The 56567-nt window shown below is 58.1% G+C and carries 53 protein-coding genes (2 of these 53 cut by a window edge); 19 read left to right on the top strand and 34 right to left on the bottom strand.

All coding sequences use genetic code 11. The annotated features are described in order from the left end of the window. The 11 genes from KGA82_RS04260 to KGA82_RS04310 all read right to left on the bottom strand — a co-directional run. Window positions 1–882, bottom strand: the 5' portion of a protein-coding gene (locus KGA82_RS04260) for a DUF6708 domain-containing protein (protein WP_317851270.1). The gene continues 159 nt to the left of window position 1, outside the view; 882 of the gene's 1041 nt are visible here — the first part of the coding sequence; it begins with the start codon at window positions 880–882; the stop codon falls past the left edge of the window. Continuing rightward, entirely contained in the window at window positions 879–1994 is a 1116-nt protein-coding gene (locus KGA82_RS04265; protein WP_223449682.1) for a DUF6708 domain-containing protein, read from the bottom strand. Before KGA82_RS04265 ends, KGA82_RS04260 begins: the two co-directional genes overlap by 4 nt. A 14-nt stretch (window positions 1995–2008) precedes the next feature. Then, window positions 2009–3058 carry a DUF6708 domain-containing protein gene (locus tag KGA82_RS04270; RefSeq protein WP_223449683.1) on the bottom strand — a complete coding sequence of 350 codons (1050 nt, stop codon included), beginning with the start codon at window positions 3056–3058 and terminating at the stop codon, window positions 2009–2011. 13 nt (window positions 3059–3071) lie between these two features. Beyond that, entirely contained in the window at window positions 3072–4121 is a 1050-nt protein-coding gene (locus tag KGA82_RS04275) for a hypothetical protein (protein ID WP_223449684.1), read from the bottom strand. Window positions 4122–4143: 22 nt separating this feature from the next. Beyond that, a complete protein-coding gene (locus KGA82_RS04280; RefSeq protein ID WP_317851271.1) occupies window positions 4144–5241 on the bottom strand; it encodes a DUF6708 domain-containing protein in 1098 nt (365 codons plus the stop codon). 401 nt (window positions 5242–5642) lie between these two features. Further along, window positions 5643–6083, bottom strand: a complete 441-nt coding sequence (locus tag KGA82_RS04285; RefSeq protein ID WP_223449685.1) for a hypothetical protein — start codon at window positions 6081–6083, stop codon at window positions 5643–5645. Window positions 6084–6514: 431 nt separating this feature from the next. Then, the gene (locus KGA82_RS04290; RefSeq protein WP_223449686.1) at window positions 6515–6787 is read right to left on the bottom strand and encodes a hypothetical protein; all 273 of its coding nucleotides are present in this window, start codon (window positions 6785–6787) and stop codon (window positions 6515–6517) included. 34 nt (window positions 6788–6821) lie between these two features. Further along, entirely contained in the window at window positions 6822–11717 is a 4896-nt protein-coding gene (locus KGA82_RS04295) for a polymorphic toxin type 46 domain-containing protein (RefSeq protein WP_223449687.1), read from the bottom strand. Next, window positions 11714–12499 carry a DUF4123 domain-containing protein gene (locus KGA82_RS04300; protein ID WP_263290624.1) on the bottom strand — a complete coding sequence of 262 codons (786 nt, stop codon included), beginning with the start codon at window positions 12497–12499 and terminating at the stop codon, window positions 11714–11716. The genes KGA82_RS04295 and KGA82_RS04300 overlap by 4 nt, the downstream gene beginning before the upstream one ends. Then, window positions 12444–14486 carry a type VI secretion system tip protein VgrG gene (gene tssI, locus KGA82_RS04305; RefSeq protein ID WP_223449688.1) on the bottom strand — a complete coding sequence of 681 codons (2043 nt, stop codon included), beginning with the start codon at window positions 14484–14486 and terminating at the stop codon, window positions 12444–12446. The genes KGA82_RS04300 and tssI overlap by 56 nt, the downstream gene beginning before the upstream one ends. Before the next feature lie 131 nt (window positions 14487–14617). Beyond that, a complete protein-coding gene (locus tag KGA82_RS04310; RefSeq protein WP_007919523.1) occupies window positions 14618–15133 on the bottom strand; it encodes an Hcp family type VI secretion system effector in 516 nt (171 codons plus the stop codon). 409 nt (window positions 15134–15542) lie between these two features. Between KGA82_RS04310 and KGA82_RS04315 the strand changes: the two genes are divergently transcribed. After that, entirely contained in the window at window positions 15543–16220 is a 678-nt protein-coding gene (locus tag KGA82_RS04315) for a type 1 glutamine amidotransferase domain-containing protein (RefSeq protein WP_223449689.1), read from the top strand. Window positions 16221–16321: 101 nt separating this feature from the next. On the opposite strand, the gene KGA82_RS04320 is transcribed toward KGA82_RS04315, so the two are convergent. From KGA82_RS04320 to KGA82_RS04330, 3 genes are all read right to left on the bottom strand, one after another. Further along, window positions 16322–17698 carry a VOC family protein gene (locus KGA82_RS04320; RefSeq protein ID WP_223449690.1) on the bottom strand — a complete coding sequence of 459 codons (1377 nt, stop codon included), beginning with the start codon at window positions 17696–17698 and terminating at the stop codon, window positions 16322–16324. Window positions 17699–17807: 109 nt separating this feature from the next. Next, window positions 17808–18764: an alpha/beta fold hydrolase gene (locus KGA82_RS04325; protein WP_008044917.1), complete on the bottom strand. Its 957-nt coding sequence runs from the start codon at window positions 18762–18764 to the stop codon at window positions 17808–17810. Window positions 18765–18786: 22 nt separating this feature from the next. Then, window positions 18787–20241: a flavin-containing monooxygenase gene (locus KGA82_RS04330; protein ID WP_223449691.1), complete on the bottom strand. Its 1455-nt coding sequence runs from the start codon at window positions 20239–20241 to the stop codon at window positions 18787–18789. Between the two features lie 185 nt (window positions 20242–20426). Here KGA82_RS04330 and KGA82_RS04335 point away from each other — a divergent pair, with 185 nt between their 5' ends. After that, window positions 20427–21500, top strand: a complete 1074-nt coding sequence (locus KGA82_RS04335) for a diguanylate cyclase (RefSeq protein WP_008026745.1) — start codon at window positions 20427–20429, stop codon at window positions 21498–21500. A gap of 111 nt (window positions 21501–21611) precedes the next feature. Here the strand turns inward: KGA82_RS04335 and KGA82_RS04340 are convergent, their stop codons facing one another. From KGA82_RS04340 to KGA82_RS04365, 6 genes are all read right to left on the bottom strand, one after another. Then, on the bottom strand, window positions 21612–22250 hold the full coding sequence (locus tag KGA82_RS04340; RefSeq protein WP_223449692.1) for a transposase: 639 nt from the start codon (window positions 22248–22250) through the stop codon (window positions 21612–21614). After that, a complete protein-coding gene (locus KGA82_RS04345; RefSeq protein ID WP_223449693.1) occupies window positions 22247–23026 on the bottom strand; it encodes a hypothetical protein in 780 nt (259 codons plus the stop codon). The genes KGA82_RS04340 and KGA82_RS04345 overlap by 4 nt, the downstream gene beginning before the upstream one ends. 355 nt (window positions 23027–23381) lie before the next feature. Continuing rightward, window positions 23382–23558: a hypothetical protein gene (locus tag KGA82_RS04350; RefSeq protein WP_223449694.1), complete on the bottom strand. Its 177-nt coding sequence runs from the start codon at window positions 23556–23558 to the stop codon at window positions 23382–23384. A gap of 297 nt (window positions 23559–23855) precedes the next feature. Continuing rightward, a complete protein-coding gene (locus KGA82_RS04355) occupies window positions 23856–24725 on the bottom strand; it encodes an oxaloacetate decarboxylase (RefSeq protein WP_008026744.1) in 870 nt (289 codons plus the stop codon). Window positions 24726–24871: 146 nt separating this feature from the next. Next, a complete protein-coding gene (gene astA / locus KGA82_RS04360) occupies window positions 24872–25906 on the bottom strand; it encodes an arginine N-succinyltransferase (RefSeq protein WP_008026743.1) in 1035 nt (344 codons plus the stop codon). A 61-nt stretch (window positions 25907–25967) separates the two neighbouring features. Next, window positions 25968–26984: an arginine N-succinyltransferase gene (locus tag KGA82_RS04365; protein WP_223449695.1), complete on the bottom strand. Its 1017-nt coding sequence runs from the start codon at window positions 26982–26984 to the stop codon at window positions 25968–25970. A 543-nt stretch (window positions 26985–27527) separates the two neighbouring features. Between KGA82_RS04365 and KGA82_RS04370 the strand changes: the two genes are divergently transcribed. Both KGA82_RS04370 and cobF read left to right on the top strand, forming a co-directional pair. Beyond that, window positions 27528–28100 (top strand): histidine phosphatase family protein, encoded by a 573-nt coding sequence (locus tag KGA82_RS04370; protein ID WP_223449696.1) that lies wholly within the window; start codon window positions 27528–27530, stop codon window positions 28098–28100. Beyond that, window positions 28100–28855, top strand: coding sequence for a precorrin-6A synthase (deacetylating) (gene cobF / locus KGA82_RS04375; protein WP_008044931.1), 756 nt, complete (start codon window positions 28100–28102; stop codon window positions 28853–28855). The genes KGA82_RS04370 and cobF overlap by 1 nt, the downstream gene beginning before the upstream one ends. 121 nt (window positions 28856–28976) lie before the next feature. On the opposite strand, the gene ftrA is transcribed toward cobF, so the two are convergent. After that, window positions 28977–29951, bottom strand: coding sequence for a transcriptional regulator FtrA (gene ftrA, locus KGA82_RS04380; protein ID WP_223449697.1), 975 nt, complete (start codon window positions 29949–29951; stop codon window positions 28977–28979). 101 nt (window positions 29952–30052) lie between these two features. On the opposite strand from ftrA, the gene KGA82_RS04385 reads away from it, so the two are divergent. Then, window positions 30053–30487 carry a rhodanese-like domain-containing protein gene (locus KGA82_RS04385; RefSeq protein WP_223449698.1) on the top strand — a complete coding sequence of 145 codons (435 nt, stop codon included), beginning with the start codon at window positions 30053–30055 and terminating at the stop codon, window positions 30485–30487. Between the two features lie 124 nt (window positions 30488–30611). Here the strand turns inward: KGA82_RS04385 and KGA82_RS04390 are convergent, their stop codons facing one another. Then, window positions 30612–31262 carry a type 1 glutamine amidotransferase gene (locus KGA82_RS04390; protein WP_263290625.1) on the bottom strand — a complete coding sequence of 217 codons (651 nt, stop codon included), beginning with the start codon at window positions 31260–31262 and terminating at the stop codon, window positions 30612–30614. Window positions 31263–31424: 162 nt separating this feature from the next. Here KGA82_RS04390 and KGA82_RS04395 point away from each other — a divergent pair, with 162 nt between their 5' ends. The 3 genes from KGA82_RS04395 (at window position 31425) to KGA82_RS04405 (ending at window position 34417) form a co-directional block, all read left to right on the top strand. After that, window positions 31425–32204 (top strand): ABC transporter substrate-binding protein, encoded by a 780-nt coding sequence (locus KGA82_RS04395; protein WP_192228756.1) that lies wholly within the window; start codon window positions 31425–31427, stop codon window positions 32202–32204. A 202-nt stretch (window positions 32205–32406) separates the two neighbouring features. Beyond that, window positions 32407–33519, top strand: coding sequence for a succinylglutamate desuccinylase/aspartoacylase family protein (locus KGA82_RS04400; protein WP_223449699.1), 1113 nt, complete (start codon window positions 32407–32409; stop codon window positions 33517–33519). Window positions 33520–33700: 181 nt separating this feature from the next. Next, on the top strand, window positions 33701–34417 hold the full coding sequence (locus tag KGA82_RS04405; protein WP_223449700.1) for an alpha/beta hydrolase: 717 nt from the start codon (window positions 33701–33703) through the stop codon (window positions 34415–34417). 3 nt (window positions 34418–34420) lie between these two features. Here the strand turns inward: KGA82_RS04405 and KGA82_RS04410 are convergent, their stop codons facing one another. Next, window positions 34421–34981, bottom strand: a complete 561-nt coding sequence (locus KGA82_RS04410) for a hypothetical protein (protein WP_192228759.1) — start codon at window positions 34979–34981, stop codon at window positions 34421–34423. A 490-nt stretch (window positions 34982–35471) separates the two neighbouring features. Here KGA82_RS04410 and KGA82_RS04415 point away from each other — a divergent pair, with 490 nt between their 5' ends. Further along, a complete protein-coding gene (locus KGA82_RS04415; protein ID WP_223449701.1) occupies window positions 35472–35843 on the top strand; it encodes a DUF6124 family protein in 372 nt (123 codons plus the stop codon). Window positions 35844–35892: 49 nt separating this feature from the next. Here KGA82_RS04415 and KGA82_RS04420 read toward each other — a convergent pair whose 3' ends face one another. From KGA82_RS04420 to KGA82_RS04430, 3 genes are all read right to left on the bottom strand, one after another. Beyond that, on the bottom strand, window positions 35893–36219 hold the full coding sequence (locus tag KGA82_RS04420; protein ID WP_223449702.1) for a putative quinol monooxygenase: 327 nt from the start codon (window positions 36217–36219) through the stop codon (window positions 35893–35895). A 29-nt stretch (window positions 36220–36248) separates the two neighbouring features. Then, window positions 36249–36923, bottom strand: coding sequence for a glutathione S-transferase family protein (locus tag KGA82_RS04425; protein ID WP_008026724.1), 675 nt, complete (start codon window positions 36921–36923; stop codon window positions 36249–36251). A gap of 84 nt (window positions 36924–37007) precedes the next feature. Continuing rightward, entirely contained in the window at window positions 37008–37799 is a 792-nt protein-coding gene (locus KGA82_RS04430) for a hypothetical protein (protein ID WP_223449703.1), read from the bottom strand. A gap of 157 nt (window positions 37800–37956) precedes the next feature. On the opposite strand from KGA82_RS04430, the gene KGA82_RS04435 reads away from it, so the two are divergent. Beyond that, the gene (locus KGA82_RS04435) at window positions 37957–38490 is read left to right on the top strand and encodes a chalcone isomerase family protein (protein WP_223449704.1); all 534 of its coding nucleotides are present in this window, start codon (window positions 37957–37959) and stop codon (window positions 38488–38490) included. Between the two features lie 220 nt (window positions 38491–38710). Continuing rightward, window positions 38711–40030 (top strand): Nramp family divalent metal transporter, encoded by a 1320-nt coding sequence (locus KGA82_RS04440; RefSeq protein ID WP_223449705.1) that lies wholly within the window; start codon window positions 38711–38713, stop codon window positions 40028–40030. Between the two features lie 91 nt (window positions 40031–40121). Here KGA82_RS04440 and KGA82_RS04445 read toward each other — a convergent pair whose 3' ends face one another. Then, window positions 40122–41015 (bottom strand): LysR family transcriptional regulator, encoded by an 894-nt coding sequence (locus KGA82_RS04445; RefSeq protein ID WP_223449706.1) that lies wholly within the window; start codon window positions 41013–41015, stop codon window positions 40122–40124. Window positions 41016–41127: 112 nt separating this feature from the next. Here KGA82_RS04445 and KGA82_RS04450 point away from each other — a divergent pair, with 112 nt between their 5' ends. Continuing rightward, complete coding sequence (locus KGA82_RS04450) at window positions 41128–41730, top strand: NADPH-dependent F420 reductase (RefSeq protein ID WP_223449707.1); 603 nt, start codon at window positions 41128–41130, stop codon at window positions 41728–41730. 98 nt (window positions 41731–41828) lie between these two features. On the opposite strand, the gene KGA82_RS04455 is transcribed toward KGA82_RS04450, so the two are convergent. Genes KGA82_RS04455 through KGA82_RS04465 form a run of 3 tightly spaced genes read right to left on the bottom strand, consistent with a single transcriptional unit; the run spans window position 41829 to window position 44422 of the window. Next, window positions 41829–43010 carry an acetyl-CoA C-acetyltransferase gene (locus KGA82_RS04455; RefSeq protein WP_223449708.1) on the bottom strand — a complete coding sequence of 394 codons (1182 nt, stop codon included), beginning with the start codon at window positions 43008–43010 and terminating at the stop codon, window positions 41829–41831. 11 nt (window positions 43011–43021) lie between these two features. Beyond that, the gene (locus KGA82_RS04460; protein WP_008026717.1) at window positions 43022–43687 is read right to left on the bottom strand and encodes a CoA transferase subunit B; all 666 of its coding nucleotides are present in this window, start codon (window positions 43685–43687) and stop codon (window positions 43022–43024) included. A gap of 36 nt (window positions 43688–43723) precedes the next feature. Then, the gene (locus KGA82_RS04465) at window positions 43724–44422 is read right to left on the bottom strand and encodes a CoA transferase subunit A (RefSeq protein ID WP_008026716.1); all 699 of its coding nucleotides are present in this window, start codon (window positions 44420–44422) and stop codon (window positions 43724–43726) included. A 228-nt stretch (window positions 44423–44650) separates the two neighbouring features. Here KGA82_RS04465 and KGA82_RS04470 point away from each other — a divergent pair, with 228 nt between their 5' ends. Then, window positions 44651–45550 carry a LysR family transcriptional regulator gene (locus KGA82_RS04470; RefSeq protein ID WP_008044962.1) on the top strand — a complete coding sequence of 300 codons (900 nt, stop codon included), beginning with the start codon at window positions 44651–44653 and terminating at the stop codon, window positions 45548–45550. A 12-nt stretch (window positions 45551–45562) separates the two neighbouring features. Here the strand turns inward: KGA82_RS04470 and KGA82_RS04475 are convergent, their stop codons facing one another. The 3 genes from KGA82_RS04475 to KGA82_RS04485 form a co-directional block, all read right to left on the bottom strand. Beyond that, a complete protein-coding gene (locus KGA82_RS04475) occupies window positions 45563–47278 on the bottom strand; it encodes an amidase (RefSeq protein ID WP_223449709.1) in 1716 nt (571 codons plus the stop codon). A 134-nt stretch (window positions 47279–47412) separates the two neighbouring features. After that, window positions 47413–47931, bottom strand: a complete 519-nt coding sequence (gene mug / locus KGA82_RS04480) for a G/U mismatch-specific DNA glycosylase (protein WP_223449729.1) — start codon at window positions 47929–47931, stop codon at window positions 47413–47415. Between the two features lie 8 nt (window positions 47932–47939). After that, a complete protein-coding gene (locus KGA82_RS04485; protein ID WP_223449710.1) occupies window positions 47940–48563 on the bottom strand; it encodes a TetR/AcrR family transcriptional regulator in 624 nt (207 codons plus the stop codon). Window positions 48564–48789: 226 nt separating this feature from the next. Between KGA82_RS04485 and KGA82_RS04490 the strand changes: the two genes are divergently transcribed. The 5 genes from KGA82_RS04490 to KGA82_RS04510 all read left to right on the top strand — a co-directional run bounded on the left by KGA82_RS04490 (window position 48790) and on the right by KGA82_RS04510 (window position 54904). After that, window positions 48790–49926 (top strand): HlyD family secretion protein, encoded by a 1137-nt coding sequence (locus KGA82_RS04490; RefSeq protein WP_223449711.1) that lies wholly within the window; start codon window positions 48790–48792, stop codon window positions 49924–49926. After that, a complete protein-coding gene (locus tag KGA82_RS04495) occupies window positions 49926–51419 on the top strand; it encodes a DHA2 family efflux MFS transporter permease subunit (protein WP_223449712.1) in 1494 nt (497 codons plus the stop codon). The genes KGA82_RS04490 and KGA82_RS04495 overlap by 1 nt, the downstream gene beginning before the upstream one ends. A 19-nt stretch (window positions 51420–51438) precedes the next feature. Next, window positions 51439–52917: an efflux transporter outer membrane subunit gene (locus tag KGA82_RS04500; protein ID WP_008044987.1), complete on the top strand. Its 1479-nt coding sequence runs from the start codon at window positions 51439–51441 to the stop codon at window positions 52915–52917. Between the two features lie 31 nt (window positions 52918–52948). Next, entirely contained in the window at window positions 52949–53899 is a 951-nt protein-coding gene (locus KGA82_RS04505; RefSeq protein WP_223449713.1) for an aldo/keto reductase, read from the top strand. A gap of 66 nt (window positions 53900–53965) precedes the next feature. Then, on the top strand, window positions 53966–54904 hold the full coding sequence (locus KGA82_RS04510; protein ID WP_223449714.1) for a LysR family transcriptional regulator: 939 nt from the start codon (window positions 53966–53968) through the stop codon (window positions 54902–54904). Window positions 54905–54952: 48 nt separating this feature from the next. On the opposite strand, the gene KGA82_RS04515 is transcribed toward KGA82_RS04510, so the two are convergent. Beyond that, a complete protein-coding gene (locus KGA82_RS04515) occupies window positions 54953–55225 on the bottom strand; it encodes a DUF2790 domain-containing protein (RefSeq protein WP_223449715.1) in 273 nt (90 codons plus the stop codon). Between the two features lie 247 nt (window positions 55226–55472). Between KGA82_RS04515 and solA the strand changes: the two genes are divergently transcribed. Then, a protein-coding gene (gene solA / locus KGA82_RS04520) for an N-methyl-L-tryptophan oxidase (RefSeq protein WP_223449716.1) crosses the window boundary here: on the top strand, window positions 55473–56567 show its 5' portion. Its footprint extends 66 nt past the window's final position; only the first 1095 of its 1161 coding nucleotides appear in the window; its start codon is at window positions 55473–55475; the stop codon falls past the right edge of the window.

Consider the following 56567-nt stretch of genomic DNA (forward strand, 5'->3'; position numbering starts at 1 on the left):
TACCCAGTACGGAAAACGCCACCAGGTGATCAGGTGTGTCAGGTACCACCAGCCAACGCCTAAAGCGGAACGCTCGTTGTGCTGGTATTCCTCATGCATGTCTTGTCGTTCTTTATCGAAGGTGTGACGACCCTCGTAGGGGGCTTTGCCGGGGCAGAACTCTGGACCTTTTTCCATGTAGATACGTATGGCCTCCCATTTGCCCAAGCCATGGATGGCTGTTGCTACGCCTTGGTTTACAAAATGGACTTTGTCGGACTTGGGATCGTCGAAGGCCATGCCAAAGGTGTAAGTGCTGATGATGCCTTCGCCGGTTGAACCGGTACTGACTGAGAGCCAGGCGACCAGTTCTTCCCATGGCTGGATGACGGGTACGTCGGAGTTGTTGGGGAAGAAACAGACTTCGCGGCGTTGGCGGTTGAAGCGGATGGGGCGGGTGCGGGATTTGGTGAGTGTGGAGCTGATGACAACATAACAGCCGATAATGGCAAATGCCGCGCCGCCCCAACCGGAAATCCACAGACCAAATTCAAAAAACTCGCTGAAATACCATGAGAAGTTACGTCCAAAAGGGTTGTTGAATGTTGATAATCCCATAATTGTAGGTAGGGCCAGCAGGCAAGAAACTATGAAACCCATGCACAGACCAATCATTGCTCTGGCTTGAAATGCTTTACCAAAACTGCTGCTGCCAATGTCCAGATATATGTCATTTACCTCAACAATGCTCCCACCCAAATCCGAGGGTATTTGTCCGGTTGGCACCGGCAGAGGCGATAAAAACGAAGCTTCTCCAGCGGCAAAACGTCGGGACTCGCCAGCGACAGGACGCTGATTGCTCAAGTCTCGCCAATCACCGGGCTGTATGATCTCTACGCTCATAATGCCGAACTTTCCGCAGATTCTCTTGCCTCGGTTTTGCTGAGGTTGGCCTTGAAGTACGTCATGAAATCCTGTCCTTGAGCAAAGGCTCTTTCAATCTTCGCGCTTTGCTCGTTCAAAGCTGAGCTCGGTTTGGCCCATTGCTCAGACGGTAAGGGTTTGGACCACTCAGCAATCGAGTTAGGTAGGGACTTCATGCTGAAACGATGATCCCATTCCGCTACCCAGTACGGAAAACGCCACCAGGTGATAAGGTGTGTCAGGTACCACAAGCCAACTCCGAAAGCGGAACGCTCGTTGTGCTGGTATTCCTCGTGCATGTCTTGTCGTTCTTTATCGAAGGTGTGACGACCCTCGTAGGGTGCTTTGCCAGGGCAAAACTCTGGACCTTTTTCCATGTAGCTTCGCATGGCTTCCCATTGTCCTAGCCCATGAAACGGAGACGGAACAGTATCGTTAATGTAGTAGGCTACCCCATTGGCTTTATCTTCTATGGCTATTCCAAGGGTAAAGGTTTTAACGACTCCAACTCCGGTTGTGCCTGTTCCTATCGATAGCCAGGCTATCGTTTCTTCCCAAGGGCGAATTATAGGTGTATCCGACTTTTCTGGGATGTAGCAAACTTCACGCCGTTGGCGATTAAACCGAACTGGAGTTGTTTTTGATTTTTTGATGGTTGTGCCAGTTATTACGTAAATCGCAATTAAAGCGGTGGCTCCTGTTAGTCCAAGTGCCATATAGAATGCATAATCCAATACGACTTCTGCTCTAGACCAGAAGGTTACTCCGTAGGGGTTTCCCCACGCTGTTGTACCCGCTAGAAGCGGCGCAAATATAAAAAAGAAAAATGCAATGAACATGGTGTTAGCTATCATGATTCGCGCTTGAAGCGCTTTTCCGGAATTACTGGTTCCGATGTCAAGATAGGTGTCATTGACTTCGATAAATTTTCCACCTATATCCACCGGTAATTGACCGGTAGGGACTGGCAATGGTGAAAGAAACAATGCCTCTCCCGTGACAAAGCTCCGAGTTTCACTAGCGACAGGGCGCTGCTGTTTAATATCGAACTCGTTGTGCTGCGCAGAGATAGGTATCATTCGGAAATCCATAAAGGGTGTTCGGCCTAGGAAGCGTCCACTGTGGGCTCTTGAGCCGGTTCGGAAAATTTCACCTTGAAGTAATCCAGCAGGTTCTGGCCTTTCGCAAATGCTTTTCGGATCTCAGCACTTTCCTTCAACAACTCATCGCTAGGTACCGCATGTTCTTCAATAGGACGTGATAGTGACCAATCCAGAACTTCCTTGGGGAATCCTGCTTTGGGGCGGTTATTGATCCAGGCCGCGATGTAGCAGGGTATCGTCCAACCACTGAAAAACTGAACTGTCAAAAATCCCCATACATATCGAAGGAATGAATGATGAGAGCGATATCCTTGTCTACACATATGGAAATAGGCGACTGAACCTGCTTCGAATTCATCCGATTGCCCCATGGGTAATGCTTGAACCCCTTCCTCCATGTAGACACGTATGGCCTCCCATTCAGCTATGGCTTGGTTCAAATTTTCACTTGGAACACTGACCCAAAGCACATCGCCATTTTTGTCACGAAGTCCGATAATTAGTTTGAATTCGGGGATTACAGCATATTGAGTGATCAGTTTGCTAACTGAAACGCTTGCAATTACTTCTTCCCACGGAACATAACGAGGGGGCATTCCTTTCTTGGGAACAAAAACAACTTCCCGGCGCTGGCGATTGAAGCGTATTGGAGGTTGATTGCTGACTTGGCGAATTGCAAAGAAAAACACGAAAAGGTAAAGAGTGGCAAGCGCACCCACAAAACCCCAAACCGCAATGCTTGTAAAAAAATCCAGCCAGCTACTCCAGAATGGCTCTACATCTCTTCTTATCCAAGATCCAAGCCCTGTTGTAAAAAAAAGAAAAATCAACAGGAACATCACCGCCCCGATTCCAGCTCGGGTCATAAACTCAAAGCTTCCTCGAGAAATAGCAAAGTCTAAAAAAACTTCATTGGCATAGCGGTGCAGCTGGCGCGAACTGAAGGGCAGCACTCCGGTAGGTACCGGTTTTGGTGATAAATAAACTATCTCAGTACCTGGTTCTCTCTCGATATCGCCTGCATGAGGCAACCGGTCGTATTTATTCTTCAAGGGACAGGACTCGTCAGGTGGTGGATTCGGGCTCTTGAATCGGTTCTGCAAATTTCACCTTGAAGTAATCCAGCAGGTTTTGCCCTTTGGCAAAGGCCTTCTGGATTTCAGCGCTTTCCTCGAGTAACGCTTCGCTTGGCACAGCGTGTTGCTCGACGTTGAGAGGTCTTGACCACTCTAGGACTTCTTTAGGGAAGGCGGCTTTTGGCCGGTTGTTGACCCAACCAGAGATATAGCACGGCAAAGTCCAGCCGCTGAAAAATTGAATGACCAGAAAACCCCCTACGTAGCGTAGAACTGAGTGATCCGCGCGGTAGCTACGTCGACACAAGTGGAAAAAGGGAACGCTGCCTTCTTCAAACTCTTCCGTTTCATCAGATGGCAGCGCGAAACTTCCCACTTCCATGTACATGCGGATCGCCTCCCATTCGGACACGGCCAGACTCAAACTGCTGCTCGGCACTACGGACCACAAGACATCGCCACTGGCGCTATCACGCAAACCGATCATTAGCTTGTATTCGGGCATCACCGCATGTTGAGTAATAAGCTGACCCGCGGATACACAAGCGATTGCCTCCTCCCAAGGGACATAGCGTGGCGCGGCCCCCTTTTTTGGTACGAACACAACCTCACGGCGTTGTCGGTTAAAGCGGATAGGGGGGTGAACAGTGATCTGGCGGACTGCATAACAAAATATACAAACGTAAACGGCGGAAAGGCACCAGATGAATCCCTGGACGTAGGCGTTTGTAAAAAAATCTATCCAACTGGTCCAGAAAGGCTGAACGTCTCTTCTCAGCCACGAGCCAATACCTGATACAAAAAGGAAGAAGAGGGTGATGAACATTACCGAACCGATGCCTGCACGAGCCATGAACTCGAAATTTGCACGGTCGACTGCAAAGTCCAGAAAGACATTGTTGGAGTCACGATGCAGCTGGCGAGCACTGAAAGGCGGCAGACCTGTAGGGACGGGCCTAGGTGATAGGTAGACAATCTCTGTGCCGGATTCACTTTCAAAGTCTCCAGCATGAGGTAGTCGGTCATATTTATGGTTCAAGGACGCGGCTCATCGTTTTCACTCAGTTATTTATCGATTCTTCTGTCTTGTTTTCATTTAGGTTCGCCTTGTAGTACGTCATGAAATCTTGTCCCTGAGCAAAAGCCTTCTCGATCTTGGCGCTTTGCTCTTTCAGCGCCTGACTCGGCTTGACCCACTGCTCAGGCGGTAGAGATTTTGACCATTCAGCAATGGAGTTAGGTAGGGACTTCATACTGTAGCGATGGTCCCATTCCGCTACCCAGTACGGAAAGCGCCACAGGGTGATTAGATGGTAAAAGTACCACCAACCAACTCCAAGCGCGGAGCGGTCACCTTCGCAGTATTCCTGACTAATGGTTTCACGTTGTTGATCGAATGTGTGTCGACCTTCATATGGCGCCTTGCCAGGGCAAAATTGCGGCCCTTTTTCCATGTAGATACGTATTGCTTCCCACTTGCTTAATGCATGGGTCGGCGTCATAACTTGTTGGTTTACGAAGTGCACTTTATTACGTTTTTTGTCGTCGAATGCCATTCCAAAAGTGTAATTGCTCATGACGCCTACACCTGTAACACCCGTGCTGACGGAAAGCCATGAGACCATTTCTTCCCATGGCTGGATGACCTGCTCGTCGGACCCGTTGGGAAAGAAGCAAACCTCACGTCGTTGTCGATGGAAGCGGACTGGACGGCTACGAGTTTTATTAAAAGTACTGCTGAGAATTACGTAAATCCCCATAGCTGAGAAACCCAATGCCCCCCACGTAGCAAATTCCAATCCTGGAAAGAAAAACTCTAAAAAATTATCTGAAAAGCTTCGGCCATAAGGATCCCCAAAAGATGTTAGGCCAATGATAAGGGGGCCGATTATAACGCATGTGATTATAAAAGCCATGACGAGTCCAATCATTGCTTGTGTTTGAAATGCCTTGTTGAAATTACTGCTTCCAATGTCGAGATAAGCTTCATTGATTTCTATGAAGCCTCCATCTAAGTCCATTGGGGCGTCGCCAGTAGGGACGGGGAGGGGAGCCAAAAATACGGCCTCGCCCGTCGCAAACTTACGCACTTCTCCGGCTGTCGGGCGTTGAAGTTTTATATTGATTTCTTCGATTGTGTCATTGTCAGGTGCTGGCATCAGATTACCCGGATGTTTGAGATTGGGTGGGTGTGTTTAGATAGTCATGGCTTATGAGTGCCCAAGGAGAAGTTTATAAAAAAATCTATCCAGCTGGTCCAGAAAGGCTGAGCGTCTCTTCTCAGTCACGAGCCAAAACCTGATACAAAAAGGAAGAAAAGGGTGATGAGCATTACCGAGCCGATGCCTGCACGAGCCATGAACTAGAAATTTGCACGCCCGACAGCTAAGTCCAAATAAACGTCGTTGGTGTCTCTATGTAATTGCCTTGAAGTGATATGCCAGTAGGTATAGGTCGAGGTGCTCAGTAGGCGACCTCTGTGCCGGATTCACTTTTAAAGTCTACGGCATGAGGTAGTCAGTCGTATTTATGCTTCAAGGATGCGGCTCATCGTTTCCATTCAGTTATTTATCGATTCTTCTGTCTTATTTGCGTTTAGATTTGCCTTGAAGTAAGTCATGAAATCCTGTCCCTGAGCGAAGGCCTTCTCGATCTTGGTGCTTTGCTCTTTCAAAGCTTGGCTCGGCTTGGCCCATTGCTCAGACGGTAAAGGTTTAGACCACTCAGCAATGGATTCAGGTAGAGACTTCATGCTGAAACGATGGTCCCATTCCGCTACCCAGTACGGAAAACGCCACCAGGTGATCAGGTGTGTCAGGTACCACCAGCCAACGCCTAAAGCGGAACGCTCGTTGTGCTGGTATTCCTCATGCTTGTCTTGTCGTTCTTTATCGAAGGTGTGACGACCCTCGTAGGGTGCATTGCCAGGGCAGAACTCTGGACCCTTTTCCATGTAGATACGTATGGCTTCCCACTTGCCTAGTCCATGAATAGGAGTCATGACCTCTTGTGTAAGAAAGTGCACCGTATCGGCCTAGGGATTATCAATGGCCATGCCAAAGGTGTAGCTACTGATTACGCCTACTCCTGTAAACGCGGTGCTGACTGAGATCCACGCAACCGTGTCTTCCCAAGGCTGGATCACTGGTTCTTTGGAACCATCCGGGAAGTAACAGACCTCTCGGCGTTGACGGTTAAATCGAATAGGTCGGGTACGGGCTTTGGCCGAGCACCGTCACGGTCAACGTGATAAACCGCTACACCCTCTTTGGTACGCGCTTCTTGAATGATATAGTTCAAAGTCATGCTATGTACTTAATTTCAATGGCGGGTAAGGTTACTCCCTCCATTGGTGAATAGGGAGGTTTACCGCTAATACTGCTTTGCTCTCCCGTATTTTATGTCTATCCATGTGGTGGGTTGTCAGTTTTTTCAAACACTTAGGAGCCAAGTCTCACACTGTTGCAGCTTTTCGTTGTCGTTCATTGTGTGAGATATCTTTTTATCGATTTCATTGAATTTATTGGGTTCGTTTTCTTGATAAAACATCAGCCAGCCGTCTCTGCCATCGTGCTCTATCATGTATTTTTTTTCACCTTTTCGAACGTTTAGTGACCAAGAAGAAAAGAAGTCTGGATGGTCTGAAAATACCGTTACGGTAAATCCGGAGCGACTTGCCATGTCATATAAATCAGTTTGTTTCATTTGTGGCCTCCTAGGCATGCATGTCAGATAAATTTTACTGGCTTTTTTCGAAGTTACCTTTGGCGCTACTAAAGACTTGAGTGCCGCCCCCTGATGACGGTTGTGTCATACCTTTTACAGACCAAGTATCATCAATCGGTTTGGCTGTCGATTTCAGGACGGGGGTTTTTGCAGTCGTTCGATAAATGCCTTGTAGTTTTAGTTCCACCGTGCCTGCTGCACGATTATCTCCGAGTGGGCCAATGCCAAGCTCTGATGGGGTTGTAGTTGGATTCAGAGAATAATAATTTCCTTGTGGGGCTCCAGGTGACTGGAATTGGTAAACAGTTTTTCCTCGATTCAACGTCTCTACATTTACTGGCTGATTAAAGTCGATACCGTTCAAGTGACCCGGAATGCTCATTTCATCAAAACCTTGTGTTCGATAGAACTCTGTAGCGGTCTCTTTTCTTCCACGAGCATTGATATCGTTATTGATATCTCCTGTCCGGCCGTACTTTTGATTCAGTTCAGCTCGCCTATCATTTGGGCAGTCGCTGGGGACGCAGCTTAACCCCAACGGATCCACCCATCCAGTAGGGTTAGGCACGTACTGGTAGTTGTTCAACCCACCCGCAAGCTTGATCGGGTCCGGCGTCAGAAACCGTCCAGTGCCCGGATTGTAGTAGCGATGCCGGTTGTAATGTAAGCCCGTCTCCGCGTCGAAGTACTGCCCCTGAAAGCGCAGCGGGTTGTCGATTTCGGCGATGTCGAGGGCGGCGAGGTTGCCGTAGGCGCGGTATTTCGCCGACCACATGATTTCGCCGCTGTAGTCGGTAAGTTCCTGAGGAGTGCCGAGGTGGTCGAGTTGGTAATAGAACGGTTCGGCTTTGAGCGGACCTTCGCCATCGAGCATCGCCAAGGGACGGAAGGTGCCCGGTTCGTAGAGGTAGCTGCGATAACGGTTGTCGGCGCTTTCGGCGATGAGACGTTCGCCTTGCCACAGGAATTCGGTGGTGTGGCCATCGACGGTTTTGGCGATACGTCGACCGAAGGCGTCGTACTGGTAGCTTGCGATGCTGCCGCCGGGGAGACTGACGCCGATTAGGCGATGTTGGCAGTCGTAACGGTACTCGGTGACGAGTTTCTGCCCGGTGCCGCGGCGTTCGCGAATCAGGTTGCCGTGGGCGTCGTAGTCGTAGTGGCGGTCGCCCTGCATCAGCAAGCGGTTGCCTTTGACGTTGGCCAGGTTCGCGGTTGGCTGGTCGCCTTGGCCAAGCAGGTTGCCTGCCGGGTCGTGGGCGAAGCTTTCCGGGGTGGTGCCACGGACGTTGATCAGGCGGTCAAGCGGATCGTAGTGATAGCTGCGGTTGCCTTTGCGGCTGTCGTCGATGTCGGCGAGGTTGCCGTTGGCATCGTAGGCGTAGCGGCGACGGAAAAGGTTACGGTCTTGCTGGCTGACGCTGTGGGCTTGCAGTCGGCCTTGTTCGTCGTACTGGTATTGGCTGAGCAGCAGACCTTGTTGGCGCTGCTGTTCGCGACCGGCACTGAACTGGTGCGTGGTGAGACGCGAGCCGTTGAGGTCGATGCTGCTCAGGCGACCGCCGGCCTGGTGACGGTAGTCGAGTTTGCTGCCGTCGGGGAGACGGCAGTGACTCAGTTGGCCGAGATTGTCGTATTCATAACGCGTGGTGCCCCAGCCTTGGTGTTCGGTGATCAGGCGATCTTGCAGGTCATATTCGTAGGCGAGGGGCCAGTGGCCGTCGTCGACGCTGACGAGGCGGCCGATAGCATCGTAGCTGTAGTGAATTTCCTCACCGTCGGCCAGGGTTTTCACCAGCAAGCGGCCTGCGGCATCACGCTGGTATTCGGTGACCAGCTCACTGCCGTCGTCGCCGAATTCGGTTTTCTTCAGCAGTTGGCCGTTGAGATCGTATTCGTAGGCGGTCCGGCGACCGTCGAAACCGGTTTCCTGCTGGATCAGGCCGTTAGCGTAGTAATCGAGGTGGTACTGCTCGCCGCGTTCGTTTTCGATGTCACTGAGCAGCAGGCGCGAGTTGTCGTAGCGGTAGTGCAGTTGACTGCCATCTGGATTAATACGACGGCTGACCAGGTGCAGGCCGTCGGCGTATTCGTAGCGGGTGACGCGGCCCAACTCATCACGCTCTGCGGTGACTTTGCCGTAGGCGTTATAGGTGAACGCGCGGGTTGCACCGCCGGGCAGAGTGATTTGCGCGAGACGGTTGGCGGCGTCCCATTGGTATTGAGTGATCGCGCCTCTTTCGTCCTGACGAGTGATCTGCCGACCCAATGCGTCATAGCGGTACTTGCGCTGGCCACCATCTGGTAGCTGTTCTTCGAGCAGTTGGCCGAGATTGTTCCAGCCCAGTTGATGACGGCTGCCATCCGGATGACGGATTTCCAGCAGACGGCCTTGGCGGTTGTAGCTGTAGTGCGTTGAGTTGCCATCCGGGTCGACTTGTTCGGTGATGTCGCCCTGATCGTTGCGCCAGTAAGTCCACTTCGCCGGGCCACGGTTCACCACACGGACGTAGCCGTGGTAGTACTCGTAAGTGGTGGGGGCGTCTTCTGGCGGAATCACCGCAACCAGTCGACCGGCTTCGTTGTACTGGTATTCGATGACTGCGCCGAGTGGGTCTTTTTCGGCGATCAGGCGGCCCTTGTCATCGTATGCCTTGAGGTGTTCAGCACCATCCGGATCGACTTTGGCGACCAGTCGAGCCTGATCGTCGTGGGTGTAGACCTCTTCGCTGCCGTCAGCGTTGGTCACCGTCACGCTACCCTTGTCATCCCAGGCGTAGTGCGCGTCCATCTGCGAGAAGCTTGCCCAGTGATGGACGCAGCGTGCCGACTTGCCTTCCTTTTCCCATTCCCAAAAGAAACTCGCACCGCCAGCCAGTTGCCGCTCAAGAATCACGTTCTGATCATTGTAGGCGTAGCGCTCGGCTTCGCCGGCGGCGTTCTTCGCCTCGATTAGGCGTTGCTGTGCGTCGTAGCGGTAGGTGACCAGAGTCTGGACGGTGCTCCAGGCATCTTCCAGGTTGTCCGCCGGGCTGAACTGCTGGTAGTCGATGGCGATGATGTGTTTGCGATCGTAACGCACGAAGAGGGCACGACCGGCGCCGTTATCGACACGTTTAATTCGCCCGTGAATGTCACGGGTGATGTGCAGGCGGTTGTCGTAGTTGTCGCTGATGGCGATCAGCGTCGCACCTTTGCTGTTGTAGCGGAAATGGTAGAACTGCTTGCGCTCGCCGGCCTGCGTGAGGACCAGCTCGGAAGGGTCATCGCCGATGAAAATGGCCGCTTCCGAGAGGCTGTTGGTGATCGCCGGACGTTGCACGCTCGGCAGTGGGAGCGTAGTGACGCGGTTCTCGTGGTCGGTCCAGATGACTTCGTCTTCGTTGATGTCAACGCGTTGCGCCAAGGCATGGCTCCAGCCGTAACCTAGGCCGCAATCGATTTCTGCGGCGCTGGTGCGATAGAGTCGCGTCCAGCTGAAGGGCAACAAACCGTCGAGCTCGCCATCCGTCAGGGTCAGCAGTTCTTCGCCCGTGACCATCGATACAGGGCAACCATTGGTGCAGGTCTTCTTGGCACAAGCGGCACTTTTATCGTCAGGTGTCTTTGACTGAGTCGAAACGTCGTCGACTTTTTCCTTTGGTGTGAGGGTGGTCTGTTTTTCTTTCTTGCCACGCGGAAACGAAGAAGCATCTTTGACTTCTTGTTTCGGCGTATCCGTGGTTTTCGGTACCTGATTTTTAGAGCCGCTGGCGGCAGCCTCGTCGATTTTAATCGCCGCCGTTTTGGTCGGCTTCATCGGCACATTTCTGGCGCTGGCAATTAACGGTTTCGACGTTTCAGCGTGTGCCGGCAGGCTGTGTTTGCCGCTCAACGTCATCAGTTTCGCGGCTAGCTCTTCAAGGTATTTGATGGCTGTACCGGACTTGACGGTAGACAGGGCTTTGGTGCCCACCCGCACCGCGATCCCCGCACCGCCCGTGAGGCAAATACCCAGCACCACGTTGATCAGAAACTCCGCTGCAATTGCCGTCACCACGTCAACAATGACCTGCGGAGGCAGCATGCCGACCCAGGCGACAATTGCCGAAACATAGATAAACATCAGTGGTTCGTCACTGAGGATCAACAGGCCTGAAGCAATGGTTTCCTTGGAGGCGGCATAGAGCTTGTCGATCTCGACATCCGACAAGTATTTGCGCAGCTTTTCGAGGTTTTCCTTTGGATGTGCGAGCAGTTCGAACAGGCTCTTAATGTCGTCCCACAGCCTGAGCAACGCTTTCTCCAGGCCATCCATCGCTTGTTTCAACAGAATGACCGAACGGCCCATGCGGTCAGCCGCCGAGTAGCTTGCCCACTGCGGCTGAAACTTGCCCGACCACTCACTTTGCAGCCAGCCCTCGAGATTGCCGATTACGCCCTGATACGAGTCGTAGAGCGCTTTGACGTTGCTCTGGGAAACGTTAGGAAAAAAGGTGATGCGGTACATCTGGCCTTTCTTGCAACCGTCGATCACCTTGATGCCGCTGGGACCGATAGTTGTTTCAATGACAGGACCGGTGACGTCGTCGTAGAGCGTACCTTTGGTGACGGGTTCCAGTTTCACTGGCGTGTTGCCGATGGGGACGAAACGCGCCGACTCGAACATATGGATCAGTGTGAAGTCGCCCGCCAGGGGGCAGGTCGCATAGGTCTGGACCGCACCGGTTTTAGTCTTGCGTTTGGTGACGCTGACTTCATTGCCGACTTTGAAGGTCTGGTCGACATCCAGTGCCCAACCGGTCAGGAAGCCATCCGCCCAGTCCTTGTAGTCGCTCAGGCAATTCTTGAAGTCTTTGAGAATCAGGTTCACGTCAGGCGTTTTGGCGTCCAATACGCGCAGGACCAAGGTACCAATCGGGGTATTCATGACGTGACTTCCTTTGTCAGCTGAGCAGCAAGATGCTCTGCCATATCTTCTGTGTTGGGTTGTTGGCGAACGAAGCGCTCGACCTTGTGGCGCAAGTTACTTTCGGGGAAAGCGAAGAACAGTTCCGGGCAGTCCTCGCCCAGCCACTGCATCAGGTTGTCGACGACGGTGTTCCAGTCTTTTTTCGCCAGCGTATCGAGCAGCTTCTGTGGCACTTCCCACCACGGCCATTCCTTTGCTGGAGGTACCGACCTCGGTCCTACCGTCAGGTTCTGCCCATTGATCAAGTACCGGTCGAACACGGGCAACACCTCGCCAGCGCTGGCACCCAGACCTTCAAGAATCGGGTAAATATGCCGTCCGTCCCAGAACCTTAAAAACACCTCGGTACCATCGGGTGTACGTACTTGAGTCAGGCTGCGCAGATGTTCGAACACCACGTCCGGCGTGCTGGTGGACACCGCCAGCCAACCCCAATCCTGAGCATCCGTTTCGGTAATCCACTGCAAAAAACCGGCATTTGGCATCAGCTCAGCGAGATAGGGCATCACTGGCTGCCAATCGGCATATGGCGTGCCGCTCCAGATAGGCATCAGTTCCGTTGCCATGTCTTGCTGGTAGAAGGCCTTGAGCGGTTCGGCATCGCTGGCCGCACTGACAATCAGATAGAGACGCTCAGCAGCTTGCAACGGCCGTTCAGCCAACCACGCCTGCGGATTCAACAGATCAGATTGCACAAGCACCTGCCTTGCACTTCTCGCACTCTTCACAGAACGGCGCATTGCGTTTCAGCGTATTAATCTGCGCCGGACTCAGGACCGCGCCAGCCTTATCGGCATCCGCCTGTTTCAGCACGCCGGGCAACAACGGCGCCGCCCCCGTCCCGCTGCCCGGTCCGCCACCGGAGTTCATGTTGATCGCCGGCCCGCTCAGGGTGACGCCACCTGCATCGATCTTGATGAAGCTGCCGCCGCCGATCAGGGTCAGTTCGCTGCCGGCTTCGAGCACGATTTTCATGCCGCTGCTCAGGTGGATTTCCTGGCCCGCGTCGATGAATTGCCCGGTGCCGATCTTGATGTGCTGGTTCACGCCCACGGTCAGGTGGTCGTTGGCGCGGGCTTCGACTTTGCGGTCTTCATAAACGGTGTGGTGTTCTTCGGCCTTGAATTCGCTGTAGCTGTTCTTCTCCACGGTGTCGTGGCGTTCGTTGCCGACGCGGATCTTCTGGTCGTGTTCGACGTTTTCGTCCCAGTCGCGCTGGGCGTGGAGGAAGATCTGTTCCTGGCCTTTCTTGTCTTCGATGCGCAGTTCGTTGAAGCCTGCGCCACCCGGCGAACTCAGGGTTTTGAAGGTGGTGCGGGTCTTGTTCGCCGGCAGGGCGTACGGGACGACGTTTTCCTTGTGGTACAGGCAGCCGCTGATCAGCGGTTGGTCGGGGTCGCCTTCGAGGAACGTGACGAGCACTTCCATGCCGATTCGCGGGATGGCGATGCCGCCGTAGTGCGCACCGGCCCACGCAGAGGAGACGCGCAGCCAGCAGCTGGTCTTGTCGTCGGCCTGACCTTCGCGGTCCCAGTGGAATTGCACTTTGACGCGGCCGTACTGATCACAGTGGATTTCTTCACCTTTTGGCCCGGTGACCACGGCGCTCTGGCTGCCGAGAATGCGCGGTTTCTTCTGCGTCAGCGGCGGGCGGTTCGGCACGTCCCACGGGGTGGCCTGGAAGCGGTTGCGATAACCCTGATGGAAGTCGTCTTTCAGGTTGGTCGTGCTGCTGGTGACCGACTCTTCCAGCACTTGCGGCTGTTTGCCTTCGTGCAGGACTTCGGTGAGCAGCCACAGGTCGTTCCATTTAGCTTTCGGGTGTTGGGTCAGGGCCAGGAAATGGCCACTGACCAGCAACGGCTGATCGCTTTTGCCTTCGCCCAGCTGGAAGTCGCTGCGGTGACGTTCGAGGGCACGTTTGGCCAGGTGCTTGCCGCGTTCGCGGTCGATGAAGCGACCAGGGTAGTCGTAGTCTTCGAGGTCGGGCAGGGCGTCGCCACGGTGTTCGCTTTCGAGGTTGATGCGCGGTTTTTCGAAGTCGTAGTCGCGGCGGGTGATGCGGCTGGTGCGGGTTTCCAGGCGCAGGTCGAAGCGCTTGATCACCGGGTCGCTGGCGACCATGCCGGAATCTTGCTGATAGGCCACGGGCGCGAGTTTCGGGAACACCGTCTGGTCATCGCCGAACACCAGTTTGTGGGCTGTGGCGCTGTGCTCGAAGTGGTAGTGGATACCTTCTTCCTCGCACAGGCGCTGGACGAATTGCAGGTCCGATTCATCGTACTGAACGCAGTAGATGCGCTCGGGATAAATCGCCCCGACTTTGAATTGGTAGGCATTGCTCTGGATGCCGTGCTCTTCGAGGACCAGACCGATGATTTTCGGTACCGTGAGGTTCTGGAAGATGCGCTGGTTGATGCGGTGCGCGAGGTAGGACAGTTGCGGGCGCAGGGTCACCGCGTAGCGGGTCAGGCGTTTGCCGGAATCACCCTGGGCGGCGCGATAGATCTGGCCATGGATGCCGCTGCCGTCGGGCGAGAGCTGCAAAAAGGCCGGTTTGTGCAGCAGGCTTTCGAGGTCCAGGGACGGCTTTTCACTGACCAGTTCCACCTCAAACACAAACGGCTGGCTGATGGCTTCCCGACCTTGCAGGGATAAAACCTGGAAGTCGCTGGAAAGACCTTCGATGGTCAGGGCAAAGTGAGTCTGATTGGCCGGCGCGAACATCCCTTGTTCCTCGTGCTGTGGAGCGGCGTTCGTCGACAACCGCAAAGCGGATCAACGCACGCGAAATTCTGGAGGGGCGTAAACAACATCGACCAGCAGAGCTGGCCGATGCTTGTAACGATCAGCCGTAATTAAACGACTGGAGCACGCCAGTCATCGGAACCCGAAGTACCGGATACTTCGTGGGTCCAGGTGATTTTGCGGTAGGTGAACTGCACTTCTTCCAGGTGGGTGAAGTGCGAGTTGCCTGGATCCTGGCAGTTGTGCATTTTGTTGTTGATGGCGACGATGATCGCGTCTTCCAGTTTGGTGGTGTAGTAGTGCTCTTGAGTACCTTGAGCCGAAGTACGGAACCACTGGATAACGATTTCGCTCATGCGCTCGCCGGAGGTCAGAGCCGCTTGCAGCAGAGGCGAAGCCTTGTCGTAGACCTTGGTGATCACGACTGGCTTGTGTACGCGCTGACCGGTCGGTTGGCCGGATTGCGGGTCACGCGGGATGATCACGTCGTGGCTGAAAGCCTGAACCATGACCTGGTCTTCGTGGCCTTCCTGGTAGGTGTTGCCAACGGAGTCGGCAGTGAAGGCGCCGGCAGTGATCAGGCCTTGTTTTTCGCCAGTGACGGACATGTACGCTGGTGTTGCCATGGATGCTCTCCTTGCTGAATAAATAAAGGTGCCCGGGAGGCGGTATCGCCCGGTGGGTGCATGACTGTTATCAAGGTCCGTGCCATAAACGATAAAAGCCATATAAAACAAAGCTTTGAGATGGTTTTGCGACTGTTTTTGAAACGCCGCGCAAGGATCTACGCGTAATGTGCGCAAGAACTTGCGCAGCACTGCGCAACTTCTTGCGCACTCGGCTGGAGGCCCTGATTAGCCGGATGTTGTGCAGTGAAACCGGAGGATTTGCTCGGTCGATTGCGCAACTTCTTGCGCATCAAGGCGGTTGGCCATCACTGAGAGAACCCGTGTAACAAGTGCAACGAACTGCGCAGCCGGGTGGTCAAAACTGCGCTGAGAAAACCGTACATTTCCCACATTCAAGGAGCGCGACATGAAAATCCTGATGGTTTTGACGTCCCACGATCAATTGGGCAATACCGGTAAGAAAACCGGCTTCTGGCTGGAGGAATTCGCGGCACCGTATTTCGCTTTCAAAGACGCCGGCGCTCAGCTGACGCTGGCGTCGCCCAAGGGCGGCCAGCCGCCACTGGACCCCAAAAGCGATGAGCCCGATGCGCAGACCGCTGCGACGGAGCGTTTTCGCAAGGATCCGGCGGCCCAGTCCGCATTGGCGTCCACCGCGTTGCTCGGCAGCGTGCGAGCCGAAGATTACGATGCGGTTTTCTATCCGGGCGGGCATGGCCCGTTGTGGGATCTGACTGAAGACAAGGTTTCGATCGCATTGATCGAGGCGTTTTACAAGGCGGGCAAGCCGGTTGCTTTGGTCTGCCATGCGCCGGGCGTGTTGCGTCACGTCAAGGGCGCGGATGGTCAACCGCTGGTCAAAGGCAAGCGTGTGACCGGTTTCACCAACTCCGAGGAGGAGGCGGTGCAACTGACCAATGTGGTGCCGTTTCTGGTGGAGGACATGCTCCAGGAGAAGGGCGGGATTTATTCCAAGGGAGATGACTGGGCGAGTTATGTGGTGACCGATGGTCTGCTGCTGACCGGGCAGAATCCGGCGTCGTCCGAGGCGGCGGCTGAAGCGCTGCTGGCGAAGCTGAAATAACCACGAACCTTGTAGGAGCCGGCTTGCCGGCGATAAGGCCCTGAAGAGCAATACAAGTCCAAGGGCCCCATCGCCGGCAAGCCGGCTCCTACAAGGGGGGATTAACGGAGCGTTGCGAAGCATTCCTCGATCGAGCGCCGTTGCGTCTCGGCATACAACCCCAACTCGTCGATGGTCGATCGTCCCAGGGCTTGCTCGAATGCTTGCTGGTTCGAATGCTCGCCGTAGTGGGTTTGCGCGGCATCCCCCAGGTTTGACTGGAAAATCCCCGCCGCGCTGACCGGCAGGAAATCTTCGTAAACCAGCGGTTCAACCCGCAAATAGCCATCGCTGAGCAGATCTTCTAGCGACAAGGATTTAAGCGCCTGCGCTCCTACGCCTTTCTCCGTCACGAAATAGCGAAAGTACGCCAGTTCCTGTAGGCGCATGCCCTCGACGGTGTCAGGGAATTCGCTGAAATGCTGCGTCATCAGCGCGTTATAGCGTGCGGCGTTGCCTTCGTTGGGGAAGTCCCCGAGTTCGTCGCGAGCAGCATTGAGCAAACGGTCATACAGCGCTCGTCCTTTAGGCGTGAGCGCCGCGCCGCGCTGCTCGATTTCACCGAAACGAGCGCTGTGGCTGCCGCGACTTTCGGCCTGATCGGTGAAGGCGACAGGCTCGTCCAGCGCCTTGAAACTGGTCTGACGCAACAGGATCGGGCACTGCCGGCGGGGCGGGCCTTCGATCACCGCTTTAGGGGTAATGCCGTGGGCCGGCATTTGCGCCTGCACGATGTCGATGTCCAGCGTGCGCGGCGTCAGGTGGTTGATGTGCGGCCCCTTGAACGCCACCACGTCGGCGATCAGGCGATGCTGAGCGCTGAGTTTCTGGTACTGCTCGGCGGTGACCGTCGCGCTGTGGTGCCAGCGGAAGGTTTCCAGCGCTTGCTCGACGAAGTCCTGGGCCTCGGGCTCGGTGAGGCCACCTTCGGTTTCGGCACGATCAATGAGGTTCAATGCTTTTGGCGTGAAGATCGAGCGCTTATTCAGCACCGATTGCGCAAAGGCGCGCAGCTCAAGGTCTTCGATCAATTCCAGACGCAGCAACGAGGTGAACACTCGAAACGGGCTGACCTGCAGTGCGGCTTCATGCACCGCGCGGAACGCCGTGGAATGCACCGGCACGCCGGCCGGGGTCAGGTCGTAATAGCCGACCGGTTGCATGCCCATCACCGCAAACAGCCGGGCGAGGGTGGCCAGTTCAGCGGCGGTGCCGACGCGGATGGCGCCATGACGCTCCAGGTCCAGACGCTGGATTTCACCGGTGCTGTTCAACTGCCGGGCGATCTGCGGGTCATTCTCCAGTACATGGCGGTTGGTCTGTTCCACCAGTTCCATCAGCGCGCCGTACAGCGGCACTTCTTCGCGGTACATGTCGGACATCGCTTTGGAGAAGCGTTGGCGGATCAGGTCAGGGCTGACAAAGCTCGGGTGGCTCATGAAAAAATTCCTGGCGCGGTGACGTAAAGGATGCGGAAAAGATCGCAGCCTTCAGCGCCGCCGACAAACGAAGAATCTTACGGACTTCATTCTTCCAAGGACTGCTTGCTCAATGCATCCTCTGGTCCTGAGGGCTTTCCGAGCGTTGGGATGCCAAAAACTCCCGATATAACCGCGCCGTGCTCCCTGGCTCTTCGACCATCGGCATATGGCCGATGCCGTCCCAGATTTCTACACGCAGATCCTCGATGCCTTTGCTCCAGATCGCCACGCTACTGACATCGATCAAGCGGTCCTTGCGCCCCCACAGCAGCAGCGCCGGGCACTTGATGTCGGGCAGTTTTGGCTCCATCGGCGGGCTGGCGCGAAAGTCGCTGAAGATTTCTGCCAACTCATCCCGGGACTGTTCATAACGCTGGGCGATGGCGTCCAGCACCACGCCGGGCACCCACGGTGGTTCGGCCATGGTCATGGCGTAGAAGCGCCGGAATTCTTCTCGGGAGTGAACCAGGAACGGGTTGTGCCCCTGGGCCAGGTGGCGTTCCAGGTCACTGATTTCGGGGGCGGTGACACCGGCCGGGTCGATCAGCGCGACCGACGCGATGCGCTCCGGGTAGGTGGCCGCGAGCCAGGCCGCCATGTAGCCACCCATCGAGTTGCCGATCACGTGGACCTTCTCGACGCCGCAGACGTCGAGCAACTGGATCATTCGCTTGGCCTGCAAGGGAATGTCATAACCGCCGCCGGCCTTGAAGCCGGTTTCGCCATGCCCCGCGATGTCGGGGATGATCACCCGGTAGGTGCCGACAAAGTGCCGGGCAAAACGCAGCCAGATATTCTTGTCGGCGCTGTAGCCGTGGAGCATCAGCACACTGCTTGACGCTTCATAAGGCCCGCCTTGCCAGGTCGAGACGGTCATTTCGGCGATGGGCACGACGATTTTGTGTAGCCGATACAGCTTGGCTTCGGCCGCCATGTTCAAGTCATAGAGCCAATAACCGATGGCCGGGTAGCTCAACCAGCTCCAGGCCGCGAAAACTGCGATAGCGACAACCAACAAAAGCATCAGGCGTCTCCCTTCTCTCTGATCAGGACAGCATGTGATCGGCGGGTTTCAGTGCCCGGGTCAATCGGTGGTAGCTGAAACTGAACCCCGGAAACATGGCGATTACATGACCGCTCTTGCTTTGATACCAACTGTGGCAGCCTCCTGACTTCCATACAGTGCGTTCCATCTCCCGGTGGATCATTTCAGTGTAGGTACGTTCTGCCTCGGGGCGTACTTCGATGCTGCGCAAACCCTGTTCTTTTAACGTGCGAATGCAGTCGAGGATGTAATTCATCTGCGATTCGATGATGAACAGCGCCGATGTATGGCCGATACCGGTGTTGGGACCGGTGACGATAAACAGGTTGGGGAAGTCCGGCAGGCTGGTGCCGAGGTAGGCGCGAGGGTAGGTCGCCCAGAAATCCCTGAGTTGCTTGCCGTTTTTTCCGCTGACCGGGTAGGAAATGACCCCGTCAGTGGCGTCGTAACCGGTGGACCAGACGATCAGGTCCACGTCGATGTGCTGCCCGTCCTGCATGACGATGCCGGTTTCGTCGATGGCGGCAATGCCTTGCTCGCGGCTGTGCAAGGTCACATTGTCGCGGCCGAGTGCCGGGTACAGGGTGCTGGAAACAATGACCCGCTTGCAGCCGATGGCGTAGTCCGGTGTCAGTTTTCGTCTGAGTTCAGGGTCGGGCACTTGTCGCTTGAGGAAGCGCAGGGCGTGTTGCTGGACCATACGGATGGCCGGTTTCGAATATTTGAAGGCAATCACCCGGGTTTCGAATTGCCAGTAGATCATCCAGCGCAGCAGCTTGTAGGCGGGTTTGAGGCCGAGCAACCAGCGCTGGAAAGGCCCAAAAGTGCGATCGCCCCGTGGCAGCACCCAGTGCGGTGTGCGCTGGAATACATGCAAATGCTCGACGTCCGGAGCAATCGCCGGAATCACCTGGGCCGCGCTGGCGCCACTGCCAACGATGGCGACGCGTTTATGCCGATAGTCGTAGGCGTGATCCCAATGGTTGGTATGAAAAGTCTTGCCCTGAAAGCGCTCCTGGCCCTTGAAGCGTGGGACGACGGGCTGACTCAGCGGCCCTGTGGCGTTGATCAGGAACTGCGCGTAGAACGTGCCTTTGCTGGCGGTGTGCACTGCCCAGCGTTTGGCGTCGTCGTCCCATTTGACGCGTTCGACGTTCGCCTCCAGTTCCACCCTGTCGCGCAGGCCGAATTGCTCCACCACGTGCTGCGTGTAGCGGTGCAATTCGGCTTGTTCGGCGAACATTTGCGTCCAGCGATAGGGCGCAAAGGACAGCGAATACAGCGGCGAGGGCACGTCCACGGCCGCGCCGGGGTAAGTGTTCTGGCACCAGGTGCCGCCGAAGAAGTCCCGACGTTCCAACAGACGAAAATCATCGATGCCGGCCTTGAGCAAATTGATCGCCGCACACTGGCCGCCGAAACCGCTGCCGATGATCAACACTTGGAAAGTCTGCATGGGCCTCCTTTTTTCTCGTTATTTGTCTCTTCAGGTATAGCCAAACATTCGGGGCTCGCCTCCTGTCTATACCGCGGTATTCAGACTGCTGGCCGGTGATGGCTATTTGACGTTGCCCTGTTAGACTTCGAGCACACCCGCAACCCCAGGTGTGATCAGGTTCCGTTCAGCGGTACAGAGGCCTTATGGGAAAAACGGGAGGAAAAGGACTTTCACTGGCCAGGAGGCTCTATGCATCGCGAAGCCTGGGGCTAGCCGCGGGACTGGTGTGTGTGGCCGCCGCGATGTACCCGCTTGATCCGCCATTGTGGGTCTGGGCGATGATGCTCTTCAACGGAATCTTCTGGCCACACGTGGCCTACCAATGGGCGCGTCGGGCGAAGGTTCCCTACCACGCCGAACACCGTAACCTGCTGGTCGATGCCTTTCTCGGCGGCTTCTGGGTCGCCGCCATGCAATTCAATCCGCTGCCCAGCGCAACCACCATTGCCATGATGGCGATGAACAATGTGGCCATTGGCGGTTTGCGATTCCTGCTGGTGGGCACGGTTGCGCAACTTCTGGGCGTTTGCGTCGGATACTTTCTGTTTGCGCCAGCCTTCATTCCTGAAACCAGTCAACTGCAGCTGTACGCCTGTTTACCTTTGCTGTGTCTGTATCCGTTGGCGCTGGGCTGGATCTGCTTTCGCCAGGCCACCACGCTTGGCCGGCAAAAGCGCGAATTGCTTGCCCTGAGCCGCACCGACAGCCTCACCGGCCTGCTCAACCATGGTGCCTGGAAGGACCAGTTGGAAGTCGAATTCCAGCGCTGTAAACGCCAGAATCGGGGTGGGGCTATTGCGTTGATCGACGTCGATCACTTCAAAGCCATCAACGACACCTACGGGCATGTCGCCGGCGATATCGTCTTGCGGCAGTTGAGCAAGGTGCTCAAACAGAACCTTCGGGCGACTGACGTGGCCGGCCGCTACGGCGGTGACGAGTTCTGTGTGATTCTGCCGGACCTTGCGCTCGGCAGCGCCGCGGCGGCCATGGATGCCCTGCGGGATCGTTTCGCCACCCTCAGTTACGAACAGAGCCCAGCGCTGAAAGTCAGCCTGAGCATCGGCCTGGCCGCTTTCACCCAGGCGCACACAGACGCGACGCTCTGGCTCAACGACGCCGATCAGGCGCTTTACCAGGCCAAGACCACCGGCCGCAATCGGGTTATCTGTAGCGGCGAGGGCGAACCTCGTCACGAACTGTTCGACCCGGTCTGAAAGCCTGCACAAATCTCTTGTAGGAGCCGTGATGCGGCGACTGATTGACACGCGGGCAGGGTGACAAATGTTTTCATATCGGGATGTCACCCTGCCTTCCTTCTGTTCAGGCTACTCCGCCCTCAGTAATGACAACGTGTGTTCGTAGAATGCTGTTTCTTGCGTTGCGATGCCGGGATATGTGGGCAAGTAGTCCTCGTCAAAACACCAGGCCTGGGCACTGGTCGTTGGCGGCGCATGAATGATCAGACTTAGTGAAGAAGACATTTCCCGGGGAGGCAGTTGTCGATGCACTTCGTAATAGGGTTGCATGTGCAGCACTTGGCCTTGGGCGAGTTTAAAAGTTGTTTCTTCACCCAAGGGAGGGCGAATGCCAGTGCTTAATTGCGTCTGATCGAGGATGTTGCGCTTGACGGTGGTGTAGCCATCGCCGCTGTAGCCCACCGCATAAATCTCGAAATCGTGGGTGTGGTTCAGGTGGTAGATGAACGTTTCGCTTTCGTCCTTGCTCGACACCGGAGCCCAAAAACCGAGGCGGACGGTGTAGGCATCCGAGTAATGCAGCACAAAGGCGTAGGCGTTATACAAGCTGTTTTTGGTGCTGTACCCGTCACGTTGAAGGGTGTTGTAAAGATGCTCGCTCAGCAATGTTCTGTTGGTGGCAAGTTCGCGCAGGTCCGCAATGATGTGTGATTTATCTTGATGGAGGTCGTACGTGTCCATGCGTTCAACAAAGGTGGCCAATTTCATGCTATCTCACCCACGTGTTGATCCAGTAAGTCATTGAGTCGAGTGTTTTGCAGGTTTCTTAAAAGAGGCGCATAACCCAGCGCTTTAACGGGATTTACCCCATGAATCATCTGGAACGCTTTCCATGCGACGGCGGGGTGATAGTGATAAATCAGTTCTTCGGCCACTTTACCGGCCCCGGGATCTTTGGCTACTTGCAGCAATTCCAGGCTGACCAGGTAGCGGGCGGCGCTGTCGTCATGGGGGAACCAGGCAATTTTTTGCAATGACGTACGATCGAATACGTGAATGTCGGCACTCCTGTCAGGAAAGTTAAGACTGCCGATAAATGTGGAATGCCCAGTGCCGTTCGGATTGCTGTCAAACAGGGTTTTCGTACCGTCGATGAACAACGGATTGCTGGCGTCTACAATGACTTGCTCCCCGAGAGTCAGATGCTCATCTTTAACTCCGTAAAGTTGAATGGAAAAAGCTTCTGTATTGATTGCAAACAAAACACTGTTGCCGGGTACGGAATAGAGTTGTTCAGATGTCGGCGCGTTGTCAGGTGCCTTGAGGCTGATATTGCCATTTTTGTTGCAGTGTAATGTTAATGTGCTGGTGTGGGTGTTTGTCAGTTTCATGATCGCGGCGCGGTAAGATACCTCGGAAGTGCTGGCTGTTTGCTGAAATATTTGGTCGGCCAGTTTTTTTACTTCGGCAGTCATATTCAGTTTTTTGATGTTGGTGATAATTTGGGAGGGTTGCAAGTCAGAATCAAGCAGGTTTTTTATCATGTGAGTTCGCCTTTATTTTTTATGTTTTTTGATCAGGCGCAGCGGAGGCGGTTGTAGGCAGGCGTCAGAAGCTGTGCGCTGTGACCGCTGACGTCTGCCGTTACTGATGGAGGCAGTGTTACTGAGTGAATTCAGCGGTCTCGATAAACTGCCAGTATTGCTTGATTGCCTGGAGATTGCCGACGTTGAGTCGAGGTGTGTTTAACCAGCAGTTCATGTCCTGACACCTTCTGGTCGAAGCGAAAATTTTGTTTTTTTCCGCGTGAAACAGCGGTATCTCGGACCAGTTTTTGGTTGTTTTCTGCATCGTGGTCTCGTCCTGTGTGATTGCAAGTCCGCCAGGCGTTATCAGGGATTAATTCTTGGTGGGCAGGTTCCAGAAGTTTTTGATTTCGAAAATGTTAGCCATGTTGTAGCGAGGTATAATGCCGCTGCAGTTAATTTCATTGTCACATTTTGTTGGTGTGGTAATAACTTTGGCTTCGGCGCGTAATAGAGGGGTTTTGTGCCAGTTGCTAGTGGTTGTGTTCATCAGTATTTCCTTGTTGTTGTAGGTTGGGTGAGAAAAGTCTATCTCGGGGGGTATTGATTTTAGGTTGTTGATTTCAGGGTTAAGTGTTTTTGTTACTTGGCGGTTTTAAGGTTAGAGGGAGCGATATTTAATAACAACTCTGGAGTTGTTATTAAATATTGGCATTTGTTTTGGAGTGTGTATTTCAGCAGGAACAGAAAAAAGCCATACGGCTCCAGATTCCTTGAAAACTTGCCGGTGACATTGCGTCTACCGGCTGAATCACAGGTCGTCTTTGGAGCCGAAGTTAGAGAGAACTCATTCTTTAACGCTCATAAACTCTTCTGCCCAACGGATGTATTCCTCAGGCTGCGTATAAGTATGCGTCAGTTCCGTAGCGCTCAAGTCCGAGGTCTGGGTGAGGATCTGCCGCTGCTCGCGCAGGCTGTCGTAAGTCGCCTTGATCGCAGCAAAGTAAGCGCCATGACCGTCGATGGTGACCCGCACGCCCAGCTCCGCCAGACGTTTGTCGTCGCGCAGCAGCGGGTTGCCGTAAGTGACCAGCATCAGTGGCACGCTCAGGTGTTCGGCGATCTGTTCGAGGTGGTCGAAGTCCCGCACGCCCACCATGCAAATCCCGTCCGCACCGGCCTTCTGGTACTGCTGGGTGCGGCTGATGATTTCCTGTACTGGCAGGATTCCCGCGTGGGTGCGGGCGATGATGGCCATTTCCGAGTCGACCCGGGCTTCCAGCGCTGCGCGGATCTTGCCGACACCTTCGGCGACACCGATCAGGTCGGTGGACTTGCGGCCGAATTGCGCCGGCAGCAGGGTGTCTTCGATGGTCAGGGCAGCAATGCCGGCACGTTCGAGTTCGACGATGGTGCGCATTACGTTGAGGGCGTTGCCATAACCGTGGTCGGCGTCGGCAATTACCGGCAATTGGGCGACACGGCCGATGCGAGTGGCCTGCTCGGCGAACTCACTGAGGGTGATCAGGGCAAAGTCGGGTGCGCCCAGCACCTGTAGCGATGCGACAGACCCACCCAGGATCCCCACTTCAAAACCCAGGTCTGCGGCAATGCGTGCCGACATTGGGTCGAAAACCGACGCGGTGTGATAGCAGGTTTTGGAAGCGAACAGTTCACGGAAGTTACGGCGCAAATCTTGATGTGAAAGCCTGGACATATGAGTTCCACCAATGGAATGGAAGGGCTTGAGCAAAAGTGTCAACGCCGAAAAAACAAAAGGCTATCACGCTAAGGGGGGAAGAATGATGACGAATTTGCAGAGCGGGCCTGATCGAAACCGCCATTGAGAGGCCTGAGGTTGCTTCAAGCCGCCGCTGCCTGCTGCTGTTGATTGAGCAGCGGCACCGCGCGTACCGAGTTGCCGGGTTGCAGTTGCAAGCGTTTGGCGGTGAGCCGGTCGACGATCAGGCTGTTGCCCACCCGCCTGGCGGGGGCGGCGGTGATGCGGCAGTTTTCCAGTCGGCGGTTGTGGATCAGCCAGACCGGCGCCTGGTCGTCTGGCGTGCCGATGACCAGCGATAGCGCCTGGCTGTCGCGCACCGTGCGGATTTTCGACAGCGGTGCTTCGATGACCGGGCCGGCGTCAAAGATGTCGATGTAGCCCTTGTGCGTGAAACCTTCTGCGGTGAGGATTTTCAATGCCGGTTCGGTATTCGGGTGAGCCTTGCCGATCACGGCCTGGGCCTGTTCGGTGAGCAGGCAGGTATACAGCGGTTGGCGTGGCATCAGTTCGGCAATGAACGATTTGCTGCCCAGCCCCGACAAGTGATCGGCATGGTTGAAATCCATCTTGAAGAAGTGCCGGCCCAGGCTGTCCCAGAATGGCGAGCAGCCTTGCTCGTCGGCGCTGCCACGCAGTTCGGCGATGAGCTTCTCGCCGAACAGGTGCGCAAACTCGGCAGCAAACAGCAAGCGCGCCAACGACAACAATCGACCGTTACTGCCGTGGCGTTGATCGTGACGCAGGAACAGGGAGCAAATCTCCGATTGCCCGGTCATTTCGTTGTTCAGGAACAGTGTCGGGATTTGCCGCCGGATGCCCAGATCCGGTGACGCACTGACTGTCAGTCCCACTCGATAGTTGTACCAGGGCTCACGCAGGCCAACGGCCCCCGTCAGGGCGCTGACACCCACTACTTGCTGATCGTCGTCTTCGAGCACGAACAGGTAGTCGGCATCGGCGCGTTCAACCTGCTCCGCGAAAGTTCGTTGCGCCCAGCGCACCCGGTGCGCCAGGCGGTCCTCGCTGGCGGGCAGGGTGGTAAAGCCGGGGCCGGCCTGCCGGACCAGCGCCAACAGGGCGGGCAGGTCGGTGATCTGGACCGGACGGACAATCATTTTGCAGCTCCTTCTACACGCAGGTTCGAGCGCTGTCGTTGGGCACTGGACGCGATGATGCTCACAGCGCGATCACCCGGATCGGGCTGCCGTCGGTGACATTCAGTGCCTCGCACATCTCGGCGCTGAGGACCACGGGTTGCCCTGCGGTGTAGTCCAGATCGGCGACGATGGCGCGATAGTTTCGCAGTGAATCGTTGCTCACCAGGTAGCGTCCGCGGGCATCGATGGTCGAGCCCGGTGTGGCGGTGCCATTCTGGCTTTGCGCGATAGTGCGGATGTTGGCGAGCCGTGCATACAGGGTCGGGCCGCCGTCGAACAGGTCGATGTAGCTGTTGGTCTCGAACCCCTCGCGTTCAAGGATATCGAAGGCCTCCTGGCCATCGGGGTGAATACGGCCGATGCAGTCCCGCGCGGCCTGGGGCAGCATCGGCACGTAGATCGGATATTGCGGCATCAGTTCGGCAAGAAATGTCCGGCTCTCCAGCCCGCAAAGGCGCTCGGCCTCGGTGTAGGGCAGGTCGAAGAAGTGTTTGCCCAGCGCATCCCAGAACGGCGACCGTCCTTCTTCATCGCTGAAGCCGACGATTTCGGTGATGACCGCTTCGGCAAAGCGCGGCAGGTGCGCGGCGATGAACATCAGGCGCGCCCGTGACAGCAATTCCGAGGACGGTGTGCGCACCAGTGCCGCATCGATGTGAAACCCGCGCAGCAAGGTGTGGCCACTGAGGTCGTGGCACAACGACAACGCCGGCACGCCGTGCTCGATGTTCAGTTCTCGCGAGGCGCTGGTGAAATGCCGGTTGCGCAGGCTGTAGAAGGGTTCGCCGAAACCGGCAGTGGCGAGGATTTCCGAACAGCCCGCGAGGCGCCGGGTGGTCAGGTCCTCCAGCACGAAGAAGTAGTTTTCCGGGCCATGCTGTTGCACGTTTTTATCGAACGAGGCGCAGGAGTCGAGAATCCGCTCGCGCAAGCGTTCGGTGTCGTCCGGCAGGGACGTCACGCCGACCAGGCTTTCTTGCGCCAGTCGCTGCAACTGGGGCAGGTCGGTTAACTCCACTGGGCGTAAGACCAGCATGGATGCACTCCTGTATCAAAGGGTTCGGCGGTTGGCACGAACCTGACTATCACTGTCGGTTTCCACGCATTGAATCGGCGGTCGCTTGATGCTGTTTGCCAGGCGCCACTCTTTTTCTTATCCAGTCAGTCGCTGCTTGCCGCAGGCAGCGTCATGCTGACACTGTCGGTCGGGTTCTGGGTGCGGAGGCGGTGTTGCATGTTGCTGGAAGCGGGCATCCGGGCTCCTGCTGGATGAGGGTGTTGTTTAGATTAGCCGTTACGGCAGTATTTATGGAACGATCGCCCCATGTCTAGTGAATTTTTGCTCGGCCATTTCTGGCCCTAAAATGGGGCGAAATGCCCGTATGTCGGGGGCTACACCAAAGTCGCTCAGCCTTGTAGGTCCTCGCTTACAGGGGTGTCGGAGATAGCGGTTTTTTAAGGGCGACAAGCGTTGGCAAGGGGTAAAACGAAACGCCCCCAATCGTGTTTCTTACGGCACAATTGCGTGATTGTTGGCGGCGTGACGCTGTTTTTCTTTCCTTTTACCGAGTGATCCTTCGTGCAGGCGACCCGTTTGACCCTGATGTGCCACGCTCGAACCGTCGCACAGAAATTGGCGCGTTTTCCTACGGATGAGCCGGTGGAGATGGATTGGCAATCGGCAAGAGGTTCGTTGGGTTCCCGACTCAAGAAGGCATCGCGCCTGTTCTGCGGTCCGGAATTGCGGACCCGGCAAACCGCCGGGTTGTTCGCCGATGACGTGGAGATTGTCGAGGCGCTGAGGGAGTGTGATTTTGGGCGCTGGAATGGCTTGCGGATCGACGACCTGCAGCAATCCGAACCCGAGACCTTGCAGAGCTGGCTCGATGATCCGCATTCGGCGCCTCACGGTGGCGAGTCGGTAGCGCAACTCGGCGAGCGGGTGGCCGCCTGGCTGAAAACCCTGGAGGCAACACCGGGGCACTGCGTTGCCATCACTCACCCTTTTGTCATTCGCGCGGCGCTGACCCATGTGCTGCAAAGTCCCGCGTTCAATCTGATCGATGTCGAACCGCTGTCAGCCATCGAATTGCGCTTCAATGGTCGCTGGCGCTTACGTGTGTTGGGCACAGACCTTGAGGGAGCCTGTTGATGAAAAAACTGATGGTCATCGGCATCGGTGCCGGCAACCCCGACTACATCACGATGCAGGCCGTGAAGGCTCTGAACCTCGTCGATGTGTTTTTCCTCATGGACAAGGGCCAGAGCAAAGACAAACTGATCGACCTGCGCCGTGAGATTTGCCAGCGCTACATCACTGATCACACCTACCGTTTCGTTGAAGCCCACAGCCCGGAGCGCGAGCGCGGAGAGGTGGACTACAAGGCCAGTGTGGAAGACCTGAACCTTGCCAAGCAGCTGACCTTCGAACGGCTGATCAATGAGGAAATGTCCGACGGCCAGTGTGGCGGATTTCTGGTGTGGGGTGATCCGGCGTTGTACGACAGCACCATTCGGATCTTGCAGGCGATTCTGGCGTCCGGTCGCTGCGTCTTCGAGTTCGACGTGATCCCCGGTATCACCAGCGTTCAGGCATTGGCAGCCCAGCATAAAGTGCCGCTGAACCGGATCGGGCGCTCATTCGAAATCACGACGGGCCGCCGGCTGGCGGCAGGGCAGGTGAGCGATGCCGACAGCCTGGTGGTGATGCTCGACGCGGAAGATTCCTACCATCAGGTGGCGGATCAGGAGACAGAGATTTACTGGGGGGCTTACCTGGGGACACCGGATGAAATCCTCATCAGCGGCAAGCTCAAGGACGTGGCGGACGAGATCGAGCGAGTGCGCAAGGCGGCGCGGCTGGCTAATGGGTGGATTATGGATACGTACCTTTTGCGTAAGCCATGAAACCGCCTTCGCGGGCAAGTCGGATCGCCGCACCGCTCGCTCCTACAAAGATCACGTATACCTTGTAGGAGCGAGCGGTGCGGCGATCCGACTTGCCCGCGAAGGGGCCCTCAAACACACCTCAAATCTTCGCTTCAATCTCCCGCCCAAACCGCTCCCGATACACCGACGGCGGCACGCCGACCACGTTGCGAAACGCCACCCGGAAACTTTCCACCGAGCGATAACCACACTGCTCGGCGATCTGGTCGGTGTTTCTGCTCGTGCTCTCCAGCAATTCACGGGCCCGCGCCAGGCGTTCATGCTGCAACCACGCTTTGGGCGGCATGCCCGTGGCTTCGGTAAACCGACGCAGGAATGTCCGCTCACTCATGGCCGCCTCGCTGGCCAGGTCGCGGACCTCCAGCGGTTCATGCAAACGCTCCCGAACCCACTGCATCACGCGGGAAAGATCGCTGCGCGGCGTAGGACTGACCGGCGTCGGAATGAACTGGGCCTGGCCGCCGGTGCGTTGCGGCGACATCACCAGCCGTCGTGCCACCGAGTTGGCCACCTGGGTGCCGAAATCCCGTGCCACCAGATGCAGGCACGCATCGATACCAGCAGCACTGCCCGCCGAAGTGATCAGTTGGCCCGAGTCGACGTAGAGCACGTCAGGGTCCACCAGGATGTTCGGGAAGCGCGCCGCCAGTTCCGAGGTGTAGCGCCAATGCGTGGTGGCACCGTGACCGTCGAGCAAACCGGTCGCTGCCAGGACGAACACGCCTGAGCAGATCGACAGCAACCGTGCGCCCCGCGCATGGGCCTGGCGCAGGGCGGTGATCAACGCTTCAGGCACCGCAGCGTTGCGATCACGCCAACCGGGAATGATGATGGTTCGGGCGTCGCCGAGCAGTTCCATGCTGCCATCGGCCAGCACCTGAATGCCGCCCATGGCGCGCATCGGGCCCTGATCCACGGCGACGATCCGGTGCTCGTACCACGGGAAATCGAACTCCGGGCGCGCCAGGCCGAAGATCTCCACGGCGATGCCGAATTCGAAGGTGCAGAGGCCGTCGTAGGCCAGAATCGCGACTAATCCAGGGTTGGGCTGCATTTGGCGGAAAATTCCCGGTAGGTGTCTTGTGCGCCACTTTAGCCGCAAGTGCACGGCGGATAAAGTCTTCTCACACCCACCCAAACGTAGGAGTACCGCTCATGACCAGCCTGGTCCGCAACATTCCCGCTGCCCCATCGGCCATTGCCCTGATGCATTTCAGCAACCGTCTGACCTTCGAGACCGATTGTTCCGACGTCCACAGCAGCCAGCAGGCAGGTGAAGTGGATTTTGTGCTGTTGGACGTGCGCGGTCCGCTGGCGTTTGAGCGTGGTCATGTGCCGGGCGCGATCAATTTTCCGGGACGACTGCTGACTGCTGAAGGGTTGGCAACCTGGGCGAAATCCACGCTGTTCGTGGTGTATTGCGCCGGGCCGCATTGCAATGGTGCCAACAAGGCCGCGGTGAAACTGGCGGCTCTGGGCTACCCGGTCAAGGAAATGATCGGCGGAGTGACCGGTTGGCTGGATGAAGGGTTTGAGTTGAGCACTGAGGTGCAACGGCCAGCCACAACCGCAATCGGCTGCGAATGCTGATGTAAATGCTTTTGTAGGAGCCGGCTTGCTGCGGGCGGCGTTCCGACGATGGCGACCGTTCAGGCGATGAACATGTCGACTGAACCACCGCCATCGCCAGCAAGCCGGCTCCTACAGGTTGCGATCATCGAGCAATTGCCGAATGCCACTCATCCAGCGTCACCTGCAACCAGTCAAAAACGGCGGCATGGGCGGCGCTGTCCGGTGCCCCCCGTGGCAGCGGTGATTCCTCGGCAAAGTGTGCATTGAGCGTTGCCACCGATTCGGCATTCCACTCCGGATGAAACTGCAAACCCACCCGCGCAGGCCCTGCGCGATACATCTGCTGCTCGCACTGATCGCTGCTGGCCAGTAGCTGCGCGCCGGGCGGCAAGTCGATGGCGTCTTCGTGCCATTCCAGCACCTTCAATACCCGGCCATCGGCAAAGCGCACTGGCGTCCAGCCGGTTTCGGTCCGATCCATTCGCCGCACATTCCCGCCCAGACTCAGCGCCAACAACTGCGCCCCCAGACAAATCGCAAACACCGCCGCGCCCTGTTCCAGGCTGCGCGCGAGCCACTGGCGTTCAGCCTCCAGCCATGCGGGGCCGGCGTTGGACTCATAGGGCCCGCCCAATAAAACCGCCGGTTCCGCGCTGACTGGCGGCAATTGACCGAGGTCGGCGCGGTAGACGTTCAGCGACAATCCCCGGGAGGCAGCCCAGTCGGCAATTGCGCCCGGTCCTTCGGCGGGGTGGTGCTGGATCAGGTTCAAGGTGCGAATCTCATCGTTCATTCAGCTCGCCTTTTCTATAAGTATTTGTCGCATATGCACAATTTACGCGCCTGAAGCCGCTCTAGACTGCCCGCCACTTCGGTTTTCTCCAACAAAAAAGCGCTGACCGAACGCTACCAATCGAACGCTGCCAATAAAAGCCTCCGCCCACAGGAGTTATAAATGAAGAAGCTAGTGATGTTCGGTGCCCTGGCACTGTCGATGTTGTCCCTGACCGCTGTGGCCGATGACGCCAAGCCGATCCGCATCGGTATCGAAGCCGGTTACCCGCCATTCTCGATGAAAACCCCTGACGGCAAACTCACCGGTTTCGACGTCGATATCGGCGACGCGCTGTGCGAGCAGGCGAAACTGAAATGTACTTGGGTCGAGCAAGAGTTCGACGGCCTGATCCCGGCCCTGAAGGTCAAGAAAATCGACGCGATCCTGTCGTCCATGACCATCACCGACGACCGCAAGAAAAACGTCGATTTCACCATCAAGTACTACCACACCCCGGCGCGCTTCGTGATGAAGGAAGGCACCGACGTCAAAGACCCGCTGACCGAGCTCAAGGGCAAGAAAGTCGGTGTACTGCGCGCAAGTACTCACGACCGCTTCGCCACTGAAGTGCTGCAACCGGCCGGTATTGTCCTGGTGCGTTACGGCTCGCAGCAGGAAGCCAACCTGGACATGGTCTCCGGTCGCCTCGACGCGATGCTGGCCGACTCGGTCAACCTCGACGACGGTTTCCTGAAAACCGACGCAGGCAAAGGCTTCGCTTTTGTGGGTCCAACCTACGAAGACGCCAAGTACTTCGGCGGCGGCGCCGGCATCGCTGTGCGCAAGGGTGATCAAGAGCTGGCGGACAAATTCAACACCGCCATCACTGAAATCCGTGCCAACGGCAAGTACAAGCAAGTGCAGGACAAGTACTTCAATTTTGATGTTTACGGCGAGTAATCCAGCCGTATAAGAAAGTGGCAACCGTGAAGACGGTTGCCACTTTTTTTATGTTCTCTTTAATGAAATGAGAACCCTGTGGGAGCGAGCCTGCTCGCGATAGCGTTGGGTCAGACAGCAAAACATTGACTGACACACCGCTATCGCGAGCAGGCTCGCTCCCACAGGGGGTCTCAGTGTTTGATATTGAAGGAGTAGTTTCATGCAACGCATCGACCACCCATTGCCCTGGAGCCACCTGGGCTCCGAACGCACCCTCAGCGTATTTCGTTACGGCACGGGCTCGCGCAAGGTCTACATCCAGGCCAGCCTGCACGCGGACGAACTGCCGGGCATGCGCACGGCGTGGGAGCTGAAAAAACGCCTGGCCGAGCTCGAAGCCCAAGGTCAGTTGCAAGGCGTGATCGAGTTGGTTCCCGTGGCCAATCCCATCGGCCTGGACCAACACCTGCAAGGCAGCCACATGGGCCGTTTCGAACTCGGCAGTGGCAAGAATTTCAACCGCTCGTTCGTTGAGCTGAGCGCGCCGGTCGGTGAGCTGATCGGCGATCAGTTGGGCGCCGATGCCCAGGCCAACATCGCGTTGATTCGTCAGGCCATGGGCCAGGTTCTCGACGGTTTGCCTGCACCGAAGTCGCAGCTGGAAGCCATGCATCGCTTGCTGCTGCGCCATGCTTGCGATGCCGACATCACCCTTGATCTGCATTGCGATTTCGAAGCGGCGATTCATATTTATGCGCTGCCGCAACACTGGTCGCAATGGAAGTCCCTGGCGGCTCGGCTGAAGGCGGGCGTTGCGCTGCTGTGTGAGGATTCCGGCGGCAGTTCTTTCGATGAATCCTGTTCTTCACCATGGTTGCGTCTGGCCAAGGCATTCCCCGAGGCGGCGATTCCACCGGCCAACCTGGCGACAACGCTGGAGCTGGGCAGCATGGGCGATACCCGGGTCGATCAGGCTCAGGCCAATTGCGAGGCCATTCTCGGCTTCCTTGCCGAACAGGGTTTTATCAAAGGCACCTGGCCGGCCGCACCGAGTGAATGCTGTGAAGGCATGCCGTTTGAAGGCACGGAATACCTGTTTGCGCCGCATCATGGCGTGGTCAGTTTTCTGCGCGAGGCCGGTGAATGGGTCGAGAAGGGCGATGCGTTGTTTGAAGTGGTTGACCCGTTGAGCGACCGGGTGACCACCGTGTGCGCCGGCACCAGTGGCGTGTTGTTTGCGATTGATCGCGGGCGGTATACGCAACCGGGGACGTGGCAGGCGAAAGTTGCGGGGCGCGAGCCGATCCGCGTTGGGAAGTTGATTAACGATTGACCGGGATGCTTTGGTGTCGCTGATACCGCTATCGCGAGCAGGCTCGCTCCCACAGTTGAAATGCATTCCCCCTGTGGGAGCGAGCCTGCTCGCGATAGCGGTATCAGCAGCACTGCGAGTGCATCGGCAACAGGAAATGTTAGGCTCAACCCCGAATCCTGCGCTCTGTGAAGGAAGGTTTATGTTGAAGGTTCTCGCTCTGCTGACACTCCTGGCGTCCGCCGCCGTCCACGCTGAAACCCCGCTGCACACCGATCTGCCGCTCAAATACCTGGAGCAGGCCAACCCCGAATCGGTCAATCAACCCTTGGTGATTTTCCTCCACGGCTACGGCAGTAACGAGCAGGACCTGTTCGGCATCAAGGATGAATTGCCTGTCCACTACAACTACCTGTCGGTGCGCGCACCGATGGTCATGGAGGAGGGCAGCTATCAGTGGTTTCGCAAGAAGGGAGAAGGTGCCTACAACGGCGAGACGGATGATCTGAAGGCCAGCGGCCCGGTGTTGCTGGATTTCGTCGCACAGGCTGCGAAGAAATATCACACAGTACCGAACAAGGTTTTCCTGGTGGGCTTCAGCCAGGGCGCGATCATGTCTTACGAGGTCGCGTTGCGTCATCCCGAAGCCGTGGGCGGGATCGCGGCGTTGAGCGGGCGGATCTTGCCGGTGCTCAAGTCCGAGCTCAAGCCCGATGAAAAACTTCAGAAACTGGCGATTTTCATCGGGCATGGCACAGCGGACAAACGCCTGCCGTTCAACGACGGCACCGAGGCGAACAACCTGTTACAGAGCCTGTCACTCAAGCCTGAATTTCATGCCTACCCAGGTGTTGGCCACAACATCAGTGCTGCCGAAATGCAGGATTTGAGCGCCTGGTTGCAGCGCCTCAACCCCTGAGCCTTACTTGCCGCTGACGATCTGTTTAACCAGCGCTTCGTGGCCGGCGTTGTCGCTGAGACGGGAAATCACCTTTACCAGCGCCATGCGCGTGCCCGAGGCGGCCATCAGCGTGGTATCGAGGGTCTTGCCGCCGCCCTGGGTGGCGATGCTGTCGATCTCCCGCAGACCGAGGCCGGTGCCTTTCTGGGTCAGGCTTTTCTCACTGAGCTTGGTGAAATCCGGCAGTGCCTTGGCTTGTTGAGTGGCGAAGTCGGACGCCGTGGTATCGAGGAACTCACCGTCGTTGTCCTTGGCGTTGACGCCACCAGGAATGGTGTTTTCAGCGGCAATCACCACAGTTTTCGTGGTTGCGTTGGTGTACATGGTGCCACTCGCACCGGTCGCGTCCGCCGGCAGCGGGTTGGCAACGAAGCCCTTGGGCAGGTTGAATTTGAATTTTCCGCCCAGCATCGAGACGTTCTGCGCGGGCGCTGTCTCTTTAGCCGCCTGTGCATTCAAAGCCCCCAGGCTGGCAACTGCTGCCAGCAGCAGGACAACGGCTTTTTTACTCAACAGTGACATTCAAAATCTCCAGGGTGGTCTCGCGGTGGGGGGCGATCATCCCATGGAGATCGTGACGCATTCCAGTGTGGGCTAACGGGCGGTCGGGTTCTGGTGAGCGAAAAGCTTTTGAACCTCGCGTTTACAGCGAATCAACGTATTTACGAAGGCTTGTTTAACCGCGCTCAGCGTTACTTCATGAAAGCTACAACACCTTGCGTCGTTGCCTACAGGTACGTAAGAATCCGCCGGCTTGTGCGCTTTTGGGGTGGGTTCTATTGTTTTCCGGTCGCTGAAAAACAGTGATCGGGTTTGGTAGACCCTCAGCATCGACGCATAGCGTCACCTTGTTCGGCCCTTTCTCAGGGCTGCGTTTTATGGTGGCCATGCGCAGGGCTCCTTCGGGGGCGCCGGTTCCGATGCCCGGTCTACCAACCTTCGTATGGCCGCCACCCTCCGTTTGGTAGCGAGAGGTTGATGGCTCCTTCTAAGTAGCATCGGAGTTCCATCTATGCCCAAACCAACACCCAATCCCCCCAGCCCGGACCTGTCCGCTCCAGCCCAAAACGCTGACCAAGAGAAGCTCAAAGAGACCATCAAACTCGCCCTCGACTTTTACGCCAATCCTGCCGCGCACATTGCCCTGATCAACGCCACGCCAAGGCAACTCGACAGCATGTTCAGCGTCAATCCGGAACTCGATGTCCAGACCCTGCTCAGCCATGCGTGCGAGTCGCTGGCATCGGCCAATGTCATGGCCATGGACCTGGCGGATCATATGGAGGGGACCCGTCGCAATTCGCTGTTGGGCATTGCGCAGGTCATCATGCTTGGGGAGCTGGCGGTGAACCAGGCAATGGATAAACTCGACGCCGCCGAGTAATAGGGATGCCCGTGGTGAGAGGCTGGCCCTCACCACGGGATTTATGCCGTTACACGTCGCGGCGCACCGGGTAGCTCTCGATCACGTCCAGAAACTCGATCCGACGGTCGCTGGCCAACAGCTCCGGCAACAGCTTTTCGTAGTCCTGGCGATACGGCTTGCTCAGGTGACGGGTGATGAAGTCTTCCTTGCTGCAGTTCCAGGTTTCGTAGAGCACCAGAGTGTTCGGCTCGTCCTGCAACTGGTGGACCCAGGTGTTGACGAAGTCCGGCTCGGCTGACATCTGGTGCACCACATCCAGCAGGCGCTCCTTTGTTTCGGCGAAGCGTTCCGGTTTGGCTGGCAGGTAAACGATAAACGCGGCTTGATCACTCATTTCATCACCTTCGCATGCGGGGGAATGGATTACTGCGCCTGGTTCTGCGGGAACAGATTGCGACGGGTTTCTTCGTCGAATTCCGCTTTCAGTACCAGCTTCTCTTTGAGGCCGTGAGCACGTACGGCCGCCGGGCGAGCGCTGATTTCATCGAACAGGCGCTTGACGTTCGGGTACGCCGCCAAACCGTTTTCGCCGAGGATGTACGGCGCGTAATTGGCCCAGCCCCACAGCGCCATGTCGGCGATGCTGTAGGTGTCGCCGGCCAGGTATTGATGGTCGGCCAGGCGCTGATCGAGCACGCGGTAATGACGTTCGACTTCCTTGAGGTAACGGTTTTTTGCGTAGGCCAGGTCTTCCGGGGCGTGGTGCAGGAAGTGCACCGCCTGACCCGAGAATGGCGACAGGCCGGTGGCGATGAACATCAGCCACGACAGCAGCTCGGCCTGGCCGGCAACGGAGGTCGGCAGGAAGCGCTGATGTTTTTGCGCGAGGTGCAACAGGATCGCCTGGGAGTCGAACACGGTGGCGTCGCCATCGACCAGCGCTGGCACTTTGGCGTTCGGGTTGATCGCCAGAAAGGCTGGCTGGTGTTGCTCGCCCTTGAAGGTGTCGACGCCGATCAATTCGTACGGCGTTTGCAGTTCTTCGAGCAGCAGGGCGACTTTCATCGGGTTTGGCGAAGGGTGGAAAAAGAATTTCATGGTGTAGGCCTCAGTCAGTGGTTGGTCAGGAACTGAGGCTGATAGTGGGCGAAACCCGTTCGATTGACGTACGGGGTTGTTGTTCTACTCGTTCGAAATAGTTGAACGGGTTGCGGGCGTTGCCACCGGATTGGCTAACAGGCGCCGGGTGACGCCAAGCATGGCTACCGACACCGCGACGCCCAGGCCAAAGGCCTTCAGGCCCATGCCCGGCAAGGTCAGCGCCAGGACCAGGCAGAACGCGCTGAACGAATACATGCCGGTGGCCGTGGCGCGCAACAAGGCGGCGGTAAACGCCGGGCCACGGGTTTGCTGGGAAAACACCGCCATCACGCTGCCCAGCACCGGGAACACCGCGAGCAGGCCGCTCCAGCGTTCGCCGACGGTGCTGGCGAGCCAGGTGACCGCGAGAGTGAGAAGGGCGCCGGCAATCATGCGCAGCAGCAATTTGTCGGACTTCGGTGCCGGGCCGGAGACGATCGGCTGCACCTTGGGAAATAGGTAAGGCGCCGCCAGCAGCGCGGTCGCGGCGGCGATCACCGAGAACACCAGGGACGGTGGAATCACCGACAGCACCACCGCCGCTGTCGCCCAGACCAGCAGCGAAACCGTCAGCGCCCAAGGCCATCCCGCGCGTTGGGCGACCTGGGCGTAGGTTACGCAGAAGGCAATCATCGCGAACATCGCGGATAACGCGGCGGTCGCCGATTGTGCGGCAAACACTTCGCCTTGTTCGATGGCGAGGAAGAACAGAATCGGCCCGACCACCACCGGCAACCCCGATAGCCAACCGGCGACACTCGGGCCCCAGCGTTTGCCCGCGAGGGAGATCAGTAAGAGAAACCCGGGGATGACCAGCAGTTTGAGCAGCAGCACGTAGGCGCCTCCGACCTTAGCGAAGCGGCAACGTTAGCATTGCGACAAGTAGATTGCTCTAAGGATTAGCTGTTTTTGTATACAAAGTTGAAAGCTTGTACAGCAACACTTTATGCGTATAAGTAACAGAACCCATACGCGCTGAATCGAGCCGATCATGACCCGACCACGATCACCTCTGCGTCATACCCTGTGGCTGTTGGTATTGTTGGGCAACCACGCGTTGGCTAACTGGCAGGAGTCTTTGCCTGGCGCCCAAATCGTTGGTACCGGTGAGTTCCGGATGTTCGGTTTCGATATCTACAACGCTCGTCTGTGGAGCGCCGCGCAGCCATTTGCGAGCGACCAGCCGTTCGCCCTGGAGCTGATTTATCAGCGCAGGATTTCCCGGGACGATCTGGTCCAGGCCAGCGTCGAAGAAATCAAACGACTGTCGGGCACATCGGTGAGTGTCGGGCAACTCGCGGCATGGCAGGCGCAGATGCAGCAGGCGTTTGTCGATGTGCAGGCCGGGACCCGACTCATCGGGGTTTACTTGCCGGGGCAGGGCGCACGTTTTTTTGTCGGCCCGCAGTTGCAGTACGAGGTGACGGACCCGATGTTCGCCCGGGCGTTTTTTGATATCTGGCTTGATCCGCGTACGAGCAATCCCGAGTTGCGGGAGCAGTTGTTGGGCATTGCCAAGCCCTGATCATCACCCGCCGCTGATATTTTAGGAGCGAGCCTGCTCGCGATGGATTCAAGGGCACCGCGTTTAATCTGGATGCACGCGTTATCGTTAACGTCCATCGCGAGCAGGCTCGCTCCTACAAAAGCAAAGGCCGCAGCGGCGATCTTTGCGTTTTGTCTGTACACCGAAAAGCGCGAAACGTCTAAGCTGCGCCCTCCCGCCTGTTTTCTGGAATGTTTGCGTGAAATTCAGTTTGCCCAAAGTCGCCACTGCGCCGTTTTGTCCGCCGGAAGTGGCGGGCAGCGTTGCCGTTGACCCTCGCGCGTCATTTTTCAAACGTGCCCTGCGTTTCGCCGGCCCGGGCTTGCTGGTGTCCATCGGCTACATGGACCCGGGCAACTGGGCCACCGCTATCGAGGCCGGTTCGCGGTTTGGTTACAGCCTGTTGTTTGTGGTGTTGCTGGCGAGTCTGGCGGGGATGGTGGTGCAGTGTTTGTGCTCGCGTCTGGGCATTGCCACCGGGCGCGATCTGGCGCAGTTGTCCCGCGAGCGCTACAGCACGCGGACCGCACGGACCCAATGGGTGCTGGCGGAAATCTCGATCATCGCCACCGACCTCGCCGAAGTGCTCGGCTGTGCGCTGGCGTTCCATCTGCTGTTGGGCTGTTCGCTGAGCGTCGGTATCGCCCTCACAGCGTTCGACACGCTGCTGGTGCTGGCCCTGCAGAACCGTGGCTTCCGCCGACTGGAAGCGATCATGCTGGTGCTGGTGAGCACCATCGGTGTGTGTTTCTTCGTTGAATTGTTGCTGATCAAGCCTTACTGGCCGGACGTCGCACGGGGTTTTACACCGTCACTGTCGGCCATCGGCGATGCGGCGCCGCTGTACCTGGCCATCGGGATTCTCGGGGCCACGGTCATGCCGCATAACTTGTACCTGCACACCTCGATCGTACAGACCCGGATGATCGGCAAGGACCTGGCCAGCAAGCAGGACGCGGTGAAACTGGCGCGCATCGACACCATCGGTTCCCTGGCACTGGCGCTGCTGGTGAACGCGGCGATCCTGATCCTCGCGGCCGCGGCCTTCCACAAGACCGGGCACACCGATGTGGTGGACATTCAGGACGCCTATCACTTGCTCGACCCGCTGGTGGGCGGCGCGTTGGCCAGCGTGCTGTTCGGCGTCGCGTTGCTGGCGTCCGGTCAGAGTTCGACGTTCACCGGCACCATCGCCGGACAAGTGATCATGGAGGGTTACCTCAACCTGCGGATTCCCTGCTGGCAACGGCGGTTGATTACCCGGGGGCTGGCGTTGATCCCGGCGTTTATCGGTGTGTGGCTGATGGGGGATAACGCGATTGGCAAGCTGCTGGTGTTGAGTCAGGTGGTGCTGAGTTTGCAGTTGCCGTTTGCGTTGTATCCGTTGATTCGCATGACCAATGATCACAAGTTGATGGGGCCGTTTGTGAATCGATTGCCGACGCGGGTGTTGGCGTGGGGGTTGTTTGCGGTGATCAGTGGGGCGAATAGTTGGTTGATCTTTCAGTTTTTTGGGTGACGGGGCTGGCCTCATCGCCAGCAAGCTGGCTCCTACAAGGACATGGTGAACCTGTAGGAGCCGGCTTGCCGGCGATGAACGATGACGCGGTCTACCGCTGAAACGCCTCAACCACAAAATCGATAAACACCCGGGTCTTGGCCGGCATCAGCGTCCGGCTCGGGTAATACAGCGAGATCGGCCCCGCATCGGCGTGCCAGTCCGGCAGCAGGCGCACCAGTTCCCCGCGCTGGATGTGTGTGACGACATCCGGCAATACCAGCAGCGTCACCCCCAGACCCAGGAGCGCTGCCTCACGCATGGCGGCGGGATCGTTGAGCACGATGTTTTCGTTCAGACCGGCGCTCTCTTCATGGCCCGCTCGATCGTGCATCACCCACTGACGAATCCGCCCGGTGCGAATGCCGCGCATCACAATGCCGGTGTGTCCGATCAGGTCGGCCGGCGTGCGCGGCAGCGTGCGTCCTGCCAGGTAGACCGGTGAGGCCACCGCGACGATATCCGCCGCCGCCAATGTCCGTGAGATGACCCCTGGCGTGAGTTCGAAGCCGCCGCCGATGGCCGCGTCATAACCTTCAGCAATCAAATCCACCTGGCGATTTTCGAAGTGCCACTCTGGCCGAATCAACGGATAACGCGCCAGGAACTGCGGCAACAACGGCAGCACATGACCGATGCCAAACGTCGGCGCCAGGCTGACCTTGAGCACACCGGCCGGCTCCCCGCGATCGCTGCTCACGGCACTGATCGCCGCTTGCAACGCCTCCAGGTTGTCGCCGATGCCGGCCAGAAATCCCTCACCGGCTTCAGTGAGCGACAGCTTGCGGGTCGAACGCTGAAACAACCGCACACCCATATTGCGCTCCAGCATCGCCACGTTGCGGCTGACCGCGGCGGGTGTCAGCGCCAGCAAACGTGCCGCGGCGGAAAAACTGCCCGTTTCAGCGCTGCGTACAAAAGATTCGAGGTTGGCGAGGGTTTCCACGGCTGGCACCTGCTATGAATGCTTGAAAATCATTCAAGCCATTACCCGCTAATCAAGGGCTAATGACAAGCGCAGTATTCACGCCAACGACAACCCCTTGGAGTGAATCACCATGAGTACTATCGGCATCATCGGCGCTGGCGCCATTGGTTCAGCGTTTGCCAGAGCCTTGTCCCGTCAGGGCATCGAAGTCGTCATCGCCAACAGTCGTGGTCCGGAGACCTTGGCCGCCCTGGTGGCGGAGCTCGGCCCGACGGCACGCGCCGGCACCCGTGAAGAAGCGGCCGCCCAGCCAATCGTTCTGGTGGCGGTCAACTGGTCGAAGTTACCGACTGCACTTGCTGGTTTGCCCGATTTCGGCGGGCGGATCGTGATCGACGCCAATAACTCGATTGAGGCGCCGTCGTTCAAGGCGGTGGATTTGCAGGGCCGTACGTCCAGCGAAGTGTTTGCCGAATGGGTGCCAGGGGCACGGGTGGTGAAGGCGTTCAATCACCTGGCGGCGCGCTTGCTGGAGAGTGATCCGGCGGCGGAGGGCGGTCGGCGGGTGCTGTTTGTGTCGGGCGATGATGCCGAGGCGAAAGCTCAGGTGGTTGCGTTGACCGAGCGCTTGGGCTTCTTCGGGATTGATCTTGGGGAGTTGAGTGTCGGTGCGCGGTTGGCGCAGTTTCCGGGTGGGCCGTTGCCAGTGTTGAACCTCGTGAAGTTCGCCTGAAACACGGTTCGCCGGAACCCGGTGCGACGTTTGTCACACCGGGGTTGTTGCCGGATGGCGCGGATCTTCGTGGGTCCCCGCGCCGTCCGTTGAACGCGTTAAGCCCGTTCGATCGCCAGTGCCACGCCCTGACCACCACCGATGCACAGGGTGGCGAGGCCTTTCTTGGCGTCGCGCTTGATCATTTCATGCAGCAAAGTCACCAGCACACGGCAGCCCGACGCACCGATCGGGTGACCGAGGGCGATGGCGCCGCCGTTGACGTTGACCTTGTTCAAGTCCCATTCCAGGTCCTTGGCCACCGCCAGGGATTGCGCGGCGAAGGCTTCGTTGGCTTCGATCAGGTCCAGTTGGTCGATGGACCAGCCGGCCTTGCTCAGGCAACGGCGAGTGGCCGACACCGGGCCGATGCCCATGATCGCCGGGTCCACGCCCGCGTTGGCGTAAGCCGCGATTTTTGCCAGCACCGGCAGGCCCAGGGCCTTGGCTTTGTCCGCGCTCATCAGGATCACGGCGGCGGCGCCATCGTTCAGCGACGAGGCGTTACCGGCAGTCACCGAACCGTCCTTCTTGAAGGCCGGTTTCAGTTTGCCCAGGGCTTCGGCGGTGGTGCCGGCGCGTGGCTGTTCATCGGTGGCGAAGGACAGCGGATCGCCCTTGCGCTGCGGAATCAGGATCGGCGTGATTTCATCGGCAAAACGCCCGGCTTCGATGGCGGCCGTGGCTTTCTGCTGCGAGGCCGCAGCGAAGGCGTCCTGTTGCTCACGAGTCAGGCTGTACTTTTCAGCCAGGTTCTCGGCGGTGATGCCCATGTGGTAATCGTTGAACGCATCCCACAGACCGTCGCTGATCATGGTGTCGACGATTTGCGCGTGCCCCATGCGCAGACCGGTGCGCGCACCGGGCATGACGTAGTTGGACAGGCTCATGTTTTCCTGGCCGCCGGCAATGATCACCTCGGCGTCGCCGCAGCGAATCGCCTGGGTGGCCAGGTGCAGGGCCTTGAGGCCCGAGCCGCAGACCTTGTTCAGGGTCATGGCCGGCACGGTGAACGGCAGGCCCGCCTTGATTGCGGCCTGACGCGCAGGGTTTTGCCCGGCGCCGGCGGTCAACACCTGGCCCATGATCACTTCATCGACTTCAGCCGGGTTCAGGCCGGTTTGCGTCAGCAACTGACGGATCACCGCAGCACCGAGGTCTACGGCGGACACATTGGCCAGCGAGCCCTGGAAGCTGCCGATGGCAGTACGGGTGGCGGCGACAATGACGACTTCTTGCATGGAATGATTCCTCACTGGGCAGCGAACTGCATTTCCGGAACGTGGTCCGGCACGATCAGTTTACCGGCAGTCTTGGCGACGATCTCTTCGACGCTGACGCCCGGCGCACGCTCTTTGAGAATGAACGCGCCGTTTTCGATTTCAAGATACGCCAGGTCAGTCAGTACGCGCTTGATGCAACCGGCACCGGTCAGCGGCAGGCTGCATTGGGACAACAGCTTGGACTCACCGTCCTTGGACGCGTGGGTCATGATGACGATGATGTTGTCTGCGCCGGCCACCAGGTCCATCGCGCCGCCCATGCCCTTGACCAGTTTGCCGGGGATCATCCACGAGGCGATGTTGCCTTGTACGTCGACTTCAAAAGCGCCCAGCACAGTCAGGTCGACATGACCCCCGCGAATCATCGCGAAGGACTCGGCCGAGGAAAAGATCGACGCGCCGGTACGCGCAGTCACGGTTTGCTTGCCGGCGTTGATCATGTCGGCATCGATGGTTTCTTCAGTCGGGAATGGACCCATGCCGAGCAGGCCGTTTTCCGACTGCAGCATGACTTCCATGCCTTCGGGAATGTAGTTGGCGACCAGGGTCGGAATGCCGATGCCCAGGTTCACGTAGAAGCCGTCCTGCATTTCGCGGGCGACGCGTTGAGCCATTTGTTCGCGGGAAAGTGCCATTGTTGTTATTCCTTCATTCGGTCCGGGGGCAGGGGATCACTTACGCACGGTGCGCTGTTCGATGCGCTTCTCGAACGTGCCGCAAATGACCCGGTCGACGTAGATGCCAGGGGTGTGGATCTGCGCCGGGTCCAGCTCGCCGGGTTCGACGATTTCTTCGACTTCGACCACGGTGATCTTGCCGGCGGTGGCGGCCAGCGGGTTGAAGTTCTGGGCGGTGTGGCGGTAGATGACGTTGCCGAAATGGTCGGCTTTCCAGCCTTTGACGATGGCGAAGTCACCGGTGATGGATTCTTCCATCAGGTACTTGCGACCGTGGAATTCGCGCACTTCCTTGCCTTCGGCGACCGGGGTGCCGACGCCAGTAGCCGTGAAGAATGCCGGGATGCCGGCGCCGCCCGCGCGCATTTTTTCGGCGAGGGTGCCTTGGGGGGTCAGGACGACTTCGATTTCGCCTTTCAGCAGTTGGTCTTCGAACAGCTTGTTTTCGCCAACGTAGGAGGCCACTACTTTTTTGATCTGCCGGTCTTCCAGCAGCACGCCGAGACCGAAACCGTCGACGCCGCAGTTGTTGGAAACCACAGTCAGGTCACGGGTGCCTTTGCGCTTGATCTCGGCGATCAGGTTTTCCGGAATGCCGCACAGGCCGAAGCCGCCAGCGATTACCGTCATGCCGTCTTCAAGACCTGCCAGAGCTTCCTCGTAGGAACTCACGCGCTTGTCGAAACCTGCCATATGCACCTCTTTTATTCTTTGTGGGCGGCTGGCTAGCCGTATGGGATGGAGTGTCTCGCTGGAGGATTTATTTGTTAAGTTGATTTTTAAGGTTGATTGATAGATAAAACTCACCAATAAATCCTGTAGGAGCATGGCTTGCCCGCGATGACGATCTCCAGGACGCCATCGCGGGCAAGCCATGCTCCTACAGAAAGCACCTGCGCTCATTACTGGAGCAGTTAGCCTATGACAGTCAAGCAGATCCGCGCCTTTCTGGCGGTGGCCCAGAGTCTGAGCTTTGCCGTCGCCTGCGAACGATTGCACCTGTCGCAATCGGCGCTGAGCCTGACCATCAAGGCGCTGGAGGAGGGCCTGGGCGGGCGGCTGTTTACCCGCAACACGCGCAACGTGGCGCTGACGCCCGAGGGTGAATCCCTTGTGCCGTTGGCCCGCCGATTGATCGCGGACTGGGACAATGTCGAGGACGAACTGCGCCAGCGTTTTACCTTGCAGCGCGGGCGCGTGACGCTGGCGGCGATGCCGTCGTTTGCCGGCAACCTGCTGCCGCCGATCCTCAAGACGTTTCGCGCACGCTATCCCAAGGTCAACGTCACGGTGAATGACGTGATCAACGAGCAGGTGCTGGAAATGGTGCGCGATCGGCAGGTCGAGTTGGGCGTAGCGTTTGAACCGACGCAAAGTTCGTCGCTGCAATTCACGCCGTTGTACCGGGACCGGTTTGTGGCGGTGGTGCCGTTCGATTCGCCTTTTTCAGGGCGCGAAGACATTGATTGGCAGACGTTGCTTGAAGAGCCTTTCATTACCTTGCAGCGACCTTCGACGGTGCGGGTGATGCTGGAGGAGCACTTGCAAGCGCGAGGGATGAAGTTGCCGGTGGAGTTTGAAAGCCATCAGTTGGCGACAGTCGGGAGAATGGTCGCCAGCGGCCTGGGGGTGAGCGCGGTGCCGGCGTTGTGTGCCGGGCAGATGCGCGAGTTGGGCGCACGGTGCATTACCCTGCGTGACCCGGTGGTGGAACGGGCGATCGGGGTGTTGACCAAGCCTGGGGTGGAGTTGTCGGCGGCGGCGCAGGCGTTGTTCGATATTCTCAAGGAAGAACACTTCGACCAACGCCTTGCCCTGTGAAACCGCTCGGCTCTACTTTTTAGCGGCCGACAACGGTGGGGTTCGAGGCGGGATCAGGCGCTTGGTCCCCGTCGACTCAAATGCCGATGCGAAGCGCAGCAGCGTCGAATCGTCGTAGGCGCGACCGGCAAACGTCAGGCCGACGGGCATGCCGATGTCCGGCATCACGCCCATCGGTACGGTGACCGTTGGCACACCCAAATGCCGGATGGCGAGGTTGCCGTTGGCCACCCAGATGCCGTTGCTCCAGGCGATGTCCGCAGAGGCCGGGTCGACATCGGCATTCGCCGGCGCAACGTCGGCCACTGTCGGGAACAGCACCGCATCGAGCCCCAGCCGATCCATCCAGTCTTCCAGGTCGATTCGACGGGTTTTTTCCAGCCCGCGCAAGCCATCAGGCACTGTGGAGATCTGATCCCACGGGGTGATGCCGCGCTCGGCCATCCGCACGTATTCGTCCATGCCGGCGACCAGGTCGCCCTCGCGGTTGGGCAGGGTTCCCGGGTCGTGCGGGAAAATCAGCGGCCCGTCGACATCGACCAGACGGTTCAATTTCGGGTCGCCGTTGGCCTGCAGAAAATCATCGAATGCCCAGGCCGTCAGGTCCCACAACTCATGGTGCAGGAACTCTTTTGACACCAGACCTCGGGTAAACACCGTCGGCGCACCCGGACGATCACCCTCGCAATTGGAGACCAGCGGGAAGTCGACTTCAATCACTTCGGCGCCCGCCGCTTCAAGTGCCTTGCGGGCCTCTTCCCAGAGCCCGATCACCGATGGACGCGTGTTGATGCGCTGCCCCGTCGGCCCACCGATGCCCGGTGCGTCGCTCGTGCCTGCGTCGGGATCGGCGTTGATGTACATGCGCGGAACGCCGAGGCGTTTGCCGGCGAGTGCATCGGTGTTCGCCGCAAGTTCGGCATAGGACACCGGGCGCACCGAGGCGACGCTCGGAATCGGCACCCAGGGTTGCAGCCGCCACAGATCGCCACGGGTGTCGGGATCTTCCGCCACCACCACGTCGAGCACTTCAAGCAGGTCGGCCATGGTTCTGGCGAAGGGCACGACGACGTCCATGGTCGGCGTCAGCGGCCAGTTGCCGCGCACCGAGATCACCCCGCGCGACGGCGTGTAGGCGCACAAACCGTTGTTCGAGGCCGGACCGCGACCGCTCGACCAGGTTTCTTCCGCGAGACCGAAGGCCGCGAAGCTGGCGGCGGTCGCCGTCCCGGCGCCGTTCGACGAACCCGAGGCGAAAGGGGCGGTGAGGTAGTCAGCGTTGTACGGGCTTTCGGCACGGCCATAGACCCCGCGCTGCATGCCGCCGTTCGCCATTGGCGGCATGTTGGTTTTGCCCAGGCAGATCGCACCCGTGGCGCGAAGCCGTTCGATGGTGAACGCATCGCGATAGGCAATCAGGTGGGCGAAAGCGGGGCTGCCAGAGGCGGCGGTCAGCCCTTTGACCAGATAACTGTCTTTGGCGGTATAGGGAATGCCATCGAGCGGCCCCAGCGTTTGACCTTTGGCCCGACGGGCATCGGACGCCCGCGCTTCATTGAACGCCTCGGGATTGCGCACCACCACGGCGTTGAGCGCGGTGGCGGTGTCTGGGCCATCGTAGGCATCGATCCGGGCCAGGTAGGCCTGCACCAACTCGACCGCGGTGGTCTGCCCGGATTCGAGCGCCGCGCGCAGTTCGGCAATGGACACTTCAGTGACTTCGATCATGCGCTTACCACCGGCTGCTGAGGGGTGACGGGTTGAATGTTTCCATCACGCGGGAGCGTTGGCTCAGGGGCATCACTATTCTCAAAATGGGTTCTCATATCCGTTCTCGTTGCACTGCATTACGCGACAGCGTGCTATTTAACACCAAGTTGGGCCAGATAGAGTTGTCGATACGCGTCAACCAGTTGATCCAGGCTGAAAGCGCGATTGCGGCCACTGGGGTTGGGCAAGACCCAGACCGAGGCGTTACCGAATGTCTGCGACTGAAGCCCCCAGACCACGTTGCGCTGGCCGGACAACGCGCCATAGGCGGCCTTGCCGAGAAAAGCCACACAGCGTGGCGCATAGTGCGCGATCTTCTGTTCAAACTGCGCAGCGGCGGCGATGAATTCATCCACCGACAACTGATCCGCGCGCGCCGTTGGCCGCTCCACCACGGCGGTTAATCCACAGTGATACTGCACGATTGTCCGGTCATCTTCCGGGCGAACTTCCTGCGGCGTAAAGCCGGCCAGATGAAGGGTGCGCCAGAAGCGATTGCTGCGGCCCGCAAAATGATGCCCTTGGGCGGCGGCCATCATGCCGGGGTTAATGCCACAAAAAACCACCTCGAGATGCTCTGCAAGTATGTCTTCGAGTCTGTTGCCCGTCATGACGTCGCTCAACCGCAGATCACATTGACCGCATTGCCTACCAGCCCGGTCAGTTCCGCCCGGGATTTTCCCGCCCGCGCACGGATGGAAATGCTGTGCAGCAGGGAGGAGGCGAGCACGGCGAGGGCCGCAGCGTCGACATCGTCCTTGAGCTCTCCTTTATCAATGGCCACGCGCAGACGCGCTTCGAGGTCGGCATCCAGTCGGCTGAGTCGATCCGACAGTACATCGCGAATTTCCGGATCTTCGACGGCTTCGGTGGTCGCCGTGCCAATCGCAAAGCAACCACGGGGTTGGCCGTCACCCGAGAAGTAGATCGATAACTGCCCCTCGTAAAACTGCATCAATGCCTGGCGCAACGTCAGCTCTTCGCTCGTCAGCGCCTCGTGCATGGCGGCGGCGGCGAACTCCCAATACTGCTCAAGCGCTTTGATATAGAGCGCGTGCTTGTCACCGAATGCGGCGTACAGGCTCGGCCGGTTCATCCCGGCTGCGCTGGCGATGCTGTCCAGAGACGCACCGGAATAGCCGGTGTTCCAAAACACACCGAGCGCTTGCTGCAAGGCGGTCTGCGGGTCATAGGCGCGAGGACGGCCGCGTCCTTTGCCCTCGGTAGTTTTATTTTGTGCCATGTCGTACAAAATCCTTGAGTCTGGGGGTGGCGTGGCTATATTCTTACACCATCGCACAAAATTAAGGAACCAGAAATTCCTTGCTTGCGGGTTTGTTGTAGCGGAGCTCGATCGGGGTATTGCGGCTACGAAACAGGTGCGGCGGAGCGATCCTCCCGACCGCACACGGTAAGGCGCTGTTCCAGTGGGTGTTAGCCCGATTTCCCGGTTAAAGGTGTATTCGATCATGACTAAACAGTTCGATCTCTCAGCGACACAGACCCTCGGGCATCCCGGTCCGAACCCGGCTGACGCGCCCGTGAAGAAACCGCTCAAAGCGAAAATGCGGCCCCTGCTGATGGTCGGTGTGCCGCTGCTTTTCGCTGCGTTTGGCTACGCACGCTATCAGGCGGGCGAGCCCTTTGTTTCGACCGACAACGCCTACGCCCGGGTGGCCAAGGCCTCGATCAATGCACGTGTTTCCGGACAGGTCGTCGAGATTGCGGTTCAGGACAATCAGCCTGTGCGCAAAGGCCAGGTGCTGTTCCGTATTAACCCGGAGCCGTTTCAGATCGCGGTCAACCGTGCAGAAGCACAGTTGAGCGTCGCGCGGTTGCGCATCGATGGGCTCAAGGCCAGTTACCGGCAGCAGCAGGCCGAGTTGCAGTCCGCCAGAGAGTCGGCAGATTTCGACCAGAAAGAGTTCGCCCGCAAGAAAGCGCTGGTCGCCTCCGAGTTTGTCTCGCGGGCCGTTTACGAGCGCGCGGACACCGACCTGAAAGTGGCACGACAGCGCATTGCGTCGATCGAACAACAGATCGCCAGCACCGTCGTCGCGCTCAGCGGCAACCCGAACATCGACGCGGACAGTCACCCGACGGTGCGCGAGGCCAGGGCTCAACTGGACGAGGCGCAGCTCTACCTCGGGTATGCGACGGTGTACGCGCCGGACGATGGCATTGTCGCCAAGGTTGACGACTTGCAGGTGGGCAACTTCGTCAGCAACGGCGCGCCGGCCTTTGCGCTGCTGTCCGATCGTGAGATCTGGATCGAGGCCAACTTCCGCGAGACGCAGGTCACTCATATGCGCCCCGGGCAGGCCGCGACCATCAGCATCGATACCTATCCCGATCACGTATTCAAGGCCCACGTCACCAGCATGAGCCCGGGGGCCGGCTCGGACTTTGCCCTGCTGCCGCCAGAAAACGCGACCGGCAACTGGGTCACGGTGGTGCAGCGCGTTCCGGTACGCCTCGAACTCGATGAGGCGGATCCTGCCCTGGCGCTGTTCTCGGGCACCAGCGCCACGGTCAAGGTTGATACCGGCTATCGCACGCCGTGGTGGCATCCGCTCAAAGCATTGTTGACTGCGGGTGGCGCCTGATGAACAGCCAACAGAGTGGACACCCGGCGGGAGAGGGCGCGCATGCGCTGAGGTTCGCGGCGCTGCTGGCGACGTACATGCAGTCGGCGAACCTGCCTGTTCCGAACGCGGTACTCAGGTTGATTCAGGGCAGCCTGTCGATGACCGACGATCAGGCGGGCTGGATCTTCACCTCGTACCTCGCGGCGAGCGCCATCACCCTGCCGGTCGCGCAATGGCTCGCCGGGCGTTATGGCTTGAAGCTCGTTTATCAGACCGCACTGGCCTTTTTTGCCCTTGGCTTGCTGCTTGCGACGCTGGCCACGACGCCGCTGGAATTCGTCGGCGCGCGGATCATCCAGGGGCTCGCGAGTGGCGTGCTTGCGCCGTTGTCGATGGCGATTTCAATGGAGACCCTGGCCCTCGAGAAGCGTGCGAAGTTTGGCGCGACGTGGACGGCCATCGTGCTGTTCGGCATCGTCAGCGGGCCGAGCATCGGTGGCTGGGTCGGCGAACACTTCGACTGGCGGCCGATCTTCTACATCAGCCTGCCGTTGTCGGCCTACATCTTCCTGGTGATGGCGCTTTTGCTGAAGGAGAAGAAGGCCGAGCAGCGGCCGTCATTCGACTTCTTTGGCTTTGGCACTTTCACGCTGGGTTTGATCAGCCTGCAAATGCTGCTCGACCGTGGTGAACGCCTGGACTGGTTTGTCTCGACCGAGATCTGTCTGGAAGCGCTGGGCAGTGCACTGGGGTTCTATCTGTTTGCGGTCCATGTGCTGACGGCGAAGGTGCATTTTCTCAACAAGCGTTTGTTCGACGACCGTAATTTTGTGCTGTCGACAGTCATCTTTTTCGCCGTGGGTTTCGTGCTGTTGTCGACCATGGCGCTGACCTCGCCGATGCTCGACGAAATTCTCGGCTACCCGCCGGACACCACGGGGTTCCTGACGATCCCGCGTGGCGTCGGGCTGGTCGGCGCGTTCCTGCTGATGGGGCGTGTTCCCGAGCGCTTCGACCGCCGCGGGTTCGTGGCGACAGGCGTCGCCCTGGTGGTCTATGCCAACTGGCTGATGCTCGGTTATTCGCCGTTGATGGACGAGTGGCCGGTGGCGGTGGCCGGTGCGGTTCAGGGCATTGGCATCGGCGTGTTGATGCCGTCGCTGACCAAGGTTGCGTTCAGCACGCTCGACCCCGCGTTGCGTCCGGAAGGCACCGGTTTGTTCAACCTGTCACGGGTGTACGGCAGCACGCTGGGCGTTGCGATTGTGCAGTTGTTTTTCTTCAACAACACGCAAGCGATGCACTCGGCGCTGGTCAGCAATCTGACGCCTTATCGCGCCGCTGCGCTTTCCGTGCCGACGTCCCTGCAAGCCTTGGAAGGGCTCAACGAAATGATCACGGGCCAGGCGGCTTTTATCGCGCTGATCGGTCAATTCAAGATTTTGCTGGTGGTGATGCTGGTGGTGAGTCCACTGGTGGTCTTCCTTCGCAAGCCGGCTGCGGCCAACTAGTTTTCGTGGAGTGTGCCAAATGAAATCTCATGCGCTCGCAATCAACAGACAGACATTCAAAACCACGTTCGGCGCGGCGGCAGTGCTGGTGTTCCTGACCGCCTGTACCGTCGGCCCCGACTACCAGATGCCTGCGCCGAGCCAGTCGCAGCACTACGATCAACAGGCCGAACAGCGTCTTGGTCAGCGTGGCAACAAGCAGATTGATCTGGGCCAGAAGGTCCGCGGTGACTGGTGGACGGCGTTCCGTTCGCAGAAGCTCGACACGGTGGTGCGTCGGGCCATTGCGGGCAATCTTGAACTGGTGGCGGCGGATGCAACCATCCGCCAGGCGGCGTCCTCGGTGACGGCGGCGGAAGGTGCGTTGTACCCGCAAGTCGATTTTGGCGCCCAGGCGGGCCGTCAACGGGTTCATAACGCCAAAGAGCCAGCCGTCTCCAACTTCTATGCGATCGGGCCACGGGTTGGTTTTGACCTGGACGCGTTCGGCGGCAACAAGCGCTTGGTGGAGCAACAGGAAGCGTTTGCCGATCTGCAAAAACATCGCTACGAAGCGGCGTACCTGACCCTGACCGGTAACGTCGCCAGTCAGGCGTTGCTGGTGGCGTCTGCGAATGCGCAGATGCAAGCCGTCGAAAAACTGCTGGCCAACGACGCAAAAAACCTCGACCTCGTGCGTATGGCCCACGCCAATGGCAGCACCACGCAGATCGATGTTTCGCTGGCCGAAACCAGGCTCGCTCAAGACCGCACGTTGTTGCCGCCTCTGGCTCAGCAGCGCGACTCGGCTCGCCACGCACTCTCGATTCTGACGGGCAAAGGCCCGGGCGACTGGATCGCGCCGGACTTCGACCTGGCCGAGTTTGTATTGCCGGCCAACGTGCCTGTCAGTTTGCCTTCTGAAATGGCCCACGACCGGCCGGATGTGCGCCAGGCAGAAGCAGAACTGCACATGGCCAGCGCTGCCGTCGGCGTCGCGACCGCGAACCTCTATCCCCACGTCACGTTGTCCGCGTCGCTGGCACAGGCCGCTTCGGGCAATGGCGGCGCCGCACTTTGGGGCTTCGCGGCAGGGCTGGCGGGGCCGATCTTTGATGGCGGAACGCTCAAGGCTGAACGTCAGGCTGCCATCGACGGCTACAACGCGACACTCGCCGGTTACCAGCAAACCGTGATCAGTTCGTTCGGCCAGGTCGCCGACACGTTGCAAGCCATCAACCATGACGCCGAGGAAAACCTCGCCCAGGAAGACGCATTGCGCGCGGCCGAAACCAGTTTGCGCTTGAACCAGCAAGCCTATGCGCAAGGCGAAAACAGCATTCTCCAGGTGCTGGAAGCGGAGCGCGCTTATCAGCAGGCGTTGCTGGGCCGAATCCGGATCAGGACGGCGCAATACCTCGACACGGTGCGCCTGTACGTCGCGCTCGGCGGTAATTCCGTTGGCGCATTCGAGCAACGGGTGGCCACACGCGAAGCACAGAACCCTGCGTATCAATAGCGGCTGCGGCCCCGACAATTGGAGTAAAGAGATGCCTTACGAAGCCTTTCACGATGCACTTCGCGATCACCGTTTTGCGCTCAACCATGGCGCGGCTGAAATGCCGGCGGTTGGGTTCGGCACGCTGTTTCGAGATCTTGCGGTCACCACGCAAGCGGTCAAGGAGGCCCTGCACGCGGGCTTTCGTCATTTCGATTGTGCAGAACGTTATCGAAATGAAGAACAGGTCGGCATTGCCCTGCAAGAGGTGTTGGCGAGCGGAACAATCCGCCGCGAAGAGCTGTTCATCACCACCAAGCTGTGGAACACCAACCATCGCCCCGAGCGGGTTCAACCGGCGTTCGAGGCCAGTTGCCGACGGTTGCAAGTGGACTATATCGACTGCTACCTGATCCATACGCCGTTTGCCTTTCAACCCGGTGAAAACCAGGACCCGAGGGACGAGCAAGGCAACGTCATCTACGATTCAGGGGTCACGTTGATCGAGACATGGAGGGCACTTGAGCGTCTGGTGGATGAAGGTCGGTGCAAGTCCATCGGCTTGTCGGACATCACGTTGCCGGCGTTGCAGGCGATTGTCGCCGAGGCGCGGATCAAACCCGCCGTCGTGCAGGTCGAGTCCCATCCATATTTGCCTGAATGGGAACTGCTTGAGTTTTGTCAGCAACATGGAATTATCGTCCTGGCGTTTGCACCACTCGGCCATGGCATGGAGCCCAATGTGCTGGAAGATTCGGTGATTACCGGGATCGCCCGGCGCGTGCAGAAGACCCCGGCGCAAGTGGCGCTGGCCTGGTCGGTGCAGCGGGGCGTGGCGTTTCTGACCACGTCGGCGACACCGAGCCACATCCGGGAAAACTTCGATCTGTCCACGCTGCCACACCGGGCGATGCTTGAAATCAAGGAAGAGATCACCACTCGGGTACGGTTCAACTCGGTGGTGGAAACCGGTGTTCCCGGGTTTATTGCGCGCAAGAAGTAATCCGATTCGAGAGGGGCGGCTTTCTGTAAGGCCGCCCTTTTTTATCCAGACCCTTGAGGCCTTGCGATGGACATTTTCCAGACCATGCGTTTTTTCGTGGCTGTCGCCCAAACCGGCAGCTTTACGGCGGCGGCGCAGATGCTGGACACCACCACGACCAACGTTTCCAAAGCGGTGACCAGTCTGGAAGCCCGGCTTCAAACACGCCTGATCAACCGGACCACTCGACGCCTGGCATTGACCGAAGCCGGTGTGCGCTACTTGCAGCGCTGCGAGAAAATTCTTGAAGAGGTGCGTGAAGCCGATGAGGAGGCAGGAACCGCTCACATCACGCCGGTGGGCCGGCTGAAGATTCACGCGATGTCCGCCATCGGCAACCATTACGTGATCGATGCGATTGCCAAGTACCGAGAGACTCACCCCTCGGTGATGTTTGATCTGACCCTGACCAATCGGCTGCCCGATTTGCTGGAGGAGGGGTATGACATGTCGATCGTGTTAGCGCGGGACCTGCCCGATTCCGGGTTTGTCGCTCAAAGGCTGGGCATCACTTACAGCATCCTCTGCGCTTCGCCGGCGTACTTGAAGAAACGCGGACATCCTGATTCTCCAGGGTCGCTTGGCGCACATGATTGTCTGCGGATTGTGAATACGGTCATGCCGGTTGAAAACTGGGCATTCGAGGGGCCGGACGGCGTGGAGACGGTGAACGTTCCGATCTCTCCCTTTCACGTCAACACCGCCGATGCGATGACGGTCGCGATCAAGAATGGAATGGGGATCGGTATTCAACCCATTGCGTCTGCCGTGGACGGACTGAGAGCGGGCACGTTAGTACGCGTGTTGCCGGATTATCATTTTGAGGAATTCAACTTGTTTGCCATCTACCCGTCACGAAAGTTCGTGGATGCGAAGATCAAGACATGGGTGGAGTTTCTGAAAGACTACATTCCGGGTCTGTTGGCCTCCGATGAGGACATTGTCGGTTCGCCAGCAAAACCCTGACAGGCGCGGCAGGCATGGAGTGTCGACCCTCCATCGTCCGCACGGTACTCAACCGTTCGAGCAGCCTGTGCCCATGACTTGATATTGCAGGATATGCCGTTGACCGTGAGAGTCCTCATAAGTCATTTGTGCCGGCACCGGCGCGCATTCGTTCGCGATGTCTGACACCGTAATGATCTTTTGAATATCGAGCTTCATTCCGTAGGTGTAACTTTCAACGGGTAGCTGGCCGGCTTCTGCATTGGCATGGCTTTCGTCTGCAAAGGCCTGTGCGGTTAAACTTCCAAGAGCAAGGAACAGCGCAGCTTTTAAAGCGTTCATGGTATTCACCTTCGTATCGACTTTTCCGGGGTTGTTACCTCGCGAGCAAGTTGCAGATAACTTCAATGGCTCGCTAGGTAGAGTCGATGCTAGGTGTTTATGGCTTGGCCATATATTGGTCGACCGGACAAACACTGTTGTCGGATTTCACATGAATCCTGAATCGACAGGCTCAGGCCGCCTGTTTTCGTTCTTGAGTTTTCAGCGGCTTTCAGACTCAAATGGTTCTTTTCGGGACGGTGACGATATGGAACATCGGTGTGAAGTAGCAGTGCTCGGACTCGGCGCGATGGGCGCCGCGACGGTGTATCAACTGGCGAAATCCGGGGTCAGGGTCATCGGCGTCGACCGCCACCATCCTCCCCACACGCAGGGTTCCAGCCATGGGGACACGCGCATCACTCGGCTTTCGGTCGGCGAAGGTGCGGCGTACGTGCCCATTGTCCGCAACTCGCATCGGATCTGGCGAGAGCTCGAAGCGCTGTCCGGCGAGTCGCTGTTCGAGCAGTGCGGCGTGCTGGTGTTGTCTTCCAGCCCCGGCTATGACGCCGACGATGCCAACGACTTCACGAACCGCACCCTTCAACTGGCGAACACTTACGGCATCGAGCATGACGTGTTGTCCGCCGAACAGATTCGCCAGCGATTCCCGCAGTTTTCCCAGGTGCTGGACACTGCCGTCGGCTACTTCGAACCGAGTGGCGGTTACGTCCGGCCGGAACGCTGCATCGCGGTGCAATTGCAGCTCGCCGAGGAACAAGGCGCCACGTTGTTCAAAGGCGAAACCGTCACGCACATCCGCTCGGACGAGCAGGGCGTCACCCTCACCACTGATCAGCGCACGATCCGCGCCGACAAAGTCGTGGTCAGTGCCGGCATGTGGTCCCGGGATTTGTTGGGACAGCCGTTTGACCGCTTGTTGCGGGTGTGTCGGCAGAAGCTGTTCTGGTTTGAGCAGGAAGAGCATGCCCGGTTTGCCGAGGTGTCACCGACGTTCATCTTCAGCCACGGTCCGGCGCAGTCCTTTTACGGCTTCCCGCCGTTACCGGGCGAGGGCAGCGTGAAAGTCGCGACGGAGCAATACATTGAAGAATCCTCGCCAGACACGCTGGACCGCACCGTCAGCGCCGTTGAAGAAAGCGACATGTTCGAACGTCAGGTGCGCGGCCGGATCGCAGGCGTGACATCGCGTGTGGTCAAGTCGGCAGTGTGCGCGTACACCGTCACGCCGGATTCGCACTTCATCATCGACGAGCATCCGACACTGAAAAACACCCTGGTGGTGTCGGCCTGTTCGGGACATGGTTTCAAGCATTCCGCAGCGTTGGGCGAGGCGGTTGCG

The sequence above is a fragment of the Pseudomonas sp. BF-RE-22 genome (assembly GCF_019956155.1).
GTDB lineage: Bacteria > Pseudomonadota > Gammaproteobacteria > Pseudomonadales > Pseudomonadaceae > Aquipseudomonas > Aquipseudomonas migulae.

Bases quoted from the DNA above. Each gene is read 5' to 3' on its own strand.
- KGA82_RS04485 (WP_223449710.1), bottom strand. From the start codon at position 48,563: ATGGCACAAAATAAAACTACCGAGGGCAAAGGACGCGGCCGTCCTCGC.
- KGA82_RS04320 (WP_223449690.1), bottom strand. From the start codon at position 17,698: ATGAGCCACCCGAGCTTTGTCAGCCCTGACCTGATCCGCCAACGCTTC.
- KGA82_RS04490 (WP_223449711.1), top strand. From the start codon at position 48,790: ATGACTAAACAGTTCGATCTCTCAGCGACACAGACCCTCGGGCATCCC.
- KGA82_RS04385 (WP_223449698.1), top strand. From the start codon at position 30,053: ATGACCAGCCTGGTCCGCAACATTCCCGCTGCCCCATCGGCCATTGCC.
- KGA82_RS04365 (WP_223449695.1), bottom strand. From the start codon at position 26,984: ATGCTGGTCTTACGCCCAGTGGAGTTAACCGACCTGCCCCAGTTGCAG.
- KGA82_RS04345 (WP_223449693.1), bottom strand. From the start codon at position 23,026: ATGATAAAAAACCTGCTTGATTCTGACTTGCAACCCTCCCAAATTATC.
- KGA82_RS04325 (WP_008044917.1), bottom strand. From the start codon at position 18,764: ATGCTTTTGTTGGTTGTCGCTATCGCAGTTTTCGCGGCCTGGAGCTGG.
- KGA82_RS04350 (WP_223449694.1), bottom strand. From the start codon at position 23,558: ATGAACACAACCACTAGCAACTGGCACAAAACCCCTCTATTACGCGCC.
- KGA82_RS04475 (WP_223449709.1), bottom strand. From the start codon at position 47,278: ATGATCGAAGTCACTGAAGTGTCCATTGCCGAACTGCGCGCGGCGCTC.
- KGA82_RS04415 (WP_223449701.1), top strand. From the start codon at position 35,472: ATGCCCAAACCAACACCCAATCCCCCCAGCCCGGACCTGTCCGCTCCA.
- KGA82_RS04265 (WP_223449682.1), bottom strand. From the start codon at position 1,994: ATGGATTTCCGAATGATACCTATCTCTGCGCAGCACAACGAGTTCGAT.
- KGA82_RS04315 (WP_223449689.1), top strand. From the start codon at position 15,543: ATGAAAATCCTGATGGTTTTGACGTCCCACGATCAATTGGGCAATACC.
- KGA82_RS04410 (WP_192228759.1), bottom strand. From the start codon at position 34,981: ATGTCACTGTTGAGTAAAAAAGCCGTTGTCCTGCTGCTGGCAGCAGTT.
- KGA82_RS04400 (WP_223449699.1), top strand. From the start codon at position 32,407: ATGCAACGCATCGACCACCCATTGCCCTGGAGCCACCTGGGCTCCGAA.
- KGA82_RS04395 (WP_192228756.1), top strand. From the start codon at position 31,425: ATGAAGAAGCTAGTGATGTTCGGTGCCCTGGCACTGTCGATGTTGTCC.
- KGA82_RS04390 (WP_263290625.1), bottom strand. From the start codon at position 31,262: ATGAACGATGAGATTCGCACCTTGAACCTGATCCAGCACCACCCCGCC.
- KGA82_RS04500 (WP_008044987.1), top strand. From the start codon at position 51,439: ATGAAATCTCATGCGCTCGCAATCAACAGACAGACATTCAAAACCACG.
- KGA82_RS04330 (WP_223449691.1), bottom strand. From the start codon at position 20,241: ATGCAGACTTTCCAAGTGTTGATCATCGGCAGCGGTTTCGGCGGCCAG.
- KGA82_RS04310 (WP_007919523.1), bottom strand. From the start codon at position 15,133: ATGGCAACACCAGCGTACATGTCCGTCACTGGCGAAAAACAAGGCCTG.
- KGA82_RS04435 (WP_223449704.1), top strand. From the start codon at position 37,957: ATGACCCGACCACGATCACCTCTGCGTCATACCCTGTGGCTGTTGGTA.
- KGA82_RS04425 (WP_008026724.1), bottom strand. From the start codon at position 36,923: ATGAAATTCTTTTTCCACCCTTCGCCAAACCCGATGAAAGTCGCCCTG.
- KGA82_RS04455 (WP_223449708.1), bottom strand. From the start codon at position 43,010: ATGCAAGAAGTCGTCATTGTCGCCGCCACCCGTACTGCCATCGGCAGC.
- tssI (WP_223449688.1), bottom strand. From the start codon at position 14,486: ATGTTCGCGCCGGCCAATCAGACTCACTTTGCCCTGACCATCGAAGGT.
- KGA82_RS04290 (WP_223449686.1), bottom strand. From the start codon at position 6,787: ATGAAACAAACTGATTTATATGACATGGCAAGTCGCTCCGGATTTACC.
- KGA82_RS04460 (WP_008026717.1), bottom strand. From the start codon at position 43,687: ATGGCACTTTCCCGCGAACAAATGGCTCAACGCGTCGCCCGCGAAATG.
- KGA82_RS04340 (WP_223449692.1), bottom strand. From the start codon at position 22,250: ATGAAATTGGCCACCTTTGTTGAACGCATGGACACGTACGACCTCCAT.
- KGA82_RS04515 (WP_223449715.1), bottom strand. From the start codon at position 55,225: ATGAACGCTTTAAAAGCTGCGCTGTTCCTTGCTCTTGGAAGTTTAACC.
- KGA82_RS04295 (WP_223449687.1), bottom strand. From the start codon at position 11,717: ATGAATACCCCGATTGGTACCTTGGTCCTGCGCGTATTGGACGCCAAA.
- mug (WP_223449729.1), bottom strand. From the start codon at position 47,931: ATGACGGGCAACAGACTCGAAGACATACTTGCAGAGCATCTCGAGGTG.
- KGA82_RS04285 (WP_223449685.1), bottom strand. From the start codon at position 6,083: ATGACTCCTATTCATGGACTAGGCAAGTGGGAAGCCATACGTATCTAC.
- KGA82_RS04465 (WP_008026716.1), bottom strand. From the start codon at position 44,422: ATGGCAGGTTTCGACAAGCGCGTGAGTTCCTACGAGGAAGCTCTGGCA.
- cobF (WP_008044931.1), top strand. From the start codon at position 28,100: ATGAAAAAACTGATGGTCATCGGCATCGGTGCCGGCAACCCCGACTAC.
- KGA82_RS04450 (WP_223449707.1), top strand. From the start codon at position 41,128: ATGAGTACTATCGGCATCATCGGCGCTGGCGCCATTGGTTCAGCGTTT.
- ftrA (WP_223449697.1), bottom strand. From the start codon at position 29,951: ATGCAGCCCAACCCTGGATTAGTCGCGATTCTGGCCTACGACGGCCTC.
- astA (WP_008026743.1), bottom strand. From the start codon at position 25,906: ATGATTGTCCGTCCGGTCCAGATCACCGACCTGCCCGCCCTGTTGGCG.
- KGA82_RS04495 (WP_223449712.1), top strand. From the start codon at position 49,926: ATGAACAGCCAACAGAGTGGACACCCGGCGGGAGAGGGCGCGCATGCG.
- KGA82_RS04280 (WP_317851271.1), bottom strand. From the start codon at position 5,241: ATGCCAGCACCTGACAATGACACAATCGAAGAAATCAATATAAAACTT.
- KGA82_RS04355 (WP_008026744.1), bottom strand. From the start codon at position 24,725: ATGTCCAGGCTTTCACATCAAGATTTGCGCCGTAACTTCCGTGAACTG.
- KGA82_RS04300 (WP_263290624.1), bottom strand. From the start codon at position 12,499: ATGCGCCGTTCTGTGAAGAGTGCGAGAAGTGCAAGGCAGGTGCTTGTG.
- KGA82_RS04470 (WP_008044962.1), top strand. From the start codon at position 44,651: ATGACAGTCAAGCAGATCCGCGCCTTTCTGGCGGTGGCCCAGAGTCTG.
- KGA82_RS04510 (WP_223449714.1), top strand. From the start codon at position 53,966: ATGGACATTTTCCAGACCATGCGTTTTTTCGTGGCTGTCGCCCAAACC.
- KGA82_RS04420 (WP_223449702.1), bottom strand. From the start codon at position 36,219: ATGAGTGATCAAGCCGCGTTTATCGTTTACCTGCCAGCCAAACCGGAA.
- KGA82_RS04405 (WP_223449700.1), top strand. From the start codon at position 33,701: ATGTTGAAGGTTCTCGCTCTGCTGACACTCCTGGCGTCCGCCGCCGTC.
- KGA82_RS04335 (WP_008026745.1), top strand. From the start codon at position 20,427: ATGGGAAAAACGGGAGGAAAAGGACTTTCACTGGCCAGGAGGCTCTAT.
- KGA82_RS04505 (WP_223449713.1), top strand. From the start codon at position 52,949: ATGCCTTACGAAGCCTTTCACGATGCACTTCGCGATCACCGTTTTGCG.